This window comes from Ruegeria sp. AG7 (assembly GCF_056541545.1).
Window position 1 is genome coordinate 56,295 of record NZ_JBQFYP010000012.1, and the last position, 54,714, is coordinate 111,008.

A 54,714-nucleotide genomic window follows, 5' to 3' on the forward strand; every position below is an offset into this window, starting at 1 on the left:
GCCAACCCTTCGACTTCTATTCCCCGGTAATCCGGTACAGGCGCAAACTCTGCACCCGCAAGATGCTGGAATTCCAGTGTCGTATACGGTCGTTTCCACAACCACTCGCGATTCTCGACGGCCCACAAATCGGCGTTTGGAGGGGTTTCGTCGGTAAAGGCATAGAAATGCAGATCAAAGCCATGGGGGGCCACTTCCTGCATTGACAGCAAGGACATGCCTTGCCCACACCAAAACGCGTCCTCACCCGCGATATCACTGGTCCGAAGGGTTATCTGACCGATCCGGGCCTGCGCAAACGGAGCATCCGGATCTGCCACCTGTGCCGGTTTGTTGCCTTCGAAATCATGTTGCAGCAATTCGATGACAAACCCATCGGGATCAGCCAGATGGCACATGTACCCGATATCCAGAAACTGGCTCGGCGCGCTTACCGCAGTACCCAGCGCGCGCAAATGCGCTGCCGCAAGATCGACATCAGGGACGGTAATTCCGATCTTCCAATATCTTTGGCCCCGGTCATGGGTGTATCCGCCGCCACCCGGCAGCAGCAGAAGGTCCGCATCTTCCGAGTTGTAGCCGACGCGGCAACCTGACACCTGCGGGTAAACCCGCATACCCAGAACGTCGCGATAGAATACGGCCAGTCTTTTCGGGTCAGTGACCCGCAACCGAATGGCCGAAATCCTCATGAACACATCCTTGCGATGTCCCTGGCAATAACGGGGTCAGCGTTCACGCTGTCTGTCACAAGCTCACGCGCGGTTTTCATCAGGTGATCGGATTCGACAATCCGATCAACCAGACCAAAGTCATACGCCTCTTGCGCGGTGATCTTCTGACCTGACATCAGGATCAACTTAGTTCTGGCCGGACCCACCAATGCCGCCAACCGTTTCGGATCGGACGGTTGCGGCAGAAACCCCAGCTTCATCACCGGATAGAAAAACTTGGCCGTTGGCACCGCAATGCGAAGGTCACAGGCCAAAGCCATGCCATTGGCCCCGCCAGCCAGAGTGCCGTTCAATGCCGCAATGGTCAGACAGGGCAATGCGGCGATGGCACCGGACAGTCTTTCCCAGACGTCAGAGGTGGCCAGACCGGCGCGCGCCTCGTCCAGATCGGCCCCCGCGCTGAACACTTTGCCCGCGCCCGTCAGGATCAGCGCCCGCGCGCTGGTTGCGGCCTCGGCAATCCCGGCCAGTTCATTCAGCATCGCTCCGGTCAGGGCGTTTGCCTTTTCGGGATTGTTGATCGTAACGACCCACAGGCCATCCTGTTTCGTCAGGTCGATCATATCAACCCGACCCTTTTTCGGATGTCTTCCAGGCGCAGCGAGATTTCCGTTCCCAAGTATTCGTCCGCGCCCTTGGAACACATCCACAACAGGGCACGTGCTGGCCAATCTGCAGGAATATGCGCTTCCCAATCCAGTTGACTGACCGGATTGATGCCGCTTGCCTTTATGGACCGCTGCATATCCGTGGCAACCGTCCCCGGCGACAGCCCCATTGCGCGAATGCCGTGTTGGGCTTCTTCCAGATGCAGGCATTCCGTCAGCATTTTTGCCCCGGCCTTTGACGCGCAATAATGGCTCCACGCCTCAACCGGGTTGGACGCCGCGCCGGACGAGACGGTCAGAATGCTTCCGCCCCCGGCGGCCCGCATCACCGGCAATGCCGCACGCATCCCGTAGAAAACGCCTTTGAGGTTGATGTCTATGGCTTTGCTCCAGGCCTCAGGATCGGCGTTGGAAAGATGAAAGATCGGATCGATCACACCGGCATTGCCAATCAGAACATCCAGCCCGCCGAACCGATCCACACATGTGGCCACAGCCTGCTCGACCTGCGCGAAATCGCTGACATCGCAGGCCAGCGCGATGGCCTGATCACCCAGATCAGCGGCCAAGGCATCAATCTGATCGCGGCTGCGGGCCACCAATGCGACATTGGCCCCGGCTGCGGCAAAAACGCGCCCCGCTTCGGCCCCGATGCCACGGCTGGCCCCGGTTATCAGAACTGTTTTCCCCTGCATTCGCCTCTCCTCACGCATTGTTATTGATCCCGGCAACAGGCGTAACGCGGAAACGGGGAAATGGTCCAGCCCTTGCCCCCTTGACGATAGGTGCCACAACCCCGACCATGCGCCGCAAATTGATCAAGAAGGGTTACCTTATGTCCGTTTTCCTCCACCGCAGCTGCGGTGCTGTTCTGGCTTATGCCGTCGCGACCCAGGGCGCGTTCGCCGACCTTACTGCAAATGATGTCTGGTCCGACTGGCAAAGCTATTTCACATCAATGGGCTACACCGTTACAGGCGACGAAAGCATCGCCGGTGACGTCACCACAATTTCGAACATGACACTTTCTTTGACCTTTCCGGAAGAAGACGGGCAGTTCCAGATGGTCATGCCGGAAATGACGCTGACCGAAAATGGTGACGGAACCGTTACCATCGGATTGCCCGAGAGCTTTCCCATGGACGTCACGGGAACAGCCGACGATGAAGAGTTTGCAGCCAAAGTGATTTATTCGCACAGCCAGCTGAACATGGTCGTTTCGGGTACACCCGAAGACATGACTTATGACTACACCGCTGACAAACTGGGCATTGCGCTGGATTCGATTGAAGTTGATGGCGAACCGCTGCCGAACGAGGTTTTCAGCATCGCGGTCGAAGCAGGTGATCTGGCCGGTCGGTCGCGGATGCAAATCGGCGAACACCGAAACATCACTCAGATATTCAACAGCGATACACTGACCTATAACCTGAACTTTCAGGATCCGGAAAGTGGTGAAAGCGGGCTGATCAATGGCCAACTGGGCCAACTGGCCTTTGAAGGCGAAAACGTGATCCCACTGGATTTTGACATGTCTGATCCGCAGGCGTTTTACCAAGCGGGTTTCGCCTTTGATGGCACGTTTACCTATGCATCCGGCAGCACCGATCTGAGCGGGACCAGCGAAGGACAGGCGTTCTCGATGAACAGCACCTCGGAGGGTGGGCACTTTGCCGCCAGCATCGACGCCGAGCGCATCGCCTATGACATCGCGCAGAACAGCACCAAACTGGCGGTGACAACAGCGGATCTGCCGTTCCCGATCGAGTTGTCCATGGCCAGTGCAGGGTTGAACTTCGAATTCCCGATCCAGCAATCGGACGAAATACAGCCCTTCGCCTTTGGCCTCAACATGACCGATTTCACCATGTCTGATGTCCTGTGGGGCATTTTTGACCCGGCAGGCGCGCTGCCCCGCGATCCGGCGACAATCGCGCTGGAAACGACCGGCACGGCAAAAGTTCTGATGAACATCTTCGATCCGGAAATTGACGTTGAGTCGGATGAGACTCCGGGTGAGTTACATTCGCTGAAAATCAGCCAGCTTCTGGTTTCGTTGGTTGGTGCCAAACTGACCGGTGATGGCGATTTCGCCTTCGACAATTCGAACACAGAAGAGTTTGGCGGAATGCCTAGCCCAAGCGGCGTGGCGAACCTGAAACTTGTTGGCGCCAATCAGCTGATCGATACGCTGATCGGCATGGGCCTCATTTCGGACGACGATGCACTGGGCGCGCGGATGATGATGGGTCTGATGGCTGTCCCCGGCGATGAGCCTGACACCCTGAACTCGACCATCGAATTCACGGAAGACGGTCAGATTTTGGCGAATGGCCAGCGTATCAAGTGATACCTATCTGAAAGGGCCGCGCAGTGCGGCCCTTTCCATTCCTGTGAACCTTGTGCCAAACCCGGTAGCGGCATGGATTTATCCCGATCCACACAGCACAATCCGGTCACAGGTCTTGCGGGGCGGGCGGTGCAAGGCTAGGTCCTTGGCAATCAACCCGGAGACCTCATGACCCGCTCACCAGAAGAAATCAGCCAACAATTGCTCGATGTTGCTCGCCGGGCAGGCGCAGAAGCGGCAGATGCCATCGTTCTCGAAGGGTCCTCGGTCTCGGTCGATGTGCGGGGCGGAGCACTGGAACATGCGGAACGCTCGGAAGGCGCTGATCTGGGGTTGCGTGTGTTTCTGGGCAAGCGGTCAGCCATTGTGTCCAGCTGTGACAGCCGCCCGGAAACCCTTGCGGCGATGGCCGAACGCGCCGTGGCCATGGCAAAAGAAGCGCCCGAGGACCCCTATTCCGGACTGGCGGACAAAAGCCAACTGGCCTGTGACTGGGATATTCAGCCACTGGAATTGCTGGACTCCGCCCCGGCCCCGTCCGCAGAAAGCCTGATGCAGGATGCGCTGGCCGCCGAGGCCGCAGCACTGACAGTAAAAGGCGTCACGCAGGTGTCGGATGCCGCTGCAAGCTACGGAACGCACCGGGTGCATCTGGCGGCTACAAACGGGTTTTCCGGTGGGTATGAGCGCAGCAGCCGATCCATCTCATGCGTTGCGATCTCGGGTGAAGGCACCGGGATGGAGCGCGACTATGACGGTGACAGCCGGACGTTTCAATCCGACTTGCGCGACGCGGCTGAGATTGGGCGCAAAGCAGGGGAACGCGCTGTGCAACAGGTTGGCGCGCGCAAACCGGCGACCGGCAGTTTCCCGGTGTTGTTTGATGAACGTATCTCGTCTTCGCTGATCGGGCATCTTCTGGCCGCCAGCAATGGGGCCGCGATTGCGCGCGGCGCGTCTTGGCTGAAGGATTGCCTGGGGCAAGACGTGCTGCCCGCGCATCTGTCACTGATCGAAGATCCGTACCGCCCGCGTATCTCTGGCTCGCGCCCATTTGATGCCGAAGGTCTGCCCACGCAGCGCCGGGTGATCGTGGAAAACGGTGTCCTGACGGGCTGGACACTGGATCTGTCGAGTGGCCGCAAGCTGGGAATGGACTCAACAGGCAACGCTGCGCGCGGTGTGTCCGGCCCACCCTCACCCAGCAACTGGAACCTGAGCCTTACGCAGGGAACCCGCAGTCGCGACGATCTGTTGCGCGATATGGGCACCGGTTTGCTGGTCACGTCCATGATCGGATCGACGATCAACCCCAATACGGGCGACTATTCCCGTGGTGCATCAGGTTTTTGGGTTGAAAACGGTGTGATCACGCATCCCGTCAATGAATGCACAATCGCAGGCAATCTGCGTGATATGCTGCGGCGGATCATTCCCGCCAATGACGCCCGCCCATATTTGTCGCGCGTGGTCCCGTCGCTGTTGATCGAAGGAATGACACTTGCCGGCAACTGATCTGCCCCTTCTGATTGAGGCCGCGATTGAGGCCGGCAAGATCGCTACACGCTATTCCGGGACGCAGGCACAGCGTTGGGACAAACCCGGTGGCGCCGGTCCGGTGACCGAGGCCGATCTGGCCGTCAACGCGATGCTGGAAGAAAAGCTGTGCGCTGCGCGACCGGGCTATGGCTGGCTCAGCGAGGAATCCGAGGATTCGCCCGAGCGGCTGGACCGCAGCAATGCCTTTATCGTCGATCCGATTGACGGCACCCGCAGCTTTACCGAAGGCGCGCGCACCTGGGCGCATTCGCTGGCTGTTGCAGTGGATGGCATTGTGACTTCCGCCGTAATCTATCTGCCGATGCGCGACTTGCTTTATGCTGCCGCGCAAGGTCAGGGCGCAACTCTCAACGGGCAAAAGATCACGACGTCGAAAACGTCTGAGTTATTGCAGTCGCAGGTTCTGGCCGCCAAACCAAATCTGGACGCACAGCACTGGCGCAATCAGAATGTTCCAGCCTTCCACCGCGCGTACCGACCCTCGCTTGCCTATCGCATGGCGCTGGTCGCGCAGGGGCGGTTCGACGCCATGCTGACCCTTCGCCCCAGCTGGGAATGGGACATTGCCGCTGGTGATCTGATCATCCGAGAGGCAGGCGGCGTCTGTTCAGACCGTTTGGGTCAACCGCTGATCTTCAACAATGCCCACCCCAGGCTGAATGGCGTTATCGCCGCCAGCACTGCGATCCACGCGCAACTGTCTGCTCAGCTGGACCCGATCGGGCCCGGAATCGGCGCATGAGCAAACCGCGCTCATTAAGCCTTGCCGCTTATCGGGTGCTGTCCTGGAGAATGCGGAACGGCGTTGGTGTAAAAACCGACCTGCCACGCCCCGAAGGCGAGGTCGTGTGGATGCACGTCGCCACGCCAGACCGCCTGCGGGCGGTGAGTGATTTTTGTCGCCGGTTGCTTCAGTCCCGATCCAAGCTGCATTTTCTACTGACCGCTCCGCCGGACGCGGATCTGTCTGCCTGGCCGGAATGCAGCTTTCCCCTGATCAACCTGCCTCAGGAACAGAGCGGGGCCGCGCGTGACTTTATCGAGTACTGGCGCCCAGGTATCGGGATTTGGGTCGGCGGTGATTTGATGCCCAACATCATAACCCGAGCCGATGAACAGGCCGTACCCCTTGTGTTGTTTGACGCCCAGTTTACCGTTGCACTTTCCCGGAACGCGCGCTGGCTGCCAGACATAACCAGAGTGACCTTTAGCTGCTTTCGCAAGATACTGACTGCAAATTCTGAAACCGCCCGTCACATCCGGAGACTTGGCATCCCGTTTTCAACAGTCGAAGAATCGCCGCCTTTGCGCATTAGCCCAAATCCAAGACCATGGCCAGAAGACGAGCTGATCGAAACCAACCACACGCTTGCAGGGCGACCTGTTTGGTTGGCTGCCTGGGTGCAGGACAAAGAGTTCATTTCGGTTCTGACAGCACATCGTCAGGCATTGCGCCTTTTGCACCGGCTGGTTCTTGTACTTCACGTCGCCGACGTTCACGAAGCTGCCCCCCTAAAACGGAGGCTGGAGGCGATGGATCTACGCTGTGTCAACTGGGACGATGGCGACATGATCGAAGACAGCACGCAGGTCGTTCTGACTGCGGACCCAGAAAATCTGGGGTTGTGGCACCGTGTGTCGGCAGTGACGTTCATGGCCAGTTCACTGGAACGCGGTGCAGGCGGTCAGGACCCGTCCGACGCAATCGCGCTGGGGTCTGCCATAATTTCTGGACCATTCGTGCATCGCCATCACGAGCTTTACGCCCACCTGCAACAGGCAGGCGCAGCCAAGGAGGTCAAGTCAGCAACCGAGTTGGGCGATGCCGTCGTACAGCTTCTGGCACCGGACCGCGCCGCTGACATGGCTTTGGCAGGATGGCAGATAATCACCGAAGGTGCGCCGCAGGCAGACACTCTCATCGAATTGGTGCAGGATATTCTGGACGAGAGGAGCGCAGATCATGCGGGCACCTGAGTTTTGGAACACTCCTCCGGACCAGCCGGATCTGAGGGCACGGCTGCTGGCCCCGCTGGGCCGCTTATATGCCGCAGCGACAGCCCGCAGGATTGCCTCGAAATCGGGGGAAAATCCCGGTGTGCCCGTGATCTGCATCGGCAATCTGAATGCAGGTGGAACCGGGAAAACGCCCACCGTCATCTGGACCCTCGAACAACTGGGTAATGCCTGGCACAAGCCCCATGTCGTGACACGAGGACATGGCGGGTCACTGGAAGGCCCGGTGCAGGTCGATCCGGGCAGGCACACCGCCGCCGAGGTGGGGGACGAGCCGCTGTTGCTGGCGATGTTTGCCGAGGTCTGGGTTGCCAAGGATCGGGCGGCGGGTGCGCGTGCAGCGGCCGCGGCGGGGGCAACGGTGATCGTTCTGGATGATGGTTTTCAGAACCCTTCGGTCGCCAAGGATTTCTCGATTATCGTTGTGGACGCCCAGCGCGGATTTGGAAACGGATTATGCCTGCCAGCCGGTCCACTGCGAGAGCCGGTCGATACCGGCCTGCAACGGGCCGACCTTGTGCTGTCCTTGGGTGAAGAGGCGGCACAAAAGGTGTTTGCCAACAACTGGAAAGACCGGTTGACCGTTCCTCATGTCACCGGGGCAGTCGAACCCCTGCAAACCGGTATGGATTGGTCAGAAACGCGTGCGTTGGCGTTTGCAGGAATCGGCTATCCCGAAAAGTTCTTCCAAACCCTGCGTCGGTTGGGTGTGGATCTGGTCCGGGCCGAGGCATTGGACGATCACCAACCGTTGACACAGGCCCTGATGACCCGGCTGGAAAACGAGGCGCGTTTGCTGAGCGCTCAGATGGTCACCACCGAAAAAGACGCCGTTCGCCTGCCGCCCGCTTTCCGAAGCAAGGTGATCACTTTGCCGATTCGGCTTCAGATTTCAGACGCCGACGTGGTCAGGGACATGCTTTTGAAAACCGTCCCTTCACCAAAGTAACTCAGGCTGGCCCCCGGTGGCGCCAGCCGGGTTCGGGTCAGCTGCCGAGCTCTGCTTCGATCAGCTTTTTGAAGTCCGCGTAGGACTGATTGTCAACTTTCTTGCCGTTCACGATGAAGGACGGGGTTGCCTGAATTCCATCGCGTTCAGCGTTTTCCTGATACCACGCGGCCAATGTCCGCGCCTTGGTGCCATCCTGCAAACAGGCCTCAAGCTGGTCGCCATCAATACCTGCCAGACGACCAATCTTGCGCAGTTCATCGACGATCTCGGCCGGGCCACCTGCGCGCGTCCATTCTGCCTGACCTTCGTAAATCAGATCAGTGATGCCAAAGAATTTCTCGGGGCCGGCACAGCGGGCCACCATCGACGCCCACAGACCGTAGCGATCAAAATAGACCTCACGATAGGTGAACTTGACCTTGCCGGTGTCAATGAAATCCTTCTTGAGCTGTTTATACGCGCTCTTGTGGAAATTCGCGCAATGCGGGCAGGTGTAGGATGCGTATTCGATGATTTCGACAGGCGCCCCTTCGGCCCCCTGAACCATGTCAATGATTGTGGATGTATCCAGGTCCGCCTCTTGCGCCTCGGCGGCACTGACCAGCGGAAAACTTGTGTTGGAATTTGACAGCGACACCCAATAGCCGCCAGCGGCCACGGCGACGGCCGCGCAGATTACGGTTGCAATACGGCTCATTCTCAGCCCTTTCTCAGCGTTTCTGTTTGGATAAAACGTTGCGCCCAAGACGTTCAAGGGCCGCGCGCAAATCTTCATCATTTACACTGCGTGACACTTTGTCTGCCTCGGCAGCAATCTCAGGTGCAATCTCGGGTATTGCCTGTTTCGGTTTATGGTCGAAACTGGCCTGCCCCTCGGCAAATCCGGTCGGAGCGGTCTGGGTGATCCGGACACGGCTGATGGCATTATAGCCGTAGACCGCGTTCACTTTACCACGCAGCTGTTCCTTCTGCATTTCCAGCATCGGGGCCTGCGGGCCTGTGGTCAGAACGGTCAGGGTCGCGCCGAAACCGCCTTTGCCATAGCCGACACTGACTGGGCGCGCGATGGCGGCGGTATCCTGACCCACGATCTCGGCCCAATGGGTCAACAGACGTGAGACAGCAAAGCCCCGGCTTTCCCCGGCGCGCCTGATCTGGTCATTCAGCAAAGACGCGGTGCGCTTGAACCCGCGGGTTGACGAACGTCTGCGTTGCATCTGGTTTCCAACTCCTGCGCCGCTATTGTAATAGGCAGAACACCGGGTGCCAGCGAAACCTGACAGGGAGACGAATAAAACTTGCGTGATTCCTTTGAATTCACCGCCAGCGCTGCGCTTCTGGAGTGGTATGACCACAACGCTCGCGCCATGCCATGGCGCACAGGACCGGCAGAGCGCGCCGCCGGGGTACGCCCTGACCCCTATCGGGTCTGGTTATCCGAAGTGATGTTGCAACAGACGACTGTAGCAGCGGTGCGGGATTACTTTCTGCGCTTCATGACACGTTGGCCTACGGTTCAGGCGTTGGCCGCCGCGCCGGATGAGCAGGTCATGGGGGAATGGGCCGGTCTTGGCTATTACGCGCGTGCGCGCAACCTCTTGAAATGCGCCCGCGCTGTGACATGGGATCACAATGGTCAGTTCCCCGATACATATGATGCGCTGCTGACGTTACCCGGCATCGGCCCTTATACGGCTGCGGCAATCTCGGCCATCGCCTTCGATCAGCCTGAAACGGTTCTGGATGGCAATGTCGAACGCGTCATGGCCCGATTTTACGACATCCACGCGCCGCTGCCCGGCTCGAAACCCCTGCTGAAGGAAAAAGCCTCAGCGCTGACACCTTCTACTCGGCCCGGTGATTACGCACAGGCGGTCATGGATTTGGGGGCCACGATATGCACGCCGAAATCCCCGGCATGTGGCATTTGCCCGCTGCGCGAACCATGCGAAGCGCGGATCGCGGGAACACAGGCTGATCTTCCCCGAAAAACACCGACAAAGCCCAAACCCACCCGTCGCGGTCACGTTTATATTGTGCGCATGTCAGATGGGGCCATGCTGCTGGAGCGCCGACCGGACAAAGGTCTGCTGGGCGGAATGCTGGGCTGGCCCGGAACGGAGTGGGCTGACGATCCGGTCGAGCACCCCCCGCTTGCGGCAGATTGGAAAATGGTGCCGGGCGAGGTGCGCCACACCTTTACGCATTTTCATCTGATTTTAAGAATCTGGGCCGCGGAAACAACCGGTCAGGATGTTCCCGAACACTTGATCGCAGTGGGAAAGCACAGCTTCCAACCCAGCGACCTGCCCACGGTGATGCGCAAAGCCTATGATCTGTGGAAAGGACAATAAGACCGCTGTGCATTCCTTGGCCTCGCGGCTAGGCTGTTCCCATCTAGCAGGAGCACCAGAGATGACCGCAACAGTCTCGTTGGCACGCTGGCAATCAGCATCACCCTTCTGGGTGTCCCTGCTGTTGATCCCGCTGATCTGGTTCACTGCTTTCGCGGGCGGATGGTGGGTTTTGCTGATCCCGATCTCGACCTGGTGGGTCTTTGCCGTGCTGGACCGGATCACCGGGCTCAACGTGGAAAATGCGGACCCCGAGACGCCGGACGGCGATCTGCAACGGTACATCCTGCTGACCAAGCTTTGGGCACCCCTTCAGTTCCTTACCTTGTTTGGCCTGATCTGGTACGCGAGCCACGGCAGCCAGCTTTCGACGCCTGAGAAAATCGGCCTGTTCTTTGGCATGGGTGTTATCTCGGGTACGGTCGGTATCAATTACAGCCACGAGCTGATGCATCAGAAAAGCCGTTGGGAACGCTGGCTGGGCGATATCCTTCTTGCCATGGTGCTTTATTCTCATTTTCGGTCCGAGCATCTGCTGGTCCATCACCGTTATGTAGGAACGCCACGCGATCCGGTGACGGCGCGATACAACGAAGGGTTTCACCGCTTTTACCCTAGGGTGTTGCGGCAAAGTCTGGTCTCGGCCTTCAACGCCGAACGCGGAAAACTGGCCCGCAAGGACCGACCCTGGACCGACCGCTCCAACCCGTTCTGGCGTTACTGGGCGTTGCAATTGGGGATGCTGGCACTGGCGTCGCTGATCGGAGGCTGGTCAGGTCTGGCCCTTTTTCTGTTGCAGGCCGGTGTCGCGATCTGGCAGCTGGAATTGGTCAACTACGTGGAACATTACGGCCTGACCCGGAAACATCTGGGGGACGGGCGGTATGAGCACGTCCTGCCCAGGCATTCCTGGAACGCCTCACAGAAGGCTTCAAACTGGTTGCTGATCAATCTGCAACGCCATTCGGATCACCACTACAAACCAAACCGCCGGTTTCCGCTGCTTCAACACCACACGCCCGAAACGGCACCGCAACTGCCCTATGGCTATCCCGTCATGACTGTGGCTGCGATGATCCCACCGCTGTGGCGGCGGGTCATGAACCCGCGGGTCCGGGAATGGCGACGCCAGTACTACCCCGAGATCACCGATTGGCACGCCTATAACAAGGCCCTGAACCCGGTACCTGATGCGTAACCGATGCGCAGCCCTGCCCATCAGGCTCAGCGCTTAGGGTGCTGTTCTGGTGGGGTGTACGGTCCTCAGCCTTTCATCACCCAGATATCCATCGGTGTTTCCACGCCGCGCACGGATTGATCGGTAAGCTCTGCAAAACCAGTCATGGCGACCGACGCTGACTGGTTTTCCTCTGCAATCCGCACGCGCACGGCATCACTGACCACGATACGCGCCTGTAAATCACGCGTCAGCGCCTCGAGCTTGGCTGCGACGTTGACGGCATTCCCGATGACAGCAAATTCAAGCCGGTTCGCACCAATGTCGCCCAATACGACCGAGCCATAATGCACCCCAATCCCGACGCGGATTTCAGGCTCTCCCGCCCGGCGGCGTTCCAGATTCCATCGATCAATCACGCTGACCATCGCGCGTGCGCATCCCAGCGCGTTGCTTGCATCCAGCGGCGTGGGCACCGGGGTGCCAAAGGTCGCCATCAGACCATCCCCCAGATACTTGTCTAGGGTTCCGTGGTGGCGAAAAACCTCGGTCTCCATGCGGGCGTGAAAGCCTCGCAGCACTTCGATCACATCATAGGGGTCACACCCGGCCGCGTATTTTGTAAACCCGACGATGTCGATGAACAGAACGGCCACATTCTCTTTTCGGACCCGTTTCAGCGGCTCGTCATTCTGACTCAGCTCCTCTACCACGTTGGGCGAGAAATAGCGTGACAAGTTGGCCCGTTCCCGTTCCAGCCCTGCGTTGCTCATCAATAGCCGGTTCAGCCGCTGCATCGAAAGGCCCAAAGTCACGGCCACCATCATGAACACGGTCACCTGCTGGATGCGCTGAGGCGCCATGAAACTGTTCGGATCCAGAAGCTCGGCAACATCCGGGTAGCCTTGCAGGGCGGCAGCAACTTTTTCGCTGATCCCCGGAATAGGCGTTGCGACCCACGACGCAACGATCCAACCGATCGTCCACATAATCGCCGTCCAGGTTCCGATGGCGATCACGGTCCGCCAGGAATAAGCCAACGTGCCTGCGGCCAGAATGACGAAGAAGTACTGAAAGTTGTCGAACCGGTATTGCATGGCCAATGGCCTGACATCATCGCTGAAGGGATTGGGCACGATCATCCCGAGCGTCATGATCAGCAGGTCGACGAAAATCAAAAACAACTCGCCCCGCGATTGCCCGACACGACCTGCACGGCGGATCAACCACCCGTTGCCGCAGATCAGCAGCAGAATGAAGTGATACCAAAGCACCTCCCATTGCGGGTTCAGAAAAATGAGCAGCACCGCAGTCAGCGCCATCGCCACCCATCGCGCACGCACAGCCAGTTCCAGACCCTCGCGCTTGTGCCGTTCCAACGCAGCCTCGGTATATTTGTTGTCCAGATCAAACGCATCGGGCTGGGTGAAAAACAGGCTTCGGCGGGGCTGTGCGGTCGTCTCGGTCATGGCCGTGGTCTTTCTTGCAGAGGCTTGGCAGCCTTATGCAATCACTGTTGAAGGCAAAACAAAAGACCCCGCCGATTGATCGGCGGGGCAAGGCATAGTGCCATGTGTCAGGCCACAGGCACCGGCGGTGTTCGTGAATTCAATTGTGCATTTCTGCGCGGATCTGTTGCCGCAGGATGTCAATCGGTACGGTCTTGCCGTCCCGTTTGAAGCACCAGTATGTCCAGCCGTTGCAGGACGGTGCGTTTTCCAGATGCGCGCCGACCTGATGGATTGACCCTTTGACATTGTCACCCACCAGCGTTCCGTCCGCACGCACCTTCGCCTTGTGACGTTGGTTCATGGAATAGAGCTCTTCACCCGGGCGCAACATTCCGCGTTCGACCAGCTGACCGAATGGCACGCGTGGCTCGGCACGTTTGCTGGCACTGACTTCCAGAGCTTCGCGATCAAACTTGCGGACCTTGGCGATGCGTTTTTCAGCCACCTTGCGATAGCTTTCCTCTCGCTCGATACCAATGAACTCGCGCCCCAACATCTTGGCGACGGCCCCGGTGGTTCCGGTACCAAAGAACGGGTCCAGCACCACATCGCCGGGGTTGGTCGAGCCGACCAGCACGCGGTGCAACAGCGATTCCGGTTTTTGCGTCGGATGCGCCTTGTCGCCGTTTTCGTCCTTCAGGCGCTCATGCCCGGTGCAGATCGGCAGCACCCAGTCGCTGCGCATCTGCACACCTTCGTTCAGAGCTTTCAGCGCCTCATAGTTGAAGGTGTATTTCGCGCCTTCGCGCTTGGACGCCCAGATCATTGTTTCATGCGCATTGGTGAACCGCTTGCCGCGGAAATTCGGCATCGGGTTCGACTTACGCCACACAACGTCGTTCAGGATCCAGTATCCGGCATCCTGCAGCGCTGACCCCACGCGGAAAATGTTGTGATAAGACCCGATCACCCAGATCGCACCATTGGGTTTCAGCAGACGATGCGCCGCCTTCAGCCATTCGCGCGTAAACTGGTCATACGCTCCAAAACTTGCGAACTGATCCCAGTGATCATCCACCGCATCGACCTGCGAATTATCCGGACGATGCAACTGACCTTTCAATTGCAGGTTATACGGCGGGTCCGCAAAAATCAGATCCACGGACGCCTCGGGTAGACTGTTCATCACATCGATGCAGTCCCCGGAGAGAATCGTGTTTAAAGGGAGCGCTTTTGCGCCCTTTTTGGTGGTTGTTGTCATATCACTGCCTCAAGTGTCCACGGCGCTTTTGCGCTCATTTGGTTGAGACAAGGATGAGTCAAAGTCGATTCGCCGTCAAATTCTTTTTTGAATCAGCAACTTACGATTTACTCTTGATACAAGATATTGTGCACCGGTTTGAACGAACGCCTATGGTGTGGGGTCACGCCAAGATTTCGCAGCGCTTCCTTGTGTTGTTTTGACGGATAGCCCGCGTTGGTTTCCCACCCATAACCCGGATGCTGTTGCGCTAAATCCACCATCACCTGATCGCGCCAGTTTTTCGCCAGGATCGAAGCAGCCGCGATCGACACCGATCGTGCATCGCCCTTCACAACGGCCTGTGACGGAATTCTCAGACCCTGCGGTATCAGGTTGCCATCAATCAGCACAAAATCAGGTGCCGGGGTCAACGCCTCCACCGCGCGCATCATCGCCAAGTGCGACGCCCTCAGAATATTGACCTCATCAATTTCGGCGACAGAAGCTTCGGCTGCCGCGAACTCAGCAGTGTTTCGAATCTCAGCGTCCAGCGCAGCCCGGCGTTTTGCGGTCAGCTTTTTTGAGTCATTCAGGCCATCAGGAAAGTGCTGCGGGTTCAGAATCACGGCGGCAGCCACAACCGGCCCGGCCAATGGGCCGCGCCCGACCTCATCCACGCCGGCGATACGGATGTGGCCCATGTCCAGCAGCGCCTGCTCAAGTTCGAAGTTTGGCATTGTCATTCCCTTGGAAAACCGCGTTTCGCGTAGCACCGCAAGAAGAAAAGAGAGGACGGCCCACACCACCCTCTCTCTCACGGCACTTCTTTGGCACCGTTCCTGCTCAACCCAAACTACTGATAAACGACGCGGTATCCCTTCTGGCGCAGGCATGCAGGTTCATAGGCCTGCCTGACCTTTTTGCCATTCCAGAAACCGACCTTGCACTCTTGCGGCAGGCTATTGGCATGTTTGTAATGTTTCTCGAGACATTTCGGCCCAAGCAGCGGATGATCCTGCGAATACCCATCATAGGTGCGCAGGCAGCGCTGGGGCAGGTCGTAACGCGCCACATGCGGCGGCAACGGGCGCACTGGCTGCGCCACATATGGTGTATGGGAATAGGTCTGTTGACGCGTCGCCCGGTCCTTTTTCTTTTCCTTGTTATAGTAATGAACACCGGCACCGATAATTGCGATGGCCGCCAGCCCCCCAAGAATGTCCTTTGCGTCGGCCGCCTTCGCCTGAGAAGCTGAAACACCGGTAATCGCAACTGCGGTTGCAATGATCAAAGCGATGAATTTCTTATGCATGATGCCTGTCCTTTCGGATGTTCGTGCGACCGTATGACGGACCGCGTGCTGATTGCCCTGAAAGTGGGGGCACCTGCCCCAGACAAGCAATAACGGCCCGGTGTTATCGGATATCAGGGGCCGCAAACCCCTTGGGTTATTGAATATCGCGACAACTCATGCGCAGGATGCGGCCTATGAAACAGATCCTCTCTTCTCTGACCTTTGCGGCCCTGTTATCGCTTGGTTCTGCTGCGACAGCGGCAGATTGTTATGCGGACTACAAAGCCAAGAAGGACAACCCGCTGCGTTTGCATTACGGCGTCATGCAGGTCACAAACTGCGACAAGGGGCAGGCCCGGGCAGAAATCGCCCAGCGCCTGGGCGCATCAGGTTGGACCTTGCTTGAAGTGCAGTCCGTTTTCGGGCCGGAAGGGTTGGATCAGAGGAAAGGCAATGCCGGACAATTCTATCTCCGTTTCTGATGCACGCCGGTCGGGTGTCCGCCTGGTTGTGCTGGGCATCGCGGCCATTGTCGTCATTCTGATCACCGCTGCCGTTTTCCTGTTCTGGACCTTGCCGGACGCAAATGCGTTCAACGCTCGTGTCGAACGGCTGTTTGTCGAGGCCGATCTGACGTCACAGACCGAGATTCGCCTGCTTGAAATTCTGGCCCAATCGGGCACCGCCTTTGCTGACACCCTGTCCAGTTACCGGATGGTGATCTATGTGTTGCTGGTTTTTGCCAGCGCGATGATGATCTCGGCGTTGGTCTTTCTGGTGATGCTGGTCTTGTTGAACCGGCGCATGGCGCAGATCGAACGTACCGGCATTCAGGTGACGTCGCTGCTGATCAGTCGCGAAGAAAACACTGTCTACCTTAACAACATGGATTTCAAACTGACACCCGCCGCCATGGAAACCCTGTCGATTCTGGCGGAATCCCGGTTGGATGACGAGGTGTTGTCCGGCGCCCAGATCGAGGCCATGATTTCCGGTCGCGATGCTGCCGATTGTGACGAAGCCGCTGGCGCAACACGGATCAAACGGTTGCGCGATGCGCTTGGCAACCAGATGGTTAGCGAACTGCTGGTCAAGAATATTGCCAAGAAGGGGTACATGCTGTCGATCGAGAAGGACGTCATTCAAATGGTCTGATGTTTTGACGCGTCGCTTGCACCCGGTAAATTCCCGTTGCAGCCTCTTGGAATGTCAGATGGAAAGCCCCATTCTAAACAAACCCCAGGCAGAGGAGGTCGCTTATGAACGTCCACGCCGCGCCACAGATGAATGGATATGGAATCTCGGTTGAGCCGCTGGATGGCAGGATTGCCATTTACCGGAACGACATTCTTTTGGCTGAAAGCACAAATGCAAAGGTGATGTATGAAACGCGTTTGCCGCCAACGATTTACGTTCCCCGCGCAGATGTATGTGTGGATCTGAGCGAAGAAACAGACCTGCAAACATTCTGCCCGTTCAAAGGCACCGCCACTTACCACGACATCCAACTGGCCTCGGGGCCTCTGACCAATTCCGTCTGGGCTTATGAACAAGCCCTGCCGGAAAGCGCGGATATCCGGGGATGTATCGGGTTTGTGTCCGGCGCCTACACCCGGATTGACCTGGGGGACAATCGCCTGCGCGAGCCGGACGACGGCAATATCAGCGGACCTCTGATCGACTGGCTGATGCGCGGTGCTTCGGCCGCGACCACTCCCGAAAGCTTTACCAAGGCATTGGCCGAGAAGATGCTGGAGCACGGCATTGCCATCCAGCGGCTGAGCATTCTGGCATGGTCCTTGCACCCCCTAATCGCGGGCAAACACTATATCTGGGAAAAGGATCAGGACGAGATTCTGACCCGCGCCCCAACCTACGAAATCTATGATCACCCGGCTTTCATCAACAGCCCGTTGCGCCATGTCTCGAACGGGTTAGGCGGCGTACGGCAAAGGCTGAACGACGATAACCCGCATAACAGCTTCCCGATCATGGAGGAGTTGCGGGCCAAGGGTGCCACCGACTATGTCGCGATGCCGTTGCCCTTCTCTGACGGGCGAACCAACGTTCTGACGCTGACCTGTGACCACCCCAACGGCTTCACCACCGAGAATCTGGGCCTTGTGTTCGAATGCTCCTCGGTGATCGCCCGCTTTTACGAAGTGTTCATGCAACGCGAGAATGCGCAGGTTTTGCTGGAAACATATGTTGGAAAACGCTCTGGCGCACGCGTTCTGGGGGGCGAGATCCGGCGCGGTGACGGGGATGAGATCGACGCGGCAATCATGTTCTGTGACCTCCGCAACTCGACGAGCCTCGAAGAGAAACTGGGTCGGGGCACGTATATCAGTGTTTTGAACGAGTTTTTTGAAACCGTCTCGGGTATCGTTCACGAGAACGAAGGCGAAGTTTTGAAATTCATTGGTGACGCTGTTCTGGCGGTATTCCCGGCAACCGATGAAAACGCCAGCGCGGCCCGTGCCAACGCACAGCGCTCGGCAATCAATATCGTCGAAACATTGGGTGAGTTGCGCAAAGCAGGTACCGGCTTGCATTGCGACTGTTCGATTGGCGTGGCTTATGGGCGCGTCACTTATGGCAATGTGGGCTCTCGTGAACGTCTTGATTTTACAGTTATTGGACAAGCGGCCAACATAGCCGCGCGGTTGGGCGAATATGGGAAAACCGAAGGGCATCGCATAGTCGTTTCCGAAGATATCGAGCCTGCCTGTTCCAACGCCTTGCCATTGGGCGCGGTCAACCTGCACAACGTGTCTCGACCCGTTGTATGCTACGCTTTGCACACCACGGCCGACGAGATTTTGAACGGTTAACATGTGGTTTGTGCAGGTTAAACGAGAGACGTCGGATACTTGATTGCGGCCCGGACTTTTGCCCCGCGTCTTCTGATCACACAGCCCCAAGCAAGATCAAAGCGGTCTGCGCTGGCGATATCGTACTCTGAAGACCCGCGATTTGACTTCTGGCCAGATAGGTGTCGGTCAGTTTCTCAACTGCTTTCTGGTCCGAAAACTGTGCCAGATCATCCGATCCAGTCAGATGGAATAGCCGGCTTTTGAACTCGACCAATTGTTTGTCGATATCCAGTTGGGCGAATGACTGCGGTAGCCCAAGTGCCGTTTCCATCATTTTGCGCAGCGGGGGCAATCCCATAAGATCGAACCATTTCGTATCTGTACTGCTTCCGCTTTTCGCCAGATCAGACAGCTCACGCTGGGCATAGAGCGAAATACGCATCGTCTCATCCGACTGTCCGACCGCAACCTCAAACCGCGCAGACAGATTGGCCTGGGCTATCTTTTCCATATTGGTAACCAGCACCGTTTTTCGAACAGCCCCCGGGCCAAACCCGAAAGCATCCGAAAATTCCCGGTACCGTTTATCTGCCAAACGATTGGACAAAGCGTCCTCCGCCTGTGTTCCATCCTCCAGAATTTTCCGGATAAAGAACCGGTTGTCCACATCCGCCTCCAACCCAAAGGCACCCAAAGCGACCTGCAACAATCTGCGGTTCGAAACCAACTGTTCGGCGGTCTTCACTTTCCCAATGTTGTCCAGGAAATACTTCGTCTCCCTCTCATTCACTGCCGAAGACGAGAAACTTTGAAACTGACCTTGATAAGTACGTTGCAGAAACCGCCAGCCGACGATCCCGCCAGTGGGGATGACCGGTTGAAAGCTCATTGCTGATAGGCCATCAACCGTTCTTCGCGCGGAAGAAGCGAGCGAAGTGACTTGAGGCATTTATAGTATTGCTCGGCCACCAGCGCGTCTGTTGCCTCGGACAACACACGGCGGCTGTCTGTATCTGTAAAAACCTGGCTCAGCTCTTCCACGCTGCGCAACAGGTGTTGACGTGCCCGAACCGGATCCATGTCTCCGGACAGAACAAGCTGTGCGGCATAGCAGACACGGCGCACTGGAGTATTTACTTCATCCGGATGTATCGCATCGCGCAGCCGCAGGACATTGGCCTGCGGCGTCATGATTGAAAACCGGCCACGGCGGTCGCCGTTTTCAATCACAACACCATTGATCAGCACCCTTTCCTTCGGGGCGAGTTTCAGAACCAGCCCGCTCATCACGTTGCCCTCATCTGGCGCAATCCGCGCAAAATCGCCGTGTTTATTTCAAGCAATGGTTCGATGGACGCGCCGTCCGCTAAAATGCGGCTGCTGTGCAGTTCCGTAAACTCGGCAAGGTAGAAGATCCTGGCGCGAACATCGTTTGGCAACGCGTTTGCCGAATCCGCGACACCTGTTGCCAACACGCCCCATAACCGGCGGTTCTCGTGAACGGCTTGAACAAACGCTGAGAAATCCGTTGCCTTGCGTGCAGTAGCCGCCTTGAGACGCCGCGTAATCCTGGAAATTGCCTCATATTCAGTGTCACGGGGCGTTCGCGTCGGCGCGGCGGCTTGCGCATAAGTGTATTGAGCGAGGGTTTGCGGGGTCACTTGAATTCCTTCCAAAAAGCCGTCGTCAGGTGGTCACGACCGGGGCGCGATAACCGCGCCCCGGACCGCGTCGCGTATTAGCGGAACAGCGACAGGATCGACTGCGGCGCCTGGTTGGCGATCGAGAGCGACTGTGTTGCCAGCTGCTGCTGTACCTGAAGGGCCTGCAAACGCGCCGAGGTTTCTTCCATGTCAGCGTCGACCAGCGCGCCGATACCGGATTTGAACGAGTCAGAGAGATTCGAAATGAACTCTTTCTGAGTCTCGATACGACCCTGCGCCGAGCCAAAGGCGGCCGAAGCATCAATCGACGTATCGATAAGCGATTCGACAGCCGCCAACGCAGCGGTTGCCCCCGCACCTGTCGACACATCAATACCTGCCAGCGCACCAAGCCCACCGGCACCCGCATTCACGAACTGAGCCGAGAACGAAATATCAGATCCTGTGCCGTTTGTTACCGACAACGTACCCGCAGTGCCGGAGTCGTAATCGACGGTCAGACCGGTAATTCCAAGCTCTTCGATCTTCGATTTCAATCCGACAGCAACAAGGTCACCGGTCGTCGTCGCGGCAGCATCTTCCGCAGAAACGGTATAGGACACAACCTGATCGTTAATGGCGACGACAACCTTATCTCCGGCAGCGAATGCGCCACTGGATTCATCGGTAACCAACGCCGTCGCAGCCGTTGCACCATTGTCAATGGTTGCCCCCACGCGGTCGTTGCCGGTCGATGCACCGGTAGAGCCGTCGAAAACCTGTTTGGTGACATACCCACCGGTCGACAGGTTCTGCCCCGAGACCGAGATTGACGACGCAGTCACCGCCCCGGTGTTGTCACGATCCAGCGATGCAAGGATCGAGGCAGAGCCGGTCGAGCCGTCAACAAGGTTCAGACCGTTGAACTGGGCAGCGCTGACAACCGATGCGATCTGATCCTTCAGTGCGGTCACATCGTCATTGATCTTACCGCGATCAACGTTGTCTTCCTGCGCCGCGACGATCTTGCTTTTCATCTGAGTCAACAGGTCGGTGACGGTTTCAGACGCATTTCGCGCAACAGCTACTGTCGATTCGCCCAGCGCGAGGCTGTCTTTGATCGCGTTGAAGCCCTTGACGTCGGATTCCATCACTTTCGAGATCGCCCAAACCGCCGAGTTGTCCTTGGCTGTCGCGACGTCCTTACCGGTCGAAATCGCGTTCAGGGTCATTGCCAGGTTCTTGTTGACCGACTTGAGAGTTTGCAGCGCAACCATCGCGCCATTGTTTGTCAGAATGCTGGACATAGCTTTTATCCTTTTGCCTTCGGGTCATTTTCGCCCATGTTCACCCCACAGTATCTGCGGGCATTGGTGTCTTTCTGACTTGTGCGACGCGCCGCGTGGCTGTTCGCGCCACCTGATGCTTCCAGGTGCAGCATCACTTTTGAGCCCGATCCCCTAACGGAGTGCTAAAACGCCCGAACCAGAAGTTTCAGATTTGAATCAAACCCAGGCCTATGCGCGCTTTTCCAGCTTTGCCGTGTTACGAACGGGAAATTCACTTCGTTGCCCATCCGCGCCGTAAGCGCTGAATTCCTGCCGAACCCGCCGCAGTTCGGCCATGCGGCTGGCCACGGCCCGAATCCCGTCGGCGGCACTGTTCAGCAATGCCTGATTGCGTTCGACTTTCTGCTGCACCCGCATGAGTGCATCGCTGTTCAGCACCTGAAGGTCGTTGATCGCGCCAATCAGTTTTTCTTTTTCCGGCACCATATGCGTCAGACGATCCAGATCACCCTGGACAAGCGCCGCACGCTCCAGATCCAGAACTTCTTCCAGAGATTTGATCAGTGCCATGTCGACCTCAGACGTCATCGGTTTTCTCCATCAAAGATTTCAGCAGAATTTCTGATAAGCCCACTCCGCCAGCCCGGGCCAGTTGCCGGGCCTGATGCTGAACTAGAAACGAAGAGAACTGGTCTTCACCGGCCCCGCCACCAAAGGACTGGCGCGTTTTGCCCAATCCGGCGGACTTCATCATTTCGCTGAGGAATGCGGCCTCCAATTCGATGGCCGCTTCTTTTAGTCGGGTCTGGGTCAAGGGCGTTTGAACCGCCTGGGGAAATGTCGAAACCTGCATGGTATTCTCCGAAAATGCTTCGAACTTTCTCGATCAAAGGTGAAAGCGGTTAAAATAAACGTAACTTCCTGCGGGCAGAGTTCTGATCAGTCACACGGAGCCAGAGCAAAATGCCCAACCCACTAACGCTGGCGACCGCAGCGCCAACAGCAACTGCGAAACCCAATTCGCCCGCAAAAGAACCGGGTCGTGCTGCCGGGGTGGGCAGTTTCGAGGACATCCTTGAACAGGGAAACGAAACAAGTCCCGCCACTGACAATACGGTTTTGGACGCTTCTATCGAAACCACCGACGAAACTGCCGAGATTGAGGTGGAGGCCATTCTGCCAAACACGGCTGAGGCATCTGTCGTGGCGATTTCACCTCGGGCACCAGAGTTGGCAGATAACATTTCACCGCAGACCGAAATTGTCGGAACGTTTGAAACGCCTACGGCGAATACGGTGCATCCCGCGCCGTTTATACCTGCTAGGGCGGATATCCCCGCAACGGGCACGACAGAACCGGAACAAACCGTTGCGTCAACGGGTTTACCCCGTCAGACCGACATTCAACCCTTTGTGCACGGACAACCAACCGAAAGGCAGGTTCACGCCGCTTCGACCCAGGTCGTGCCTGCCCAAAAACCCACAGAGGCTTTGCCTGTTTTGGGCCAGCCACCCCAATCTAAGGACCAGACAACCGGGGTGAAAACCGAACCGCTCCTTGAAAGCACAAAGGCGGCGCCCGAGACAGCAGAAGTCGTTGCCACGCCCAAGCCGACAAATCCAAACCGCGCGACACCGGTTGCGCAGCTTCAACTGATCCTCAACTCAATCGAAGCGGAACAGGCGGCACCGGCGCAGGAGGTTGACTCGGGGTCCATCGCCTTAGACGAACCCGTTCAGCAAGCCCCCCGCGAGGTGGCACAACACACGGCGATGCCCTCTCCGTCCGCCCGTGCTGAAATTGCTCGTGCTATAGCCGGGCAATTGGCGGCAACGATTCAGACCCGACCGGGAACCAGCATCATGGAAATCTCGCTAAGCCCCGAAGAACTGGGGCGTGTATCCATTGTGCTGAACGGTAGGGATGACGGGCTCCAGATGACAATCGCCACCGAACGCCCGGACACGATGGAACTTATACGCCGCCACCTGTCCGTTCTTACGGAGGAGTTTCAGAAACTGGGCTATGGAAACCTGAACATCGATCTGGGGACTCCGTCGGATTCAGGTGCACGGGATAAACCGGCAAATGAATTCGACGCTCAGGCCACACCGGAATCCGAACTGGTTCGGAACGTACACCTCGCGCAAGCCACGCCACATCCACAAACTCCTGCTCCGGTCAGGGGCATCGATATGAGATATTGAAAGATGATCACACCCGTCACTGCCACACAGGCTGCCACATCTCAGCAAACTGCCGGTCCGTCCCGAAGTTCTGCGATCACTTCGGATTTCGAAACGTTTCTGTTGATGCTGACCGCGCAAGCCCAGAATCAGGACCCGCTGGAGCCGATGGACTCAACCGAATACGCATCGCAACTTGCGCAGTTTTCGATGGTTGAACAACAGGTTCAAACCAATGACCTGCTTTCCGCCCTGACCAGCACGCTTGGCAGTGTCAATCTGAACGACCTTGCAAGCTGGGTCGGAATGGACGTCAGATCTGCCGCGGGTTATCATTTCAACAGCCAGCCAGTGACCCTGTTTTCGCGCGCGGATTCTGACGCGGACGCAACCAAACTGGTGATCCGTGATCATGAAGGCACAGTTGTCGACACGGTTTCTGTTGCCACAACGGCGACGGAGTTTGCTTGGGCAGGTGTAAGTTCCTCGGGTGATCCGATGGCTGCTGGCAACTACACCGCGACGCTTGAAAGCTACAAGAATGACCGGCTGATTTCCGAGAAACCCGTCGCTGCCTATAACCGCGTCGTCGAGGCGCAGGTGGGAGAGGATGCTGTTCTGCTGACCCTGCAAGGCGGTCAGGTGATTCCCGCAGATCTGGTCACGGCTGTTCGAACGGGCGCTTGATCTGTTGGGCTGGACGGGCCAAAGGTTGGCAACTTGACTCGCCAGAAGAAGTGAAAAGACCTCTGCCCAACCTGCCTGCCCCCCCTCATGATCTGGTTGAACACCTCAGCTCTCTTGGGCTGGTCAACATGTATGCGCAGTTCGAAATCCTGTATGGCGGTCGGACCAACAGGGTTTGGAAAGTGCTGGGGGACGACGGCGACAAAGTGCTGAAGCTTTACAGCCCGACCCTGCGCAACCCCTTGTTTCGAAATGATGCAAAGCTGGAAACCCTCTGCCTTAAGGCGCTTGGTCCGACCGGTTTTGTGCCAAGGCTGCGCGCCGCAGGACAGCACAAGGACGCGCATTGGGTGTTTTACGACCACGCACCCGGAACACCCTGGCGGAATGGCTCGGACAAGGTTGGTGAACTGCTGCGCAGGCTGCATTCGCTGCCCAACACCATTCCAGCGCCTGCCGGGTGCAACGGCAGCGCGGATCTGATGGCCCATGGGTACAGAATTCTGCAAGGGTGCAGGTCAGAAACCAGAAACGAATTGGCAGTATTGCAACCCTCGATATCTGTCCCCTCCACGACCAAGACTTGCCTGATCCATGGCGACCCGGTCGCTGGGAATATTCTGGTTGCATCCCGCGGCCTGACCTTGATCGACTGGCAATGCCCGGCCTTTGGCGACCCGTGCGAAGACCTTGCGATGTTTCTGTCCCCGGCGATGCAAAGGCTTTACCGGGGCTCACCTTTGTCGGACGCGGAAGAAGTTCAGTTTCTGTCCGCCTATCGCAGACCTGAGATTGTTTCCCGTTATCAACGGCTCAAGCCATGGTATGCTTGGCGCATGGCCGCTTATTGCCTGTGGCGCGCGGAAAACGGTGCACCCGACTATTCCGAAGGCTTGAAACTGGAAATCGAAACCCTGAAACCGAACGAATTCACCTGAGGTCCGAAAGCGCAAACAAGGCGTATGCCGGTGGCATCAATGCGCGACGCCAGCGGCCCAACGGAAACCGTTCAGGAGTTTGCCTCATCGGGGCTGGCAAACGGGCATCCTTGCCCAAAGCCAGCCGTGCCAATGCGCGTCCGCTGTATGTGCCCATAGCGACGCCGTTGCCATGATACGCAAATCCGGCAAACATGCCTGGCTGCATGGGCACGGCACCAACAAAAGGCATCAGGCTTCGCGAGAGGCACACCATACCTGACCAGATATGAGTCGCCTCAACCGCCGCCCAGGCCGGGAACATGCGTTTGAAATCCTGTTGAACCTTTGCCCGGATCGCGGCCTCGGACCGGGGCGACGATAACAAGCCGCCTCTCATTCCGAACAAAAAGCGCCCATCCGGCATCAGGCGAAAATAGTGCAGAAGATTACGCGTGTCGTAACATATCTGGTCCGAGTTCCAGCCCTGCGCCGATAGTTCAGCCTGGCTAAGCGGGCGCGTTACCATCACGGTCGATTGCGCGGGCAAGTAGCGTCCGGACATCCAATCGGGGATGTCTTCGCTAGAATACCCGTTGGTACAAATCAGCACGACCTGAGCGTTAACCTGCCCTGCGCTTGTTTGCAGTCTGAAGCCGGACGTTGTTTTTTCAATGTTCAGAACGGGGCTGTTCTGAAAGAAATTCACACCCGAAGCCGCCGCAGCGCTTGCCAACCCGAACAGGTATTTCCGGGGATTGAGCCCAAAGCCGACCGGCAGAGTATACCCTCCGAAGAATGCACCACACATACCAAGCGCTGGCAAATCAGCAGCTTGGTGCAGAATGCCGGTCTCGTCCGCGTGTCGGCGCAGGACATCCATCGCATGTCGCGAATGGGCCAGTTGGGTCTCACCATTGGAATGCGTATCCGCATCTATCCGATGCCGCGCCAGCAGATCGGCAACCAGCTGGACCGCGTCCTGTTCAGCCGTCTCATAGGCCTGCGCCGCTTCGCGGCCATAGCGGCGCACCATGGACTTTTGCCCTAGCTTCGATCCGCCAAGACAGCAGAAACCGCCATTGCGACCTGATGCGCCCCACCCCGGTGGGCCTGCCTCGAGCACAGCAACCGAGGTCGCGTTTTCAGCCAGATGCAAAGCCGCTGAGACCCCTGTAAAGCCGCCACCGACGATGGCGACATCAACGTTCAGATCGCCCTGAAACTCTGGCCAGTTCGGGTTTGCAATGGTCTCGTCCCACCAGCAACCATCACGAGGACCCGCACCATAGGTGTATTCGGGAAATATCCGTTTCATTCGGTGCGCGCAGCGGCCTGCTCGTCCTGCCGTTGACGCATCATGGCGCGCTTGGTCACAAGTGAGGCCGTTATCACCCCAACCGTCACGACCGCAATCATGATCGTCGACAGCGCGTTTATCTCGGGGCTGACGCCCAGCCGCACGGCCGAAAAGATCTTGATCGGCAGGGTCGTCGCCGACGGGCCCGATGTGAACGACGCTATAACCAGATCATCCAGCGACAATGTGAAAGCCAGCAGCCAGCCCGAGATTACCGCAGGCGCGATAATCGGTAGGGTGACCAGACCAAAGGCCTGCGCGGGTGAACAACCCAGATCCAAAGCGGCTTCTTCCAGCGATTTGTCGAATGTCACAAGCCGTGACGAGACGACAACCGACACAAAACACATCGAAAATGTTGTGTGAGCCAGAACGATGGTCAGGATACCCCGGTCCAGCCCGATCCCGATAAAGAGCAACAGCAGCGACAGGCCGGTGATCACCTCGGGCATCACAAGCGGAGCGTAGATCATGCCGGAAAACAGTGTCCGACCAAAGAACCGCTTGCCCCTGACAAGCACATAAGCGGCCGCAGTCCCCAGAATGGTTGCCAATGTCGAAGAAAACACCGCAACCCGGACCGTGACCCATGCGGCATCCAGAAATGCCTCGTTCTGAACCAGTTCGCCATACCATTTGGTCGAAAACCCGGCCCAAACCGTGACCAGCTTGCTTTCGTTAAAGCTGAAGATGATCAGGATGATCATCGGAATATACAGGAACGCAAAACCCAGCGTCAGCGAAACCGTATTGAACCAGCTTAATCTGTTCATCCGTCAGCCTCCGCCTGTTTCTGCTGGTTGCGCTGGAATAGCACGATGGGAACGACCAGTATAAGCAACAGCACGATCGCGACGGCACTTGCCACGGGCCAGTCTCGGTTCGAGAAGAACTCTTCCCACAACACCTTGCCGATCATCAGCGTGCCGGACCCACCCAGCAGTGACGGGATCACAAACTCGCCGATCACGGGGATCATCACCAGAAAACAACCTGCGATGATGCCCGGTCTGGACAGTGGAACGGTGACCAGCCAGAAGGCTTGTGCCCTCGAGCAGCCCAAATCCTCGGCCGCCTCGATCAGCGAGCCGTCCATACGTTCCAATGACGAATAAATCGGTAGGATCATGAACGGGAGATAGGTGTAAACAATACCGATATAGACGGCAGTCGAGGTGTTCAGGATCGTCAAAGGCGTCGAAATGATACCCGTCCACAGAAGCAGTTGATTAAGGTACCCTTCATTCGACAGAATGCCCATCCAAGCATAAACCCGGATCAAGAATGACGTCCAGAAAGGCAGGATCACCAGCATCATCAGCGTTGGGCGCCATTCCTCGGGCGCACGGGCCATCCCATAGGCGATGGGATAGCCAACCAGCAAAGTCAGGAAGGTTGAGATCAAAGCGATCTTGACGCTGGACAGATACGCTTTCCAATACAGGTCGTCCTCGGTCAGCCAGACGAAGTTTTCAAGATCAAGCTGGCTGAAGAACTCTTTGATCCCCGCCCAACCAGCGGAAAAATCCAGTGTCGGTGTGTAGGGCGGGATCGCAAGCGCGGTATCCGACAGCGAAATCTTCAGAACGATGAAGAATGGCACCATGAACAGCGCCAACAGCCAGACATAAGGTATGGCGATCAGAACAGCGCGGCGCATCAGTCGACCAGCAGAACCGCAGCGGTGGCCGTCCAGGACAGCCAGACCGGGTCTTCCCAGGTGAATGAACGGCGCGAGATGCGGCGGGTGTTGGCCGTCTGCGCCTTGATGATTGTGCCGTTTGCAAGTTCAACGTGATAAGTGGACAGATTGCCCAGATACGCGATGTCATGAACCTTGCCTTGCACCGCATTCACTGCATCCGCCGGACGCTCAGCCGAGATTGTCACTTTTTCCGGCCGGATCGCCAGATGACACAACTGACTGTTTTCAAAGTTCTTCGCTGACGCGGCAGTCAGCGGCGCTTGCCCTTCGGCCCAGTCTACCTGATAGGTATCTTCTCCGACAGATGTCGCGCGCCCTTCAATGATGTTCACGTCCCCGATAAAATCAGCGACATAGACCGAGGCAGGATTTTCATAAATCCGGTCCGGAGTGGCAACCTGCATAAGCTGACCCTGATCCATCACCGCCACACGGCTGGCGACTGTCATGGCCTCTTCCTGATCGTGCGTAACGATCACGAATGTGGTGCCGGTTTTTTCCTGAATATCCATCAGTTCGAATTGGGTATCCTGGCGCAATTTCTTGTCCAGTGCGCCCAGCGGTTCATCCAGCAGCAAAAGCTTGGGTGCCTTGGCAAGCGAGCGCGCCAGCGCCACACGCTGCCTCTGCCCACCCGAAATCTGATGCGGTTTACGGCGGGCGAACTGTTCAAGCCGGGTCAGGCGCAGCATTTCTTCGACCCGGTCTTCCAGATCATGTTTGGGCATTCTGTCCCGGCGCAGGCCAAAGGCGATGTTTTCCCAGACGCTAAGATGCGGAAAAAGGGCATAGGACTGGAACATCATGTTTACGGCACGCTTATTGGGCGGGATTGGGTCGATATCCTTCCCTCCAAGCAGGATTTGGCCTTCGGTCGGTGTTTCGAACCCGGCCAGCATCCGCATCATCGTCGTTTTGCCACATCCAGACGGACCAAGCAGGGCAAAGAACTCTCGCTCGAAGATATCCAGAGACAGGTTGTCGATGGCAGTAAATTCACCAAAACGCTTGGTCACGTTTCGGAACTGGATCAAGGGTTTCGCCTGCGGGTCATCCCATGGCGCAAAGACGTCAGAATTCACTACGGCCCTCGTTCGAATAGCTGAAAAGAGAGGCAAGGCGGCGGCGCCGCCCTGCCGGTGCAATTCGGATCAGGTGCCCGATTTGACCTTGGTCCACAGACGCGTCACGACCCGCTGCGTTTTCGCCGGATAAGGTGTCGTGATGTACAGGTTCTGCATCGTGGCATCATCCGGGTAGATGGCCGGATCGCCGATCACGTCCTCTTCCAGAAATTCCTGAGACGCTTTGTTGCCGTTGGCGTAATACACATAGTTCGATGCCGCCGCCATGTTGTTGGCGTCCAGAATGAAGTTAAGGAACGTGTGTGCGCCTTCGGGATTTGGAGCATCGACAGGAATTGCCATCTGGTCGAACCACATCAGTGACCCTTCGGCGAAGGGGTGATACTCGATCTCCACCCCGTTATCTGCCTCTGCGGCACGGTCGCGTGCCTGAAGGATGTCACCCGACCAGCCAACAGCAACGCAGATGTCGCCATTTGCCAGCGCATTGATATATTCCGAGCTGTGGAATTTCTGGATATGCGGGCGGACTGCTGTCAGAACCGCTTCGGTCTTGCCGATCACGTCCGCGTCGTGGCTGTCAGGGTTTTCTCCAAGGTATTGCAGCACCATGGGAATGATCTCGGCCGGGGCATCCAGGAAATGCACACCGCAAGTGGCCAGCTTTTCCATGTTCTCGGGTTTCAGGACCAAGTCCATGCTGTTCAGGGCAATGTCGTCGCCCAGAACCTCTTTGACCTTACCGACATTCACGCCGATCCCGGTTGTTCCCCACATATAGTTGATCGAATACGCGTTGTCCGGGTCATAACCGGCAGTTCGCTCTTCGATTACATCCCAAAGGTTTCCGGCGTTCGAAAGCTTGCTTTGGTCCAGCTGCTGAAACGCGCCGGCCTGGATCTGGCGCTGAAGGAATGTACCTGACGGTACAACCACATCATAGCCCGAGCCACCGGCCAGCATCTTGGTTTCCAGAACCTCGTTGCTGTCGAACACGTCATAGATCAGGGTCAGACCTGTTTCTGCTTCGAACTTGCTCAGCAGTTCTTCGTCGATGTAGTCGGACCAGTTGTAAACACGCACCTCTTCGGCAAATGCCGCCGAAGTCCCCAATGCGATGACCGCTGTCATGGTCAGCGTTTTGATTGTCATATTCTTCTCCCTGCAAGTGTACGGGTATTTTCCCGTTTTTTTGGATTTGATCAAGTTTTGCGTTTTCCCTCGATCCAGCGTATGGTTTCACGTGGCCAGTCACCTGACAAGTCAGGCTTAGTCGAAATAGGAAGAACCAATTGGATTTGATCAAAAATAAGGCATATGCGCCGTCGACCGAAGGGGGCAAACAACCCGCGCATGAGCAGGTTTACCAAACACTCAGATCACAGATTCTGTTCGGTGAACTGGTCCCAGGTCAGCCCGTCACAATCCAGGGTCTGACTGATTCGCTGGGTGTTGGGATGACTCCGGTCCGCGAAGCGATTCGCCGGTTGATCTCGGATGGAGGGTTGGTTTTCCAGGGCAATCGGCGCGTCAGTGTACCGTTGTTGAACTCCAACGATATTGAAGAGATGATCTTCGCCAGAATTTCAATAGAATCAGAGCTTTCCAGACGTGCAACCGCCAACCTGAAAACGCAGGACATTGATCACTTGGAACGCCTGGACAGGCATTTGGATCGCATGATCGCCGATGGAGATGTCGGTGGCTATCTGCGTTTGAACCAGGCTTTTCACGAAACGCTGTATTCTTACGCAAACGCGCCGATCCTCAGTGACCTAGCCGAAAGACTTTGGTTGCGGTTTGGCCCCTCTTTGCGTGTTGTCTGCGGGCGCTTCGGCACGCAGAGCCTTCCGGATCGGCACAAGGACATTATTGCCGCTTTGCGCGTCGGTGACGCTGAAATGACCGCAAAGGCAACCGCCCAGGACATCGAACAAGGCATGGACCTGATGGCGGAAGCATTGACGTCCGTCTGATTCAGCCTGATTCGATTGACACGAAAAAATTTGATCATATTGTGTTCGCCAACTGCGTTCTTGAAGGAGATTCTCCGATGTCTATCATCACCAACCATATGCCGACCGCCGAGTTGCAGGCGCTGGATGCGGCGCATCACATTCACCCCTTCTCGGCCAATGGTGCGCTGGGGAAGGAAGGGGCGCGCGTGATCACACGTGCCACTGGCGTTTATCTGACTGACAGCGAAGGCGAAGAAATTCTGGACGCGATGGCGGGCCTGTGGTGCGTCAATATCGGGTACGGGCGTGATGAGCTGGCTGATGTTGCCGCGCGCCAGATGCGCGAGCTGCCCTATTACAACACCTTCTTCAAAACGACCCACGTCCCGGCGATTGCTTTGGCTGCCAAGATTGCAGAACTGGCTCCGGGCGACCTGAACCATGTCTTTTTCGCAGCAGGCGGGTCCGAGGCAAACGATACCAATATCCGCCTCGTGCGCACCTACTGGGCCCAGAAGGGCCAGCCTGACAAGAACATCATCATCAGCCGAAAGAACGCCTATCACGGCTCATCCGTGGGCTCGGCCTCGCTGGGTGGTATGGCCGGGATGCACGCACAGGGTGGCATTCCGATCCCGAACATCCACCACATAAACCAACCCAACTGGTGGGCCGAAGGCGGCGACATGTCGCCCGAAGAATTCGGTCTGGCCCGCGCGCGCGAACTGGAAGAGGCGATTGAGGAGTTGGGCGAAGACCGGGTAGCCGCCTTTATCGCCGAGCCGGTTCAGGGTGCAGGCGGTGTGATTGTCGCGCCCGATACATACTGGCCGGAAATTCAGCGTATCTGCGACAAGTACGATATCTTGCTGATAGCTGACGAGGTCATCTGCGGATTTGGCCGGACAGGCAACTGGTTCGGGTCGCAAACCGTTGGCATCAAGCCGCATATCATGACCATCGCCAAGGGCCTTAGCTCGGGCTATGCGCCCATCGGCGGGTCCATCGTGAACGACGAAATCGCCGAAGTGATTGGCGGTACCGAATTCAACCACGGCTATACCTATTCCGGCCACCCGGTCGCGGCTGCCGTGGCATTGGAGAACCTGCGCATCCTCGAAGAAGAGAAGATCGTTGAGCATGTGCGCGACGTTGCCGCCCCCTATCTGAAAGAAAAGTGGGAAGCACTGGCAGATCATCCGCTGGTGGGTGAGGCCAAGATCGTTGGCATGATGGCCTCCATCGCGCTGACCCCGGACAAAGCCAGCCGCGCCAAATTCGCATCCGAACCCGGCACGGTCGGCTATATCTGCCGTGATCGGTGCTTTGCCAATAACCTGATCATGCGCCATGTCGGCGACCGGATGATCATCTCACCCCCGCTGATCCTGACGCCTGCGGATATCAACGAGATGTTCGTGCGGATCTACAAGTCGCTGGACGAAGCACAGGCCGAGATCATTGCGCAGGGGCTGATGAAAGCCGCATCCTAACTCAGCGATTTATGCATCTTAAAAGGCGGTCCATATGGGCCGCCTTTTTTTGTCATCGCAACCGCTCCAGCAGGTTTGGCGTGGGGTATCCGTCCGGGACCAACCCTTGCGCCAGTTGATACGCTCGAACCGCGTTGATCGTATTTGGCCCAGTGCGCCCGTCGACACCCTTTGTGTCAAAGCCCGCATCCGTCAGACGTGTCTGAAGTTCCTTTTTCTCGGCAAAGCTCAGCACCCGATCGCCGCGCGGCCAGTCAGATTGAAACGGTGCGCCCCCCGCAAGCCGGTCGGACAGATACCCGATGCCGATCACATAGGCATCGGCCCCGTTATACGCCTCGATCACGTTGAAATTGTCAAAAATCATCAGCGCGACGCCCTGACTTCCGGCCGGAAGCAGGATCGCGGCCTTCCCATGATCCGGCACGACGGTGCCATCCCGCGCCACGACACCCTGTGCAGCCCATTCGGACGGCATCAGCGTTAAATCACGACGGGCTGAGGCGTAATCGAAATCCGTGGGCAGACGCACCTCCACGCCCCACGGCTGACCCTTCGTCCAACCATGCCGCGCCAGATAAGACGCCGCCGAAGCCAGCGCATCCGTCGGGTCATCCGACCAGATGTCGCGCCTGCCATCACCGTCGAAGTCTACCGCGTGATCCAGATATGACGTGGGCATGAATTGCGTATGCCCCATTGCGCCCGCCCAACTGCCAAGCATGTTGCCGGCACTGATATCACCAGCCTGCACAATCCGCAGGGCAGCGACCAACTGCGTTTCAAAGAATTGTGCCCGCCGCGCATCAAAGGCTAGCGTCGCCAATGAACGAAGCGTTGGACTGCTGCCGCGATAAGACCCGAAAGAGGTTTCAAGTCCCCAGATGGCTGTGACCACCTCTTTTTCGACGCCGTATTCAGCCTCGATCCGGTTCAACACCTGCCGATGCCGCTGCAGGGCGGCGCGCCCATTCGACAGGCGCGTTTCCGAAACTGCGGTCTCAAGATACTCCCAGATGGGTTTCGAAAACTCCGCCTGATCACGATCCCGTTCCAGGACATCTTCGTCATAGCTCATGCCCGAAAACACTTGAGTCAGTGTTCCCTGCGAAATGCCCTGCCGCCGCGCGCGGCCCTGAAACGCGCCAAGCCAGGTCTGAAACCGTGCCGTTGTCGCAGAAGCCACGGGCAAGGCCTCAGTCAACGGGCGCGGGACCGGACGGATTGATACGGTCACATCCGCCGAAGCCAGTTGCAACGCATCGCGCGATATCCCGCTGTCTGCCCATCTGGTGTTCTCTGTTGTTTCCGCCTGCACTATGGATGCCCACAATGCGACGGTCATGACGCCGCCTACGCATTTTCGCATTCCGTTTTTCCTGATTACTGCTCGGCCACAGGGTAGCGCAAAATCGGAAATTCACAAAGAGCTCAGACGTTCGCCTCACGCTCCTGCGCGGCACGCTCTGCCCGAATGCGTTCCAATGCTTCGCGCAGCAGGGGCACGCGGTTCGGCCTGAAACTTTGTTCCGTCACTGACATGTCCTGCAAGCGATCCAACCGGAAAACGCGAAAATCCTGTCGCAGGTGGCACCAGCCCAACAACACGTTCGAGTGATCCAGATAGACGATGCTCAACGGGTTGACGCGCCTGTGCGTAGCATCGCCTTTCGCGTCCGTATAGAAAAACTCAACCGCGCGCTCATCCCACGTCGCCTGCCGCAGAGTGGCCACGTCAATCGTGGGTTCAGGCGGGCGGTTGAACCGCGTAGCAGCCAGAACCGCATGGCTGAGCCGGTGGGACTGGCGTTGCGGCAAGCGTCCCTGAAGTTTCCGCAGGGCCGTGCCCGCTGCGCCCGACAAAGCCGGATCGCCAATCACCTGAACTTCGCGCAGGCCCAGAACCAACGCTTCAAGCTCATCATCAGTGAACCCCAATGGGGGCAGGGTTGCGTCCTCGATCAGCGTAAAGCCAAACCCCGCTTCGCCATCGATCACGGCACCCAGTCCGCGCAATGCATCAATATCCCGATGAATTGTTCGGGCCGAAACACCCAAATCCTGCGCCAACTGTTCGGATGTTCTGGGCGAAGGGCCAGAACGCAGGGCTTGCATCAGTTGGAACAAACGGGCGGTGCGGGACATGATGTATTATAGCTTATCCCTAATGACAGAAACTGTCATTAGGTCCCGATACTCAGTCAGCACCCCATAACACGGAGCCTTATAATGCTGACCCTTCTCACCTTCCCCTCTGCCTTCGGCCTGTTCAGTGCCAGCCCCTTCTGTGTCAAGACAGCATTGATGCTTCAGCAGTCCGGCCAGACCTGGCAGCGCTCGGACATGCTTGACCCCCGCAAGATGCCCCACCAGAAGCTGCCCGTTTTGCGGACGCCGGAACGCCTAGTCCCGGACAGCGACCTGATCCGCGATTGGTTGGAACAGCAGGGCGCGGATTTCGACAAAGGGTTGACGGATGTCGAAAAGGCGCAGTCCCGCGCCCTGGTGCGCATGGCCGAAGAGCATCTGTATTTTCACATCGTTCTGGATCGCTGGGGCAATGACCAAGTCTGGCCGATCTTGCGAGATACGTTCTTTACCGGAATTCCGGCGTTGATCCGAAAACCCGCATCCAATGCGATCCGGAAATCCGTTCTGAAGGGGATCACGTCGCAGGGAATCGGGCGGTTTTCGCTGTCCGAACGGCTGGACCGGATCGAACGTGACCTCGAGGCGATCTCGGCCTATCTGTGGCAATCCTCTTTCCTGCTTGGGGACCGGCCGACATCTGCGGACATGAGCGTTGGTCCAATGCTTGCCGCAATGCGCGCCACACCTGCGGACACCCCCCTGACCCGCCGGATCAAACAGGATAACCTGCTAAACAGCTACGTGGATCGGTTGGAACAGGCGATACCAATTGCATGAAACCCTTTGAAAACCCTTTGGTCGCTTCGGCCTTTGAAGCCCTGCCCCCGCAAACCCGTGCGGGGGCTCTGGCCTTGCGGGCGCTTGTGTTTGACACGGCAGCCTCTCTGCCTGCCGCCCCCACGGTGCAAGAGGAGCTGCGGTGGGGTCAGCCCGCCTATCTTGCGCCCAAGGGGTCAACGATCCGGCTGGGCGCGCACAAGTCGGCAAGTTTCGCCTTGTTTGTGCACTGCCAAACCCGGTTGATAAGCGATTTCACATCCGCCTTTCCGGGCGAGGATCAGATAGATGGGAACCGTGCCGTTCTGTTTGATGACACTACACAAATCGATCCAACACGCCACGGAAGGCTGATTGCCCGGGCGTTGACCTATCACCTCTGACGGCGTTTGCGTTCGACCTTGCGCTTGATCTTGTCTTTCTTGCGCTTGGTGCTGATCGCTTTGCGCCGGGATGATCGCCCTTTTGGCCCCTGTCCGCGCGGCAGGGCCTGGTCGTCAATGGACAGCAGCTCCAGCTCCAACCCGCCGGTCACTGGTGTCGCTTCGGTCAGTCGAACGGTGACACGTTGACCAATGGCGATAGTCAGCCCCGTGTCCGCCCCCATAAGTGTCCCGGCCTCGCGGTCGAAATGGAAAAACTCGCGCCCAAGTGATCGCACCGGAACCAAGCCATCCGCACCGGTTTCGTCCATTTTGACAAAAGCACCAAACCGGGCAATGCCGCTGATCCGGCCCGTGAATTCATTGCCGACCCGCTCGCTCAGATACGCGGCCAGATAGCGGTCAGTCGTGTCCCGTTCAGCCATCATGGATCGGCGTTCAGTATCCGAGATATGAGTGGCCGTTTCTTCGAGCCGGGTAATCTCGTCTTCTGTCAAACCGTCCGTGCCCCAACCGTGGGCCGAGATCAGCGCCCGATGCACGACCAGATCGGCATAGCGCCGGATAGGAGAGGTGAAATGCGCGTAGTTCCGCAGCGCCAGCCCGAAATGGCCGAAGTTTTCTGGGTTGTAATATGCCTGTGCCATTGACCGCAGAGTGGTCAGGTTGATCAGTTCCGCATCCTCGGTCCCGGCGGCGGCGTTCAGCAGCGCATTCAGGTGGCGGGTTTGCAGCACCTGCCCCTTGGCGAGGTTCAATCCGGCAGCCTGCGCCGTTTCCCGCAGGCTTTCCAGTTTCTCGGGCGCGGGTTCCTCGTGCACGCGGAACAGCAGCGGACGGCGCTTGGCGATCAGTGTCTCCGCAGCCGAGACATTGGCGAGGATCATGAACTCTTCGATCAACCGATGCGCATCCAACCGGTCACGGAACGCCACGCTTTCAACATGACCCGTTTCGCTGAGCACGATCTTACGCTCGGGCAGGTCCAGTTCCAGTGGCTGTCGCACAGCCCGCGCTTTCTTCAGCGCGGCATAGGCGGCATAAAGCGGTTTCAAGACCGTCTCCAGCAATGGCCCGGTGCGGTCGTTCGGGTTGCCGTCGATGGCCTCCTGCACTTCGGCATAGTTCAGCGACGCGACCGAACGCATCAACCCCCGCACGAAACGATGACCAATCTTGTTACCGTCCGCGTCAATCTGCATCCGCACAGCGATACAGGCACGCGGGACGCCTTCATGGAGGGAACACAGATCACCCGACAGCCGATCAGGCAGCATCGGGACCACTCGGTCAGGGAAATAACTTGAATTGCCCCGCTTGCGCGCCTCGCGGTCCAGGGCCGAGCCGGGCAGCACATAAGCAGCAACATCGGCGATAGCGACCCAGATCACATGTCCACCAGGGTTCTTGGGGTCTTCATCCGCGTGCGCGTAGCAGGCATCATCACGATCACGCGCATCCGAGGGGTCGATGGTCAGCAGCGGCATGTCCCGCAGGTCCTCGCGGCCCTTCAGGCCAACGGGTTTGGCATTGTCTGCTTCGGCTATGACCTTGTCGGGAAAGTCATCCGGGATACCGTGCTGATGGATCGCGATCAGCGAAACAGCCTTGGGCGCGGTCGGATCACCCAACCGTTCAACAATGCGGGCGCGTGGCAGGCCCATGCGATTTTTTGGCCCGGCCTGTTCGGCCTCGACCAATTCGCCGTCTTTGGCACCATGCACCGCGCCATCGGCAACCAGCCATTCGGTCTGGCCTGCCTTGTCGATAGGGACGATTCTGCCCCCTTCGGCCCCTTTACGGAATATGCCCACGATCTTGCGCGGGTTGGTTCCGATCCGGCGGATCAGACGCGCTTCGTAATTGTGATCTTCCTCGTGCACGACGGTCAGGCGGGCCAGAATACGGTCACCCTCACCCAGGGCCGGGTCGCTGGCCCGCGCGATGATGAGAACGATGGGCTCGACCCCTTCGCCATGCCATTCCAGTGGTCGGGCGAACAGATCACCATCGGCATTCGGCTCTTTCACCTGCAAGACACTGACAGGTGGAAGACGGTCCGGATCGCGATAGCTGCGTTTGCGTTTTTCAAGATGCCCTTCGGCCTCAAGCTCTTTGAGGATGCGCTTGAGGTCAATACGATCCGCGCCCTTGATGCCAAAGGCTTTGGCGATATCGCGTTTCGAGGTCAGGGTGGGGTTCGCCGAGATCCAGTCAAGGACCTCCTGCTTGGTGGGGATGCGAGTCATGCTTCCGGCGTAGCACGCGTTTGCGACCGCGTCATGACCAAAAAATCTCAGGGCTTCAGATCAGCGACCGTATCCACATCGCGCAGCTGGTCCAGCAGGGTCACACGGCAGTTTGGGATTGAGGCAAGTGTGTCGGCCAATGCATGTTCTGTGGACCAGCGCACATCGTGGAACAGACCTGCGGGCAGCGCGCCATAGCGCTGCGCACCGACCAGCCAATAGCCGCCATCCGGCGCGGGGCCGAACACCATCTGGGTTCGCCTAAGCGCACCAAAAGCGCGGGCTATATGTGCACGCGAAATACCCGGAATATCCGCTCCGATCAGGCAAACCGGCCCCTTGGGCATTCCGCGCAACATCCGTCTCATCCGGTCCCCCAGATCGCCGGACCCCTGCGGCGCGCGCGGCAGATCAACGGGCCAGATACGGCTTGCAAGACCTTCTGCATCGGGCGACACGGCCAGCACGATCTGCCAGCGAGGGTCACGCAGCTTTCGGATCAAAGCGCGGGTCTGGTGCCGAAACCACCACGCGGCACCAACCATGCCGATATCACGCCCCAGCCGCGTCTTGACACGGCCCGGTCGAGGTTCCTTGACCATGATCACCAATGTGCGCTGCATGGATCAGGCGAAATAATCCGTCAGGATACGGGTATAGATCGATTTGAGTTGCTTGATCTGCGCAACCTCAACGCACTCGTCCACCTGATGCATCGTGCGCCCGACCAAGCCGAACTCCACCACCGGACAATGGTCTTTGACAAAGCGCGCATCCGAGGTGCCGCCGGTTGTCGACAGTTCAGGCGTAACGCCGGTTTCGGTTTCGACCGCTTTGGCCACCAGATCCGACAAAGGCCCTGGTGGGGTCAGAAAACTTTCACCCGATATGCTGATCGTGACACCGATGTCGACACCGTATTGGGCTGCCACCTGATCCGCCTCTGATTGCAACCAGTCACTCAGGCTGGCCCCGGAATGCAGATCGTTAAAGCGGATATTGACCGCGCCGCTGCATTGCGACGGGATCACGTTGGTTGCGGCGTTTCCGGTGTCGATAGTGACAACAGCCAGTGTTGAGGCGTCGAAATGGTCCGTGCCCTGATCCAGTTCATGGCTGGCAAGCCGATCCATCAGCCGCGCCATGGCGGGCAGAGGGTTTTTGGCCCGATGGGGATAAGCCGAATGTCCCTGAACACCTGTAATCTTAAAACATGCAGTCATTGAGCCCCGACGGCCGATCTTGATCATCTCGCCCATTTTGTTCGGGCATGTTGGCTCACCCACCAGACAGACCGACATACGCTCTCCGGCGCCTTCCATGTAATCGAGAAGCGCAGTGGTGCCGTCCAACGCATCGCCTTCCTCATCACCGGTAATCGTCAGGACAATTGCCCCATCCGGCGGGGTGTCACGCACGAAATCCACTGCGGCAGCCGCAAAAGCCGCAACACCGGATTTCATATCGGTAGTACCGCGCCCATACATCACCCCATCCCGCACTTCGGCCCCGAAAGGCGGCGCAGTCCAGGCAGCTTCGTCGCCGACAGGGACGACGTCTGTGTGACCGTTAAATCCGAAACTACGCGCATGACCTTTCTGCCCCCAACGCGCGAACAGGTTACTGATGCCGCCGCGATCGACACGCGAGCATTCGAAACCTGCCTCCGACAGCACTGTCTCAAGCAAAACAAGTGCTCCGCCCTCTGAAGGTGTGACCGAAGGGCAACGGATCAGTTCGGCTGTCAATTGGACGGGATCAGTCATGCGGGGACCTCTGAAACTGTGTCTGACGCGGGTTCGCGCACAGATTCAACGATTTGGCCGGTTTTCCAACCCCAATCCGTAAAAAAACGGTCATCCGAATATGTAGATGTCAAAGCGGCACCCCAATAAAACATGGAACTTTACCCTGCGACCACCTTGCCGCCCGCCACAAATTCGCGTTACAGGGCCGCGAAACAGGTGAATTGAATATGAAGCGCGCCTTCTTCGCACTGATCTGCCTGACTTTCGCCGTCATCGCACAGCAAAGCCTGGCACAGTCCCTTTCGGTCACAACCGTGACCCGCCCGCCATTTTCCTATGTCGAGGATGGCGACGAAACCGGTTTCTCTATGGATTTGCTGGCGGCCCTGGCCGAGGCTCTGAACTGGGACTACACGGTCAACCGCGTCGAGGCGTTTTCTGACATGTTGGGTGCCGTGCAGAGCGGATCTGCAGACCTTGCCATCGCCAATATCTCGATCACCGCCCTGCGCGAAACGCAAATGGACTTTTCTCAGCCGATCTTTGAAGCGGGTCTTCAGATCATGGTACCCTCGGACGCGGTACGAAAACCATCGCTGTTGCAGGCCCTGCTCTCGAAAGAACTGTTCATCGCCATAGGGCTGGCCTTTGCCATTCTCCTCGGTGGCGGCATGCTGATGTGGAGCTTTGAACGCCGCGCCCAACCCTATTTCGACCGCGACTTGAACGAAGCGTGGTTCCCATCGTTCTGGTGGGCGCTGAACTTGGTTGTGAATGGCGGGTTCGAAGAGCGAATGCCGCGCACTCCGTTCGGTCGAATGTTGGGTGTCGTGCTGGTGGTGTCATCCTTGTTCATCGTTTCGGTGTTCACCGCCCGTATCACCTCGGTCATGACTGTGGACGCCATCACCGGCAGCGTGAATTCGGTGAACGACCTGTACGGCAAGACTGTCGGGACAATATCAGGGTCGACTGCGGCAAGTTTTCTGAACCGGCGCGAGATCGAGTTTACCAGCTATCCGGGGTTGAATGAGATGCTGGACGCTTTCAAGGCCGAAGATCTGGATGCCGTCGTATTCGACGCGCCGATCCTGTCCTATTTTGCGGCCCATGAAGGGCGGCGCATTGCGTCGATGACAGGTGGTGTTTTCCTGCGCGAAAACTACGGCATCGCTTTCCCGACCGGATCACCACTGGTCGAGGATGTAAACCAGGCATTGCTTGGCTTGCGCGAAGACGGAACCTATGACGAAATCTATCGCAAGTGGTTCGGATCGCGGAACTAGGCCTGCGCCTCGTCTCCGAAAAACGGTGTCATCTGCGCGACGATCACTGCGTTTTCATCCAATGCTCTTTGCATCAGCGCACGTTCGTCCGCCTCGATATCGTGACCTTGCGCTTCACGCTCGGCCAATGTGCCGTATCCGGTGACATCCAGCGGTGCAGTGTCGGCCTGCTTCAGGATCGCGACCGTCTCACGCACGGCCTCGGCCTCATCCACGCCGCTGGCATAGCACATTAGCGCCGCGCCGGTTGCCCCATCAGGCAGCCCGTCGCCCTCCTTGCGGCCAATCTGGACCAGAAGGGTATAGACTTGCTGACGCGAGGGTTTCTTTTGCTTCTCCATGCACCGGGCCATAGCCCCGCGCCGGTTCGCGGTCAAGCAGCCAACAATTGCAGGAGCCCCGCCTTGCGCCCATAGTACCCGGAATAAACCGATCCCGGATACCAAAGGACGCCTTCATGCCCTACCCAGATTTCATAGCGAGTTTTCCCAGCCTCGACGTACCGTTCCCCGACGACGTGGTGCAAACGGCCGTGATCCGGTCGGATGCAGGATTGGTGGCGTTCTTTACGTTTCTTCAGGATTTCGAATTGCCCTTACATTCTCACAAAGCCCAATGGGGCATAGTGGTGGAGGGTGAGATTGAATTGACCATCGACGGGCAGACCCGGACCTACCGCTCGGGCGACAGGTATTCGATCCCATCAGGCGTGGAACATGGCGGCAAAATCAAGGCTGGCACACGGGTCATAGATGTTTTCGAGGAACCGGACCGATATCCGATCAAGGGATTAGCTGGGCGAGAGACTCAGTGAACGCGAGTCTCGGCCTCCCTCATTGATTGAAGGCCTCCGGCCCGAAAAGCTGTTGAGTTGAATCCGGCGGCGATGGTGAAACCGAAGGCAACGGTGAATCCGAAGGCGGCAGCGAAACCGAAAGTGCTGAAGTAAACACAGGAAGCACTGAAGTCGAAGCCATGCAGGGTGAGAACCGCTAAGCAGCACTTCAAAGCTGATCGCGGCCACGAACTTCGTATCTGGTTCAGTCGGCTTGACCCAAAAAACAAAAGGCCGAAGCAGTTATGCCCCGGCCTTGCGCGTTAATCAGAACGATCAGTCCCGCAGCAATTCGTTGATGCCCGTTTTCGAGCGGGTCTTTTCGTCAACCCGCTTCACGATCACCGCGCAATAGAGGCTGACATTGTTCTTTGACGGCATGGAACCCGCGACCACAACCGAATAGGGCGGAACCTCGCCATACATAACTTCTCCGGTTTCTCGGTCCACGATCTTGGTGGATTTACCAATGAACACGCCCATTCCCAGAACCGAGCCTTCGCGGACGATACTTCCCTCCACCACTTCCGAGCGCGCGCCGATAAAGCAATTGTCTTCAATGATGGTTGGGCCAGCCTGCATCGGCTCAAGCACTCCGCCAATGCCAACGCCCCCCGACAGGTGCACATTCTTGCCGATCTGCGCGCAGGACCCGACAGTGGCCCAGGTATCAACCATCGTGCCTTCGTCAACATAGGCCCCAAGGTTCACGAAAGACGGCATAAGCACCACGCCCGGTGCGATGTAAGCGGATTTGCGGACAACGCAGTTTGGAACCGCGCGGAACCCGGCAGAACGCCACTGGTTTTCACCCCAACCGGCGAACTTGCTGTCCACCTTGTCCCACCAGCCGCCGTCCTGCGGACCGCCCGGCTGGATTTCCATGTCCTTGATACGGAAGCCCAGCAGAACCGCCTTTTTGGCCCATTGGTTTACGTGCCAGTCACCGGATTCCAGCTTTTCCGCCACGCGCAACGAGCCACTGTCCAGCGCATTCAGCGTATCCTCGATCGCCTCGCGCTGCTCGCCTGTGGTGGCGGGCGTGATGGTCTCGCGTGCCTCCCAGGCGGTTTCGATGGCGGCTTCCAGTTGCGCGTTGGACATGGAGTGTCTCCCTACAGAATCTGTTCACGTTGATTTGGCCTATACGCAAGCCCGACCCATGGCGCAATGCGACGCAGACGGGCCCAATTGCGTCTGAGGCTCAGGGTCATCAGCTTGCGCGCCGGATATGGCGGGTCAGGATCGCCGTTGCTGTGGCCATTTCCTTGCGCTTCAACGCCCGCACAATGGCCGCATGATCCGTGTCAGCCCTCTGCACCCATTTCAACCGCCATTGCGCGAACAGATGGCGTGCGCTTGCGATATGCAGATCGTCGATTGCGTGCAAAAGCCGAGGCAGCCCGCAAGGTGTCAGGATGGCGCGATGGAACGTTCTGTTGTGGGCCTCCCATTGCGGCATCGACTGCGCCTCGTCACAGGCGATACGTGCGTTCTCGATCTTTTCCAACGCGACCGGAGACATGTTTTGCATCGATTGCTGCAACGCCAGCGTTTCCAACGCCACGCGCATTTCGATCACCTCCCGAACCTCTGCCGGGTCTAATGCTGTTACACGCATTCCCTTGCGCGGTTCATGCCGGGCCAACCCATGCGCCTCAAGCCGCAACAAGGCTTCGCGCACCGGAACATGGCTGGTATCGAAGGTTCGGGCAATATGGTCCTGCCGCAGCTTTTCACCGGCCGCTAGCTCTCCGGTGATGATCTGCTGGCTGAGGCTTTGGTAAATCGTGTCGGAGATCATTGCAGTCATGGATTATAGATAAAATCCACCATCCACATCCACAACCCGATAATTCACTCAGCGAACGGGTCCGGCGCGATATTTGCACCACAAACCAGAACGGCCACGCGCTCACCCGGTTCAGGTCGATACGCACCCGAGGTCAAGGCGGCCAATGCGGTCGCGCCCGCAGGCTCTACCACAATGCGATGCGCGCGCCAAAGCGCCTGTTGTGCCGCCGCGATGGCATCGTCTGACACCAGAACCGAACTCATACCCTGTGCCAATTCAAAACAAATTTCGCCGATCCGCCGCGCGCCCAGCGCGTTTGCGGCGATGCCCGACACGGAAACATCAACCGGCTCACCAGCGCGCAACGCTGCATTCAACGCGCAGGACGTTTCCGGCTCGACCGCCACAACCTTGCGCGCGCCACCGAACCAGGCCAGCGCCCCGGCGATCAGCCCGCCGCCACCAACAGCGACCAGTACCGTATCCGCCTGCAAGCCCTGGGCGTCCCATTCCGCAAAACAGGTTCCTTGCCCAGCCACCGTGGCCGGGGCGTCGTAAGCATGGATCTGCATTGCCCCCCTTGTTGCCTCATGCTCCTGCGCTGCGGTCAGCGCGTTCGCGTATTCACCGGAAACAACGCTCAGGTCGGCGCCGGTTTGCCGGATCAGTGCGATCTTGGACGGGCCTGCCAGTTCCGGCACAAATATCTTTGCAGGATAACCCAGCGTCTGCGCTGCATAAGCCGCCGCCGCACCATGATTGCCACCGGATGCGGCGACCAAGCCTGCGGGCGGCACATCCGAGCTGAGCAGCGTATTGAACGCACCCCGCGCCTTGAAACTGCCAGTATGCTGCATGTGCTCGAGTTTCAGCTCAACCGGATAGCCGGGAATGTTGCTTTCCATAACCGGGGTCACTTGCGCATATCCCGCGATGCGGTCCCGTGCCGCCGATATTTCACTTTTCCAATTCATTCTCGTCTTTCCGTGACTGGCACTCTGCCCGCGAACCCTATAGCTGTTTGTCAAACACGCAAGCAGGGATCAATCACCGATGAGAGAAGACCGTCACAGTCCGTTTCGCGATGCGCAGACCGACCGCTCGACCGCGAAAGAGGTTCCGGACACACCGCAAACACGCTCTCCGGCCTACCGTCTGGCTTTCGCGGATGACGAGTTTCTGTGCCGGGACGAGCTGCGCCCTGTACGCTTGCAGCTTGAGTTGCTGAAACCCGAAATGATCATGACCGAGCGTGAGATCACGTCGACCATCGTCATGTTCGGCGGCGCCCGCATCCCCGAACCCTCGCAGAAGCACACCGCGCGAACAGAAACCCTGGCCAGCTTGTCGAAATATTATGATGAGGCGCGTGAGTTTGCCCGGCTGATGACCGTGAAATCGAAAGAAACCGGCTGCCGCGAGAATGTGATCGTCACTGGCGGCGGCCCCGGTGTGATGGAAGCTGGCAATCGCGGTGCACACGAAGCGGGCGGGTGCTCGATCGGGCTGAACATCGTGCTCCCGCACGAGCAGGCGCCAAACAGTTTCGTGACGCCAGAGCTCAGCTTTAATTTCCACTATTTTGCGATCCGCAAAATGCACTTCCTGATGCGCGCCCGCGCCATCACCATCTTTCCCGGTGGGTTTGGGACGCTGGATGAACTGTTCGAATCCCTGACCCTGATCCAGACCGGCAGAATGGATCGCGTGCCATTCCTGCTGTTTGGCCGCGCGTTCTGGGAGAAGGTTATCAACTGGGACGCACTGGCGGATGCCGGTACGATCTCGGAGGAGGATTTGGACCTGTTCCGCTTTGTCGATACCGCGCAGGAGGCGGCCGAGATCATCGAGAACTGGGAACCCGCCCCGCCCCGCGACGAAATTCCGGGGCGCTGAGCGATGAAACCCCCAAAGACAGGCGAAATGCTCCACCTACGTGGCAACGCGTTGTCAAAAGGCGAACCCGTCGCCCTTCCTCTGACGCAAAGCAGCATGTTCCATCTGCCGGGCGCGCCGGACGGTCACCCGACCTATGGCCGTGTCGATAACCCCACCTGGGCACATCTTGAGCATGTTTTGTCCCATCTGGAAGACGCGCCTTGCCTCAGTTTTCCTTCAGGGATGGCCGCAATTTCTGCGGCTCTTTTTGCAACGGTGCAAGCCGGGTCGCGCCTTCTGATTCCTTCGGACGGGTACTATGTCACCCGTCTGCTGGCCGACCGGTTCCTTTCGCGTCTTGGCGTGACAATTGAAGAGCGCCCGACCACTGCGTTTGCCGCAGGTGGTTTTGACGGGTTTGACGTTGTGTTCGCCGAAAGCCCTTCGAACCCCGGTCTGGACATGATTGACCTGAAAGTTATAGCCGAACAGGTGCGGTCTGTTGGCGGGGTGACGATTGCCGACAATACGACGATGACACCGCTGGGTCAGCGCCCGTTGGATTTGGGCATCGACGTGGTCGTGTCGTCCGACACCAAGGCGATGGGCGGGCATTCCGACATGCTGATGGGCCATGTGGCCAGCCGCAACAGTGACATCATGGAACGGGTCGAGGAATGGCGGAAAATCTCAGGCTCGATCCCCGGACCGCATGAGGCATGGCTGCTGCATCGCGGGTTGGAAACGCTGGATGTCCGGTTCGACCGGATGTGCAACTCGGCTCAGGTAATAGCAGAACGGTTGGCAGGTCACCCAGCGGTCAAACAGGTCCGCTATCCCGGGCTAGCCAATGATCCATCACACGCACTGGCGCAGGCACAAACGGCCCGGTTCGGATTTCTGCTATCCTTGACTTTGGAAAGCGAAGACAAGGCCGAAGCCTTCATCAACACCTGCCCGCTTTTGCGCCCCGCCACATCCTTCGGAGGTGTTCACAGCTCGGCCGAACGCCGCGCGCGCTGGGGCGATAGCGTCGACCCGGCCTTCATCCGCCTGTCCGTTGGATGCGAACCGGTGGACGAACTGTGGCAGGCGATCGAGGTCAGCCTGAACGCGCTGTGATTACTTCTTCGCGGCACGCAGATCCTTGAAAACGTAGATCGGCAGCACCACGCTGGCGATCAGCGCCCCCAGCCAGACAAGCAGCGTCGCCGCCAGCAGGTTCGAGATACCACCAACGGTCAGCCCCGACGCGATGAGGTCGGTCACCAGCAGGCCCACAAATGTCACGACCAGGGCTATCCCGCCTTTCAATGCGGGCGCTTTCTTTTCGCCAAGCTTCAGTATCAAGGGCTCGGCGATCACCTGAACGACAGTGAAAACGATCACAACCACGATAAAAGAGATCGGTTTGATCGCGAAACCGGACAGTATCAGCGAAGCCAACAACAGCCCGATGGCATTGCCGGCCAGCAGGGCCAAAGCGGATTTGATTCTGCGCGACATGGGATGGCCTCCGTCTATCTACAATCAGAAATATGAAGATATTAGCAGGCTTCTGAGTTTTTTCGAGACAATTCAATTGCCTCTTCCTTTTGACCCGTTGAAAACACGTGATAGAACACATTCATCAAGATCAGACCTGCCCTGACCCGCGAGTGTGAGATGAGCGACGATCCCTATTCCGTCCTTGGCGTACCGAAAGACGCCAGCGCCGACGAAATCAAGAAAGCCTACAGGCGTATTGCTAAGGAGTGCCACCCGGACCTGAAACCCGGCGATGCCAAGGCCGAGGCCAAATTCAAGGCCGCCGCTGCCGCGTATGACTTGCTGAAAGATCCTGAAACCCGCGCCCGCTTCGACAATGGCGAAATCGACGCATCGGGTCAGGAACGCCCGCAACAACACTATTACCGGGACTATGCCGAGGCCGCTGGAAACCCCTATCGCGGGCGTCAGGCGGACCCGGACGACATGTCGGACATCTTTGCCGAATTCATGCGCGGCCGCGGTGGATTTGGCGGCCAGCAAAGACATGAATTTCATGCGCCAGGGCATAACCTGAACTATTCCCTTCAGATCAGCTTTCTGGATGCCGTGTTTGGCGCCAGCCAGAAACTGACCCTACCAGACGGTAACCGGATCGAGGTCAAGATCCCCGCCGGTATAACCGAGGGTCAAACCATCCGTCTGCGCGGCAAGGGTGCTCCGGGTTATGGCGAAGGCCCTCCGGGGGATGCGTTGGTGACCGTCACGGTCGCCAAACATCCGGTGTTTGACCGTCAGGGCGACGACATCCATATTACGCTGCCGATCAGCATAGATGAGGCCATTCTGGGCGGCAAAGTCGCCGCCCCCACAATCGATGGCGGTGTAAACGTCAATGTTCCGGCGGGCACCAGCAGCGGTAAAACCCTTCGCCTGCGCGGCAAGGGGGTGAAGAAACGCGGCTCATCCCAGCGCGGCGACCAACTGATCGAATTGACTGTCTCGATGCCCGACAAGATCGATGATGACCTCAGGCAGTTCATGGAGACCTGGCGCGAAACGCACCGCTACGATCCGCGGAAAGGAATGCCGTCATGACCCTGACCGAAAAGGAACTGATCGAAACCGTCTCGCGCCTGACCTCTGACCGCCTGACCGAATATCTTGCGGCCGAGATCGTGATCCCTGAACAATCGGAGCAGGGGCTGGTCTATCACAGTATCGACGTTGCCCGGCTGGAACTGGCTTGCGAGTTGCACGAGCAATACGACATGGAGGCCGATGCGCTGTCGATGATGATCTCGCTGATTGATCAGATGCATGGGCTGCGCGCCGAACTGCGTGAGGTTCTGAACGCAGTCGAGGCGCAACCCGAGCCGGTGCGCCAACAACTGATCGAAGTTTTCGGCACAGCGCGGTTCCGTCGCAGATAACAGGGTTTTGGGCGCAATGATTATGGCGTAGAAGGCCGCCTTGATCCTTTGTCAGGTAGCTTCCATGACCCAGCCCAGATCCGAGTTGCTGATGCCTGCGGGCAATCTGCGCAAACTAAAACTCGCCATCCTCTATGGGGCAGACGCCGTGTATCTGGGCACGCCGGATATGTCGCTGCGCACCAAGTCCGAGTTTTCGCTGGACGAGGTAATTGAAGGGGTCGAGTTCTGCCACAACCATGGCCGGCGCGCCTACCTGACACTGAACCTGTTCTCGCATAACAAAGACATCCCGAAACTGGACGAATACATCGACACGGTGCGCAAGGTGCAGCCCGACGGGTTGATCATCGCCGATCCGGGCGTATTCCAATACGTCCGCGAGCGCGCGCCCGAACTGCCGCTGCATATCTCGACCCAGGCCAATATCTGTTCGTGGCTGTCGGTGAAGTTCTGGCAGGATCAGGGGGCCGAGCTGGTGGTTCTGGCGCGTGAGGTTTCCTATCCCGAACTGGTCGAGATCCGTGAGAAATGCCCTGATATCAAGTTAGAAGCCTTCGTGCACGGCGCTATGTGCATGACCTATTCGGGCCGCTGCCTGCTGTCGAATTTCATGGCCGAACGCGGGGCCAACCAGGGCAACTGCGCCAATTCCTGCCGCTGGAACTACGGTCTGAAACTGCGCCTCAAGGATGGTACGCATCAGGAATTGCGTATCACCGAAGAAAACGCCGACCTGTTCGAATTCCTGCTGGAAGAAGGCTGTCGCCCCGGTGACCTGATGCCCGTCGAAGAGGATGATCGCGGCTCGTACATCCTAAACTCACGCGACCTCTGCATCATGCCGAAGCTGGACGAGTACCTGAAAATCGGTGTCGACAGCCTCAAGGTCGAAGGGCGCGGCAAATCGGAATACTACGCCGCGATCGTCGCGCGGGCCTATCGTATGGCCATCGATGACTATTTCGCGGATCCCGAAAACTGGGACCCCAAGCCTTACATGCGCGAGCTCGAAACCGTCGGAAATCGCGGCTATACGCTGGCCTTTCACGAGGGTCGGCTGACAAACTATGCACATGATTACGAACACACGGCCTCGATCTCGCAATGGGAATATGCCGGGATCGTCACCGAAGTGACCGAGGATGCCTTTCTGGTTGAGGTGAAGAACAAGCTGGAACCGGGTGATGTGCTGGATTTCGTCTCGCCAGTCGCACGCGACACGGTTCTGCTGCGGGTCTATGATTTCGAACGCGCCCATGATGGCGCACGGTTGGACGTGGTTCATGGCAGCACAAAAACCATCATCCGGTTGCCTTTCACCCTGTTTGATCACGAGGATATCGACGATCTGCGCGCCCGTTTTCCGGTCTATTCAGTGCTGCGCAAGGAACGCGCCCTGACCGGCGAACACTGGAGCCGCATTCGCTTTGACAAGCTCGTGCAGGGATTAGAAACCTCCGGTCGCGACAATTCAACAGCTTATGCACGCCGTCGCGAAGATCTGGTTGAAAAGATTGGCGAAGACGGTAACGAACGCCGGTTCAAGACAAACCGCATCGGCACGGAAGGATGCTGCGGCAAGGGCTGCAACGGATGCCTGATCTTCTGGCAGGATGACAAATACGCGTTGGCCCGCGAGGTACTGTCCAAACGGAAACAAGGCGAACAGCTCAGCCGCCGTGAGGCGACAGAACTCAAGCTGCCGGGTGAACCGGCTTAGTTTTCCACCCGATATTCTTCGGGGATAAAGAACGTATAGTCGCGATCCGCCACTTGCTCGTGACAGACATGGCAGTACGCGACCTCACTGGCGCGGTCCCCCATAGTATCCCCGAACACCGACCCGTCCGGCAGCACCATTATATAACGCCAGTCAGCGGTGTTCGGGCTGGTACCGTCTGGCAATTTTTCCATTATGAACATGGCCCCTGGATGTATGTGACCTTCATCGGTCACCGTCATGCTGTCCTTGGCAAGCACCGATCCCATGGGAAGTTTTTCGCCTTGCTGCAATGTCCCGTAGTTATGTGCCATTCGGTTGGCATACGAGTTTACGTAACGCTGCCCGTGCGTGGCCGAGATATAAGGCGCGTCGTTAAAAAGCGGCCAGCTTTGGTAGTTGAGGATCAGATCCAGTTGCGCCGCGGCATACCCCCGTGCCATGCGACGGCTTAGTGAATGGTAGTGGGCCGCGGCCTCATCCTTGCTCAACTCTGCCGGATTTTCGATCGCGATATGAGCGTTGTGACCATCCGCCGTTGCCAGTCCTGAAGAAATCAGAAGTATCGCGCACGCAATGGCTTTGTGCTGGAGAATTATTCGTAGATAGGAGTCCATTATTACGACCCACCTGAAAATCAGTTCGCCTGAGCGCCACGTGACGACAGAGTTCTTATTCTAGCGGCTCTGGGATCTCTTACCAGCTCAGGTCCCAGAATCTCACCGCCTTGTGCTTCGATTTGAACCTGCATCCTGCGGCATTGAATCTTTAAAATATAGCAAATTATGCATATTGAATCAGTATCTGAAACATTAAGTTTACAGGCACACTTCATGCGTGCAGGCGGTCATTTTGGACAATCAAAGCACGACCACCCGATCCATGATGAACCGGACAGAAAAACTACCGGGTTAAACCGGCTTCGGACTCAATCTGTTTGCGCGATTTTCGGGCACGTTCGGTTGCCGATTTCAACTGACCGCACGCCGCCATGATATCCTCGCCCCGTGTCTTGCGAATGGGAGAGGCGTAGCCTGCCTGATAGATGATGTTGGCAAAAGCGCGGATGCGGTTGTTCGAGCTGCGCTTGTACGGTGCACCGGGCCATTCGTTGAACGGGATCAGGTTGATCTTGGCCGGAATCTTGTGGCGCTTGATGTGGTCGATCAAACGATGGGCATCCTCGTCACTGTCATTCACACCGTCCAGCATCACGTATTCGAACGTGATCCGCTCGGAGTTCGAGGCATTGGGATAGCTGGCCAGCGCCTGCAACAACTCATTGATATTCCAGCGCTTATTGATCGGGACCAGAACGTCGCGGGTTTCATCCGTGGTTGCATGGAACGAGATCGCCAGCAGACAGCCGATTTCCTCGGCGGTGCGTGCAATTTCGGGTACCACTCCGCTGGTCGACAGCGTGATGCGGCGGCGCGACAGGGATATCCCCTCGGGGTCCATCGCGATCTTCATCGCGTCGCGGACGTTTTCGAAATTGTAAAGCGGCTCACCCATTCCCATCAGAACGATGTTCGACAGAAGGCGCGTTTCATCCTTTGGCGCACCGGGGGTCGGCCATTCGTCAAGATCGTCGCGCGCCATCATGATCTGCCCGACAATTTCTGCAGATGTTAAATTACGTACAAGTTTCTGGGTGCCGGTATGACAAAACGAACATGTCAGTGTACATCCGACCTGAGATGAAATGCACAGCGTACCGCGATCTTCTTCGGGGATGTAGACCACCTCGACCTCGTGCCCACCCGCGATACGGCACAGATATTTGCGGGTGCCGTCCTCGGACACCTGTCGGGTCACCACCTCGGGTATCTCGACCAAAAAGTTGTCGGCCAGTTGCGCACGGTAGGCTTTGGCGAGATTCGTCATCGCGGAAAAATCACGCACACCCCATTGATAGATCCACTGCCAGATCTGACCGGTGCGCATCTTGGCCTGCTTTTCCGGCGTGCCATGTTCGATCAGAACCTCGCGCAAACGGTCGCGGGTGAGACCGACAAGGTTCACCTTCCCCTCGGGCAATTTACGAGGGAGAGTCATGACGTCTTGCGTGATCGGCACTGTGGGCGACATTGTGGTACCTGCTGGGGCGTATCTTCAAGGATTCTGGCTTGGGATGCGCCTCTATATAGGAACCTGTGCAAAGATCAAAAGGAATCGTTTCAGTCAGTCTGCAAAACTCAACAGTTCTTCAACGCGTGCCCGCCCCAAATTCACCCGGCATGATGTGATTGCGATACCTGTACCCGATCCGCCACCAAACGACGCGCCGACGGCGGTGCAATGCGTATCGCGATAGGTTTCCCAGGCTTGTTGCGCCGCTATGAGGGCAGGTTCAGCCACTATCCGCCCGGTGACCTCATCCAGCTCCTTGGCAGATTGTACCGCCAAATCAAAACTCACCTGTAGCGCACGCGACACCCGTGTTTCCATCTCTCCGACGCAGGATCCGATTTCGACTTGTGATCCGGCGTCGGAACATTCCAACGCCGGGTCGGCGGTTGCAGTGGCTGGCAAAAGCAGTGCAATCAAGATCAGACGCATGGCCGCCTCATTCATCTATTCAGCAGGGGTCAGGCCAGAGTAACATGTTTTGCCAGAAAGGTTTAGATGCAGGTTGGCCCCCTGAATCAACGGAAATGCGGTTCCGCGTCAGACACCCGCGGGTGGGACATAGCAATCTTCGGCATCCAGGGTCTTGACAGGATCGTTCGGTCCGCATTGTTCGCCGGTTACGGGATAAGTCTGGCCCTTGTTTTCACAGGCGCTCAGCAGCATGGCTGATATCATCATCAGCGCGGCAAGAGTTTTGTTCAGCATAGTGGCAACTCCTTGGTTTCTCTTGAACTGATTAGTTCAGAAACCGTCAAGGCTCACTTTGACACGGATCAAGTAAACGCGTTGATCCTGCGTAAAGTTACAACCCACGCTCTAGAGGGAATTACAGTACTGGTCCACGTTGTGATTGAGTTCTGCGGTGTTGAAGGTTCCCCATCTCAGAGGGTTTAAACATAGCTACGACGGAAGCGCTTGTGTGGCATACTGTTTGAATGTGGAGCGTACCGAAAGCGGCGCTTGGTGATACTGCATCCTGACAGGCACGAATAAGAAAAGGCTTACGCAGACCGGTCAACATCGCAGTCTTGGCCTTCAACTCGCCGCGCACAACGCGAGCTGATTGGGTTGATATGCGAACGATCAGTGACCGCAACGCGGGACGAAGTGAGCTTTCGCTGCGAATGTGCCAAGGTCCGCTTCAGCAACCGGGGCTGGTCAAAAACGAATGCTCTTGGCTTCCAGCCTTCTAGGCTGGTGATGCTGAGAGCTACACGTCGGCGCGCTTCAAGAAGGTCAAAGCAAGACCCAAGGAGACAAGAAGACCGCCACAAATCCTGTCGATCCACAACGCCCCGCGATTGCTGAGAAACTGCACTGAATTTGCGCCCAGGCCTGCATAGGCGGTCATGACGAGCACATCGACCACGATAAAGACTAGCGCCAGCACTACATACTGTTGAAACATTGGCTCTGTCGGTATGAGAAACTGCGGCAGGAACGCTGTGAAGAACAGGTAGCCCTTGGGGTTTGTGACCGCGACAAGAAAGCTCTTCCTAAAGACTGCCTTGTTGCGAAGCGTACCCAATTTCTCGTTCTTGGTTGAGTTCTCGACCGGCCCCAATTGGCCGGATGATCGCATCATCTGTACGCCCAGCCAGACGAGGTAAGTAACGCCGATCCATTTGACGACACTGAACAGAATCGCCGAGGCAGCTAGGATAGCACCCAATCCCAACCCCGCCGCCGCGATGAGAACGGCGTCAGAGATCGCCGCGCCCGCGATGCCGTACCCTGCCACAGCGATACCGAACCTTGATCCATTGGATAGGGCGAGCAAGACCGTTGGGCCGGGCGTCATAACCACAACCAGCGCCAGAAGGGCGAATGTCAGAAGTGAAAGTTCCATTACGCGGTGTCCTGCTGAATCAGATAGATGGCCAGGCCGGTCAGGAGGAGTGACACTCCGCTGACTACGGTTCTTAGGCTGTTCCAGAATTGCCAAGAGGATGAATA

At 57.7% G+C, this 54,714-nt stretch carries 60 protein-coding genes (2 of these 60 running past the window's edge); 24 read left to right on the forward strand and 36 right to left on the reverse strand.

The annotated features are described in order from the left end of the window. The 3 genes in view from ACR0BF_RS15320 to ACR0BF_RS15330 are tightly spaced (each overlapping or abutting the next) and all read right to left on the reverse strand, a layout consistent with a single transcriptional unit that may run on beyond the window. Window positions 1-692 carry the 5' portion of a VOC family protein gene (locus ACR0BF_RS15320; RefSeq protein ID WP_480625249.1) on the reverse strand. Its footprint begins 46 nt before the window's first position, so only the first 692 of its 738 coding nucleotides appear in the window; its start codon is at window positions 690-692; the stop codon falls past the left edge of the window. Continuing rightward, on the reverse strand, window positions 689-1,297 hold the full coding sequence (locus tag ACR0BF_RS15325; protein WP_480517858.1) for an enoyl-CoA hydratase/isomerase family protein: 609 nt from the start codon (window positions 1,295-1,297) through the stop codon (window positions 689-691). Before ACR0BF_RS15325 ends, ACR0BF_RS15320 begins: the two co-directional genes overlap by 4 nt. Then, the gene (locus ACR0BF_RS15330) at window positions 1,294-2,037 is read right to left on the reverse strand and encodes an SDR family oxidoreductase (protein WP_480474155.1); all 744 of its coding nucleotides are present in this window, start codon (window positions 2,035-2,037) and stop codon (window positions 1,294-1,296) included. The genes ACR0BF_RS15325 and ACR0BF_RS15330 overlap by 4 nt, the downstream gene beginning before the upstream one ends. Window positions 2,038-2,177: 140 nt before the next feature. Between ACR0BF_RS15330 and ACR0BF_RS15335 the strand changes: the two genes are divergently transcribed. The 5 genes from ACR0BF_RS15335 (at window position 2,178) to lpxK (ending at window position 8,217) form a co-directional block, all read left to right on the forward strand. Continuing rightward, a complete protein-coding gene (locus ACR0BF_RS15335; RefSeq protein WP_480625250.1) occupies window positions 2,178-3,692 on the forward strand; it encodes a DUF2125 domain-containing protein in 1,515 nt (504 codons plus the stop codon). Between the two features lie 168 nt (window positions 3,693-3,860). After that, window positions 3,861-5,207, forward strand: coding sequence for a TldD/PmbA family protein (locus ACR0BF_RS15340; protein WP_480606303.1), 1,347 nt, complete (start codon window positions 3,861-3,863; stop codon window positions 5,205-5,207). Then, window positions 5,194-5,994 carry an inositol monophosphatase family protein gene (locus ACR0BF_RS15345; RefSeq protein WP_480606306.1) on the forward strand — a complete coding sequence of 267 codons (801 nt, stop codon included), beginning with the start codon at window positions 5,194-5,196 and terminating at the stop codon, window positions 5,992-5,994. The genes ACR0BF_RS15340 and ACR0BF_RS15345 overlap by 14 nt, the downstream gene beginning before the upstream one ends. Beyond that, window positions 5,991-7,229 carry a 3-deoxy-D-manno-octulosonic acid transferase gene (locus tag ACR0BF_RS15350; RefSeq protein WP_480625251.1) on the forward strand — a complete coding sequence of 413 codons (1,239 nt, stop codon included), beginning with the start codon at window positions 5,991-5,993 and terminating at the stop codon, window positions 7,227-7,229. The genes ACR0BF_RS15345 and ACR0BF_RS15350 overlap by 4 nt, the downstream gene beginning before the upstream one ends. Then, window positions 7,216-8,217, forward strand: a complete 1,002-nt coding sequence (gene lpxK, locus ACR0BF_RS15355) for a tetraacyldisaccharide 4'-kinase (RefSeq protein WP_480625252.1) — start codon at window positions 7,216-7,218, stop codon at window positions 8,215-8,217. Before ACR0BF_RS15350 ends, lpxK begins: the two co-directional genes overlap by 14 nt. A gap of 37 nt (window positions 8,218-8,254) precedes the next feature. Here the strand turns inward: lpxK and ACR0BF_RS15360 are convergent, their stop codons facing one another. Both ACR0BF_RS15360 and ACR0BF_RS15365 read right to left on the reverse strand, forming a co-directional pair. Continuing rightward, window positions 8,255-8,917 carry a DsbA family protein gene (locus tag ACR0BF_RS15360; RefSeq protein ID WP_267365070.1) on the reverse strand — a complete coding sequence of 221 codons (663 nt, stop codon included), beginning with the start codon at window positions 8,915-8,917 and terminating at the stop codon, window positions 8,255-8,257. A gap of 13 nt (window positions 8,918-8,930) precedes the next feature. Then, window positions 8,931-9,437, reverse strand: coding sequence for a DUF721 domain-containing protein (locus tag ACR0BF_RS15365; protein WP_480474162.1), 507 nt, complete (start codon window positions 9,435-9,437; stop codon window positions 8,931-8,933). A gap of 81 nt (window positions 9,438-9,518) precedes the next feature. On the opposite strand from ACR0BF_RS15365, the gene mutY reads away from it, so the two are divergent. Then, window positions 9,519-10,574 carry an A/G-specific adenine glycosylase gene (mutY, locus tag ACR0BF_RS15370; RefSeq protein WP_480625253.1) on the forward strand — a complete coding sequence of 352 codons (1,056 nt, stop codon included), beginning with the start codon at window positions 9,519-9,521 and terminating at the stop codon, window positions 10,572-10,574. A 61-nt stretch (window positions 10,575-10,635) separates the two neighbouring features. Continuing rightward, window positions 10,636-11,772, forward strand: coding sequence for an alkane 1-monooxygenase (locus ACR0BF_RS15375; protein ID WP_480625254.1), 1,137 nt, complete (start codon window positions 10,636-10,638; stop codon window positions 11,770-11,772). A gap of 65 nt (window positions 11,773-11,837) precedes the next feature. Here ACR0BF_RS15375 and ACR0BF_RS15380 read toward each other — a convergent pair whose 3' ends face one another. The 4 genes from ACR0BF_RS15380 to ACR0BF_RS15395 all read right to left on the reverse strand — a co-directional run bounded on the left by ACR0BF_RS15380 (window position 11,838) and on the right by ACR0BF_RS15395 (window position 15,757). After that, entirely contained in the window at window positions 11,838-13,220 is a 1,383-nt protein-coding gene (locus tag ACR0BF_RS15380; RefSeq protein ID WP_480625255.1) for an adenylate/guanylate cyclase domain-containing protein, read from the reverse strand. A gap of 139 nt (window positions 13,221-13,359) precedes the next feature. Next, complete coding sequence (locus ACR0BF_RS15385) at window positions 13,360-14,463, reverse strand: site-specific DNA-methyltransferase (RefSeq protein ID WP_209505001.1); 1,104 nt, start codon at window positions 14,461-14,463, stop codon at window positions 13,360-13,362. A 107-nt stretch (window positions 14,464-14,570) separates the two neighbouring features. Next, on the reverse strand, window positions 14,571-15,188 hold the full coding sequence (locus tag ACR0BF_RS15390) for a ribonuclease HII (protein WP_480606324.1): 618 nt from the start codon (window positions 15,186-15,188) through the stop codon (window positions 14,571-14,573). 110 nt (window positions 15,189-15,298) lie between these two features. Beyond that, window positions 15,299-15,757, reverse strand: coding sequence for a hypothetical protein (locus tag ACR0BF_RS15395; protein WP_480517879.1), 459 nt, complete (start codon window positions 15,755-15,757; stop codon window positions 15,299-15,301). Window positions 15,758-15,933: 176 nt separating this feature from the next. Between ACR0BF_RS15395 and ACR0BF_RS15400 the strand changes: the two genes are divergently transcribed. The 3 genes from ACR0BF_RS15400 (at window position 15,934) to ACR0BF_RS15410 (ending at window position 18,573) form a co-directional block, all read left to right on the forward strand. Beyond that, window positions 15,934-16,221, forward strand: coding sequence for a hypothetical protein (locus ACR0BF_RS15400; RefSeq protein WP_480517881.1), 288 nt, complete (start codon window positions 15,934-15,936; stop codon window positions 16,219-16,221). After that, window positions 16,193-16,894 (forward strand): winged helix-turn-helix domain-containing protein, encoded by a 702-nt coding sequence (locus ACR0BF_RS15405; protein WP_267365085.1) that lies wholly within the window; start codon window positions 16,193-16,195, stop codon window positions 16,892-16,894. Before ACR0BF_RS15400 ends, ACR0BF_RS15405 begins: the two co-directional genes overlap by 29 nt. 104 nt (window positions 16,895-16,998) lie before the next feature. After that, complete coding sequence (locus tag ACR0BF_RS15410) at window positions 16,999-18,573, forward strand: DUF427 domain-containing protein (protein ID WP_480625256.1); 1,575 nt, start codon at window positions 16,999-17,001, stop codon at window positions 18,571-18,573. 76 nt (window positions 18,574-18,649) lie between these two features. On the opposite strand, the gene ACR0BF_RS15415 is transcribed toward ACR0BF_RS15410, so the two are convergent. The 6 genes from ACR0BF_RS15415 to ACR0BF_RS15440 form a co-directional block, all read right to left on the reverse strand. Beyond that, window positions 18,650-19,444, reverse strand: coding sequence for a DUF1217 domain-containing protein (locus ACR0BF_RS15415; protein ID WP_480606330.1), 795 nt, complete (start codon window positions 19,442-19,444; stop codon window positions 18,650-18,652). Beyond that, window positions 19,441-19,842, reverse strand: coding sequence for a flagellar biosynthesis repressor FlbT (gene flbT, locus ACR0BF_RS15420; protein ID WP_480625257.1), 402 nt, complete (start codon window positions 19,840-19,842; stop codon window positions 19,441-19,443). Before flbT ends, ACR0BF_RS15415 begins: the two co-directional genes overlap by 4 nt. Continuing rightward, window positions 19,842-20,216, reverse strand: coding sequence for a flagellar biosynthesis regulator FlaF (gene flaF, locus ACR0BF_RS15425; protein ID WP_480517887.1), 375 nt, complete (start codon window positions 20,214-20,216; stop codon window positions 19,842-19,844). Before flaF ends, flbT begins: the two co-directional genes overlap by 1 nt. A 77-nt stretch (window positions 20,217-20,293) precedes the next feature. Further along, window positions 20,294-21,505: a flagellin N-terminal helical domain-containing protein gene (locus ACR0BF_RS15430; protein WP_480625258.1), complete on the reverse strand. Its 1,212-nt coding sequence runs from the start codon at window positions 21,503-21,505 to the stop codon at window positions 20,294-20,296. A 210-nt stretch (window positions 21,506-21,715) separates the two neighbouring features. Further along, window positions 21,716-22,075: a flagellar biosynthesis protein FlgN gene (locus tag ACR0BF_RS15435; RefSeq protein WP_480606339.1), complete on the reverse strand. Its 360-nt coding sequence runs from the start codon at window positions 22,073-22,075 to the stop codon at window positions 21,716-21,718. Further along, window positions 22,065-22,340, reverse strand: coding sequence for a rod-binding protein (locus tag ACR0BF_RS15440; RefSeq protein ID WP_480517891.1), 276 nt, complete (start codon window positions 22,338-22,340; stop codon window positions 22,065-22,067). The genes ACR0BF_RS15435 and ACR0BF_RS15440 overlap by 11 nt, the downstream gene beginning before the upstream one ends. Before the next feature lie 110 nt (window positions 22,341-22,450). On the opposite strand from ACR0BF_RS15440, the gene ACR0BF_RS15445 reads away from it, so the two are divergent. The 3 genes from ACR0BF_RS15445 to ACR0BF_RS15455 are packed head-to-tail and all read left to right on the forward strand — an operon-like array spanning window position 22,451 to window position 25,299. Further along, complete coding sequence (locus ACR0BF_RS15445; RefSeq protein ID WP_480625259.1) at window positions 22,451-23,695, forward strand: flagellar hook-length control protein FliK; 1,245 nt, start codon at window positions 22,451-22,453, stop codon at window positions 23,693-23,695. A 3-nt stretch (window positions 23,696-23,698) separates the two neighbouring features. Continuing rightward, window positions 23,699-24,361 (forward strand): flagellar hook capping FlgD N-terminal domain-containing protein, encoded by a 663-nt coding sequence (locus tag ACR0BF_RS15450; protein WP_480625260.1) that lies wholly within the window; start codon window positions 23,699-23,701, stop codon window positions 24,359-24,361. Window positions 24,362-24,411: 50 nt separating this feature from the next. Further along, a complete protein-coding gene (locus tag ACR0BF_RS15455; RefSeq protein WP_480474176.1) occupies window positions 24,412-25,299 on the forward strand; it encodes a phosphotransferase in 888 nt (295 codons plus the stop codon). On the opposite strand, the gene ACR0BF_RS15460 is transcribed toward ACR0BF_RS15455, so the two are convergent. From ACR0BF_RS15460 to ACR0BF_RS15480, 5 genes are all read right to left on the reverse strand, one after another. Next, complete coding sequence (locus ACR0BF_RS15460) at window positions 25,292-26,596, reverse strand: NAD(P)/FAD-dependent oxidoreductase (RefSeq protein WP_480517897.1); 1,305 nt, start codon at window positions 26,594-26,596, stop codon at window positions 25,292-25,294. The genes ACR0BF_RS15455 and ACR0BF_RS15460 overlap by 8 nt on opposite strands. Then, window positions 26,593-27,411 carry an ABC transporter permease gene (locus ACR0BF_RS15465; protein ID WP_480474178.1) on the reverse strand — a complete coding sequence of 273 codons (819 nt, stop codon included), beginning with the start codon at window positions 27,409-27,411 and terminating at the stop codon, window positions 26,593-26,595. Before ACR0BF_RS15465 ends, ACR0BF_RS15460 begins: the two co-directional genes overlap by 4 nt. Continuing rightward, window positions 27,408-28,298: an ABC transporter permease subunit gene (locus ACR0BF_RS15470; RefSeq protein WP_480474179.1), complete on the reverse strand. Its 891-nt coding sequence runs from the start codon at window positions 28,296-28,298 to the stop codon at window positions 27,408-27,410. The genes ACR0BF_RS15465 and ACR0BF_RS15470 overlap by 4 nt, the downstream gene beginning before the upstream one ends. Further along, complete coding sequence (locus tag ACR0BF_RS15475; protein ID WP_480474180.1) at window positions 28,298-29,425, reverse strand: ABC transporter ATP-binding protein; 1,128 nt, start codon at window positions 29,423-29,425, stop codon at window positions 28,298-28,300. The genes ACR0BF_RS15470 and ACR0BF_RS15475 overlap by 1 nt, the downstream gene beginning before the upstream one ends. Before the next feature lie 69 nt (window positions 29,426-29,494). Then, window positions 29,495-30,580, reverse strand: a complete 1,086-nt coding sequence (locus tag ACR0BF_RS15480; protein WP_480474181.1) for a polyamine ABC transporter substrate-binding protein — start codon at window positions 30,578-30,580, stop codon at window positions 29,495-29,497. Between the two features lie 140 nt (window positions 30,581-30,720). Here ACR0BF_RS15480 and ACR0BF_RS15485 point away from each other — a divergent pair, with 140 nt between their 5' ends. Together ACR0BF_RS15485 and ACR0BF_RS15490 are read left to right on the forward strand one after the other, a co-directional pair. Further along, window positions 30,721-31,404: a GntR family transcriptional regulator gene (locus tag ACR0BF_RS15485; RefSeq protein ID WP_480474182.1), complete on the forward strand. Its 684-nt coding sequence runs from the start codon at window positions 30,721-30,723 to the stop codon at window positions 31,402-31,404. Between the two features lie 77 nt (window positions 31,405-31,481). Continuing rightward, window positions 31,482-32,879 (forward strand): aspartate aminotransferase family protein, encoded by a 1,398-nt coding sequence (locus ACR0BF_RS15490; protein ID WP_480625261.1) that lies wholly within the window; start codon window positions 31,482-31,484, stop codon window positions 32,877-32,879. 52 nt (window positions 32,880-32,931) lie between these two features. Here ACR0BF_RS15490 and ACR0BF_RS15495 read toward each other — a convergent pair whose 3' ends face one another. Both ACR0BF_RS15495 and ACR0BF_RS15500 read right to left on the reverse strand, forming a co-directional pair. Next, window positions 32,932-34,248, reverse strand: coding sequence for a lytic murein transglycosylase (locus tag ACR0BF_RS15495; protein ID WP_480625262.1), 1,317 nt, complete (start codon window positions 34,246-34,248; stop codon window positions 32,932-32,934). Window positions 34,249-34,310: 62 nt separating this feature from the next. After that, window positions 34,311-35,024 carry a helix-turn-helix transcriptional regulator gene (locus ACR0BF_RS15500; RefSeq protein WP_480484146.1) on the reverse strand — a complete coding sequence of 238 codons (714 nt, stop codon included), beginning with the start codon at window positions 35,022-35,024 and terminating at the stop codon, window positions 34,311-34,313. 84 nt (window positions 35,025-35,108) lie between these two features. Here ACR0BF_RS15500 and ACR0BF_RS15505 point away from each other — a divergent pair, with 84 nt between their 5' ends. Both ACR0BF_RS15505 and ACR0BF_RS15510 read left to right on the forward strand, forming a co-directional pair. Further along, window positions 35,109-35,807 carry a glutathione S-transferase family protein gene (locus ACR0BF_RS15505; RefSeq protein WP_480555001.1) on the forward strand — a complete coding sequence of 233 codons (699 nt, stop codon included), beginning with the start codon at window positions 35,109-35,111 and terminating at the stop codon, window positions 35,805-35,807. After that, window positions 35,804-36,190 (forward strand): DUF1801 domain-containing protein, encoded by a 387-nt coding sequence (locus ACR0BF_RS15510; RefSeq protein ID WP_480625263.1) that lies wholly within the window; start codon window positions 35,804-35,806, stop codon window positions 36,188-36,190. Before ACR0BF_RS15505 ends, ACR0BF_RS15510 begins: the two co-directional genes overlap by 4 nt. On the opposite strand, the gene rnr is transcribed toward ACR0BF_RS15510, so the two are convergent. From rnr to dapE, 3 genes are read right to left on the reverse strand one after another with little or no spacing between them, the layout of a single operon-like run. Then, window positions 36,181-38,439 (reverse strand): ribonuclease R, encoded by a 2,259-nt coding sequence (gene rnr / locus ACR0BF_RS15515; RefSeq protein WP_480625264.1) that lies wholly within the window; start codon window positions 38,437-38,439, stop codon window positions 36,181-36,183. The two genes, ACR0BF_RS15510 and rnr, sit on opposite strands and share 10 nt — an antisense overlap. A 47-nt stretch (window positions 38,440-38,486) precedes the next feature. Continuing rightward, the gene (locus tag ACR0BF_RS15520; RefSeq protein ID WP_480517911.1) at window positions 38,487-39,062 is read right to left on the reverse strand and encodes a TIGR04282 family arsenosugar biosynthesis glycosyltransferase; all 576 of its coding nucleotides are present in this window, start codon (window positions 39,060-39,062) and stop codon (window positions 38,487-38,489) included. A gap of 3 nt (window positions 39,063-39,065) precedes the next feature. Beyond that, window positions 39,066-40,205 carry a succinyl-diaminopimelate desuccinylase gene (dapE, locus tag ACR0BF_RS15525; protein WP_480625265.1) on the reverse strand — a complete coding sequence of 380 codons (1,140 nt, stop codon included), beginning with the start codon at window positions 40,203-40,205 and terminating at the stop codon, window positions 39,066-39,068. Window positions 40,206-40,414: 209 nt separating this feature from the next. On the opposite strand from dapE, the gene ACR0BF_RS15530 reads away from it, so the two are divergent. Then, the gene (locus ACR0BF_RS15530) at window positions 40,415-41,473 is read left to right on the forward strand and encodes a transporter substrate-binding domain-containing protein (RefSeq protein ID WP_480484152.1); all 1,059 of its coding nucleotides are present in this window, start codon (window positions 40,415-40,417) and stop codon (window positions 41,471-41,473) included. On the opposite strand, the gene ACR0BF_RS15535 is transcribed toward ACR0BF_RS15530, so the two are convergent. Beyond that, complete coding sequence (locus ACR0BF_RS15535; RefSeq protein ID WP_209598381.1) at window positions 41,470-41,814, reverse strand: hypothetical protein; 345 nt, start codon at window positions 41,812-41,814, stop codon at window positions 41,470-41,472. The genes ACR0BF_RS15530 and ACR0BF_RS15535 overlap by 4 nt on opposite strands. A 116-nt stretch (window positions 41,815-41,930) precedes the next feature. Between ACR0BF_RS15535 and ACR0BF_RS15540 the strand changes: the two genes are divergently transcribed. Beyond that, window positions 41,931-42,287 (forward strand): cupin domain-containing protein, encoded by a 357-nt coding sequence (locus ACR0BF_RS15540; protein ID WP_480625266.1) that lies wholly within the window; start codon window positions 41,931-41,933, stop codon window positions 42,285-42,287. Window positions 42,288-42,584: 297 nt separating this feature from the next. Here ACR0BF_RS15540 and dapD read toward each other — a convergent pair whose 3' ends face one another. The 3 genes from dapD to ACR0BF_RS15555 form a co-directional block, all read right to left on the reverse strand. Then, complete coding sequence (gene dapD / locus ACR0BF_RS15545; protein ID WP_480625267.1) at window positions 42,585-43,412, reverse strand: 2,3,4,5-tetrahydropyridine-2,6-dicarboxylate N-succinyltransferase; 828 nt, start codon at window positions 43,410-43,412, stop codon at window positions 42,585-42,587. Between the two features lie 109 nt (window positions 43,413-43,521). Beyond that, window positions 43,522-44,121 carry a GntR family transcriptional regulator gene (locus ACR0BF_RS15550; protein WP_480625268.1) on the reverse strand — a complete coding sequence of 200 codons (600 nt, stop codon included), beginning with the start codon at window positions 44,119-44,121 and terminating at the stop codon, window positions 43,522-43,524. Between the two features lie 44 nt (window positions 44,122-44,165). Further along, entirely contained in the window at window positions 44,166-45,077 is a 912-nt protein-coding gene (locus ACR0BF_RS15555; protein WP_480625269.1) for a threonine/serine dehydratase, read from the reverse strand. A gap of 79 nt (window positions 45,078-45,156) precedes the next feature. Between ACR0BF_RS15555 and ACR0BF_RS15560 the strand changes: the two genes are divergently transcribed. Continuing rightward, a complete protein-coding gene (locus ACR0BF_RS15560) occupies window positions 45,157-45,999 on the forward strand; it encodes an LOG family protein (protein ID WP_480559968.1) in 843 nt (280 codons plus the stop codon). A gap of 3 nt (window positions 46,000-46,002) precedes the next feature. Next, entirely contained in the window at window positions 46,003-47,103 is a 1,101-nt protein-coding gene (locus ACR0BF_RS15565; RefSeq protein WP_480625270.1) for a cystathionine gamma-lyase, read from the forward strand. Here the strand turns inward: ACR0BF_RS15565 and ACR0BF_RS15570 are convergent, their stop codons facing one another. Next, complete coding sequence (locus ACR0BF_RS15570; protein WP_267363718.1) at window positions 47,104-47,487, reverse strand: hypothetical protein; 384 nt, start codon at window positions 47,485-47,487, stop codon at window positions 47,104-47,106. Window positions 47,488-47,646: 159 nt separating this feature from the next. Here ACR0BF_RS15570 and ACR0BF_RS15575 point away from each other — a divergent pair, with 159 nt between their 5' ends. The 3 genes from ACR0BF_RS15575 to ACR0BF_RS15585 all read left to right on the forward strand — a co-directional run bounded on the left by ACR0BF_RS15575 (window position 47,647) and on the right by ACR0BF_RS15585 (window position 50,625). Next, window positions 47,647-48,567, forward strand: a complete 921-nt coding sequence (locus ACR0BF_RS15575) for a DnaJ C-terminal domain-containing protein (RefSeq protein WP_480474198.1) — start codon at window positions 47,647-47,649, stop codon at window positions 48,565-48,567. Next, the gene (locus tag ACR0BF_RS15580) at window positions 48,564-48,902 is read left to right on the forward strand and encodes a hypothetical protein (RefSeq protein WP_480474199.1); all 339 of its coding nucleotides are present in this window, start codon (window positions 48,564-48,566) and stop codon (window positions 48,900-48,902) included. The genes ACR0BF_RS15575 and ACR0BF_RS15580 overlap by 4 nt, the downstream gene beginning before the upstream one ends. A 64-nt stretch (window positions 48,903-48,966) precedes the next feature. Further along, window positions 48,967-50,625 carry a U32 family peptidase gene (locus tag ACR0BF_RS15585; protein WP_480625271.1) on the forward strand — a complete coding sequence of 553 codons (1,659 nt, stop codon included), beginning with the start codon at window positions 48,967-48,969 and terminating at the stop codon, window positions 50,623-50,625. Here the strand turns inward: ACR0BF_RS15585 and ACR0BF_RS15590 are convergent. From ACR0BF_RS15590 to ACR0BF_RS15615, 6 genes are all read right to left on the reverse strand, one after another. Further along, window positions 50,622-51,242, reverse strand: a complete 621-nt coding sequence (locus ACR0BF_RS15590; protein WP_480474201.1) for a cytochrome P460 family protein — start codon at window positions 51,240-51,242, stop codon at window positions 50,622-50,624. The genes ACR0BF_RS15585 and ACR0BF_RS15590 overlap by 4 nt on opposite strands. Window positions 51,243-51,528: 286 nt before the next feature. Next, window positions 51,529-52,716, reverse strand: coding sequence for a dual-specificity RNA methyltransferase RlmN (rlmN, locus tag ACR0BF_RS15595; protein ID WP_480625272.1), 1,188 nt, complete (start codon window positions 52,714-52,716; stop codon window positions 51,529-51,531). Between the two features lie 93 nt (window positions 52,717-52,809). After that, complete coding sequence (locus ACR0BF_RS15600; protein WP_480474203.1) at window positions 52,810-53,187, reverse strand: lysozyme inhibitor LprI family protein; 378 nt, start codon at window positions 53,185-53,187, stop codon at window positions 52,810-52,812. A 108-nt stretch (window positions 53,188-53,295) separates the two neighbouring features. Further along, window positions 53,296-53,463 (reverse strand): hypothetical protein, encoded by a 168-nt coding sequence (locus ACR0BF_RS15605; protein WP_480606382.1) that lies wholly within the window; start codon window positions 53,461-53,463, stop codon window positions 53,296-53,298. A 505-nt stretch (window positions 53,464-53,968) separates the two neighbouring features. Further along, entirely contained in the window at window positions 53,969-54,607 is a 639-nt protein-coding gene (locus tag ACR0BF_RS15610) for a LysE family translocator (protein ID WP_480606385.1), read from the reverse strand. Next, a protein-coding gene (locus tag ACR0BF_RS15615; protein ID WP_480625273.1) for an anthrone oxygenase family protein crosses the window boundary here: on the reverse strand, window positions 54,607-54,714 show its 3' portion. Its footprint extends 396 nt past the window's final position; 108 of the gene's 504 nt are visible here — the last part of the coding sequence; the start codon falls outside the window, past its right edge; the stop codon is at window positions 54,607-54,609. Before ACR0BF_RS15615 ends, ACR0BF_RS15610 begins: the two co-directional genes overlap by 1 nt.

Bases quoted from the DNA above. Each gene is read 5' to 3' on its own strand.
- ACR0BF_RS15325 (WP_480517858.1), bottom strand. From the start codon at position 1,297: ATGATCGACCTGACGAAACAGGATGGCCTGTGGGTCGTTACGATCAAC.
- ACR0BF_RS15330 (WP_480474155.1), bottom strand. From the start codon at position 2,037: ATGCAGGGGAAAACAGTTCTGATAACCGGGGCCAGCCGTGGCATCGGG.
- ACR0BF_RS15335 (WP_480625250.1), top strand. From the start codon at position 2,178: ATGTCCGTTTTCCTCCACCGCAGCTGCGGTGCTGTTCTGGCTTATGCC.
- ACR0BF_RS15340 (WP_480606303.1), top strand. From the start codon at position 3,861: ATGACCCGCTCACCAGAAGAAATCAGCCAACAATTGCTCGATGTTGCT.
- ACR0BF_RS15350 (WP_480625251.1), top strand. From the start codon at position 5,991: ATGAGCAAACCGCGCTCATTAAGCCTTGCCGCTTATCGGGTGCTGTCC.
- lpxK (WP_480625252.1), top strand. From the start codon at position 7,216: ATGCGGGCACCTGAGTTTTGGAACACTCCTCCGGACCAGCCGGATCTG.
- ACR0BF_RS15360 (WP_267365070.1), bottom strand. From the start codon at position 8,917: ATGAGCCGTATTGCAACCGTAATCTGCGCGGCCGTCGCCGTGGCCGCT.
- ACR0BF_RS15365 (WP_480474162.1), bottom strand. From the start codon at position 9,437: ATGCAACGCAGACGTTCGTCAACCCGCGGGTTCAAGCGCACCGCGTCT.
- ACR0BF_RS15375 (WP_480625254.1), top strand. From the start codon at position 10,636: ATGACCGCAACAGTCTCGTTGGCACGCTGGCAATCAGCATCACCCTTC.
- ACR0BF_RS15380 (WP_480625255.1), bottom strand. From the start codon at position 13,220: ATGACCGAGACGACCGCACAGCCCCGCCGAAGCCTGTTTTTCACCCAG.
- ACR0BF_RS15385 (WP_209505001.1), bottom strand. From the start codon at position 14,463: ATGACAACAACCACCAAAAAGGGCGCAAAAGCGCTCCCTTTAAACACG.
- ACR0BF_RS15390 (WP_480606324.1), bottom strand. From the start codon at position 15,188: ATGACAATGCCAAACTTCGAACTTGAGCAGGCGCTGCTGGACATGGGC.
- ACR0BF_RS15395 (WP_480517879.1), bottom strand. From the start codon at position 15,757: ATGCATAAGAAATTCATCGCTTTGATCATTGCAACCGCAGTTGCGATT.
- ACR0BF_RS15400 (WP_480517881.1), top strand. From the start codon at position 15,934: ATGAAACAGATCCTCTCTTCTCTGACCTTTGCGGCCCTGTTATCGCTT.
- ACR0BF_RS15405 (WP_267365085.1), top strand. From the start codon at position 16,193: ATGCCGGACAATTCTATCTCCGTTTCTGATGCACGCCGGTCGGGTGTC.
- ACR0BF_RS15410 (WP_480625256.1), top strand. From the start codon at position 16,999: ATGAACGTCCACGCCGCGCCACAGATGAATGGATATGGAATCTCGGTT.
- ACR0BF_RS15415 (WP_480606330.1), bottom strand. From the start codon at position 19,444: ATGAGCTTTCAACCGGTCATCCCCACTGGCGGGATCGTCGGCTGGCGG.
- flbT (WP_480625257.1), bottom strand. From the start codon at position 19,842: ATGAGCGGGCTGGTTCTGAAACTCGCCCCGAAGGAAAGGGTGCTGATC.
- ACR0BF_RS15430 (WP_480625258.1), bottom strand. From the start codon at position 21,505: ATGTCCAGCATTCTGACAAACAATGGCGCGATGGTTGCGCTGCAAACT.
- ACR0BF_RS15435 (WP_480606339.1), bottom strand. From the start codon at position 22,075: ATGACGTCTGAGGTCGACATGGCACTGATCAAATCTCTGGAAGAAGTT.
- ACR0BF_RS15440 (WP_480517891.1), bottom strand. From the start codon at position 22,340: ATGCAGGTTTCGACATTTCCCCAGGCGGTTCAAACGCCCTTGACCCAG.
- ACR0BF_RS15445 (WP_480625259.1), top strand. From the start codon at position 22,451: ATGCCCAACCCACTAACGCTGGCGACCGCAGCGCCAACAGCAACTGCG.
- ACR0BF_RS15450 (WP_480625260.1), top strand. From the start codon at position 23,699: ATGATCACACCCGTCACTGCCACACAGGCTGCCACATCTCAGCAAACT.
- ACR0BF_RS15460 (WP_480517897.1), bottom strand. From the start codon at position 26,596: ATGAAACGGATATTTCCCGAATACACCTATGGTGCGGGTCCTCGTGAT.
- ACR0BF_RS15465 (WP_480474178.1), bottom strand. From the start codon at position 27,411: ATGAACAGATTAAGCTGGTTCAATACGGTTTCGCTGACGCTGGGTTTT.
- ACR0BF_RS15470 (WP_480474179.1), bottom strand. From the start codon at position 28,298: ATGCGCCGCGCTGTTCTGATCGCCATACCTTATGTCTGGCTGTTGGCG.
- ACR0BF_RS15480 (WP_480474181.1), bottom strand. From the start codon at position 30,580: ATGACAATCAAAACGCTGACCATGACAGCGGTCATCGCATTGGGGACT.
- ACR0BF_RS15490 (WP_480625261.1), top strand. From the start codon at position 31,482: ATGTCTATCATCACCAACCATATGCCGACCGCCGAGTTGCAGGCGCTG.
- ACR0BF_RS15495 (WP_480625262.1), bottom strand. From the start codon at position 34,248: ATGCGAAAATGCGTAGGCGGCGTCATGACCGTCGCATTGTGGGCATCC.
- ACR0BF_RS15500 (WP_480484146.1), bottom strand. From the start codon at position 35,024: ATGTCCCGCACCGCCCGTTTGTTCCAACTGATGCAAGCCCTGCGTTCT.
- ACR0BF_RS15505 (WP_480555001.1), top strand. From the start codon at position 35,109: ATGCTGACCCTTCTCACCTTCCCCTCTGCCTTCGGCCTGTTCAGTGCC.
- ACR0BF_RS15510 (WP_480625263.1), top strand. From the start codon at position 35,804: ATGAAACCCTTTGAAAACCCTTTGGTCGCTTCGGCCTTTGAAGCCCTG.
- rnr (WP_480625264.1), bottom strand. From the start codon at position 38,439: ATGACTCGCATCCCCACCAAGCAGGAGGTCCTTGACTGGATCTCGGCG.
- ACR0BF_RS15520 (WP_480517911.1), bottom strand. From the start codon at position 39,062: ATGCAGCGCACATTGGTGATCATGGTCAAGGAACCTCGACCGGGCCGT.
- dapE (WP_480625265.1), bottom strand. From the start codon at position 40,205: ATGACTGATCCCGTCCAATTGACAGCCGAACTGATCCGTTGCCCTTCG.
- ACR0BF_RS15530 (WP_480484152.1), top strand. From the start codon at position 40,415: ATGAAGCGCGCCTTCTTCGCACTGATCTGCCTGACTTTCGCCGTCATC.
- ACR0BF_RS15535 (WP_209598381.1), bottom strand. From the start codon at position 41,814: ATGGAGAAGCAAAAGAAACCCTCGCGTCAGCAAGTCTATACCCTTCTG.
- ACR0BF_RS15540 (WP_480625266.1), top strand. From the start codon at position 41,931: ATGCCCTACCCAGATTTCATAGCGAGTTTTCCCAGCCTCGACGTACCG.
- dapD (WP_480625267.1), bottom strand. From the start codon at position 43,412: ATGTCCAACGCGCAACTGGAAGCCGCCATCGAAACCGCCTGGGAGGCA.
- ACR0BF_RS15550 (WP_480625268.1), bottom strand. From the start codon at position 44,121: ATGACTGCAATGATCTCCGACACGATTTACCAAAGCCTCAGCCAGCAG.
- ACR0BF_RS15555 (WP_480625269.1), bottom strand. From the start codon at position 45,077: ATGAATTGGAAAAGTGAAATATCGGCGGCACGGGACCGCATCGCGGGA.
- ACR0BF_RS15560 (WP_480559968.1), top strand. From the start codon at position 45,157: ATGAGAGAAGACCGTCACAGTCCGTTTCGCGATGCGCAGACCGACCGC.
- ACR0BF_RS15565 (WP_480625270.1), top strand. From the start codon at position 46,003: ATGAAACCCCCAAAGACAGGCGAAATGCTCCACCTACGTGGCAACGCG.
- ACR0BF_RS15570 (WP_267363718.1), bottom strand. From the start codon at position 47,487: ATGTCGCGCAGAATCAAATCCGCTTTGGCCCTGCTGGCCGGCAATGCC.
- ACR0BF_RS15575 (WP_480474198.1), top strand. From the start codon at position 47,647: ATGAGCGACGATCCCTATTCCGTCCTTGGCGTACCGAAAGACGCCAGC.
- ACR0BF_RS15580 (WP_480474199.1), top strand. From the start codon at position 48,564: ATGACCCTGACCGAAAAGGAACTGATCGAAACCGTCTCGCGCCTGACC.
- ACR0BF_RS15585 (WP_480625271.1), top strand. From the start codon at position 48,967: ATGACCCAGCCCAGATCCGAGTTGCTGATGCCTGCGGGCAATCTGCGC.
- ACR0BF_RS15590 (WP_480474201.1), bottom strand. From the start codon at position 51,242: ATGGACTCCTATCTACGAATAATTCTCCAGCACAAAGCCATTGCGTGC.
- rlmN (WP_480625272.1), bottom strand. From the start codon at position 52,716: ATGTCGCCCACAGTGCCGATCACGCAAGACGTCATGACTCTCCCTCGT.
- ACR0BF_RS15600 (WP_480474203.1), bottom strand. From the start codon at position 53,187: ATGCGTCTGATCTTGATTGCACTGCTTTTGCCAGCCACTGCAACCGCC.
- ACR0BF_RS15605 (WP_480606382.1), bottom strand. From the start codon at position 53,463: ATGCTGAACAAAACTCTTGCCGCGCTGATGATGATATCAGCCATGCTG.
- ACR0BF_RS15610 (WP_480606385.1), bottom strand. From the start codon at position 54,607: ATGGAACTTTCACTTCTGACATTCGCCCTTCTGGCGCTGGTTGTGGTT.